General features: G+C 67.9%; 63 protein-coding genes, 1 tRNA gene and 2 pseudogenes (2 of these 66 cut by a window edge). 27 read left to right on the forward strand and 39 right to left on the reverse strand.

All coding sequences use genetic code 11. The features are described from left to right. Both GQS65_RS13665 and GQS65_RS13670 read left to right on the forward strand, forming a co-directional pair. Nucleotides 1-103: the final stretch of a DUF5518 domain-containing protein gene (locus tag GQS65_RS13665; RefSeq protein ID WP_158205189.1), read on the forward strand. Its footprint begins 308 nt before the window's first position; 103 of the gene's 411 nt are visible here — the last part of the coding sequence; its start codon lies off the left edge, out of view; its stop codon occupies nucleotides 101-103. A gap of 66 nt (nucleotides 104-169) precedes the next feature. Beyond that, nucleotides 170-487: an ASCH domain-containing protein gene (locus tag GQS65_RS13670; protein WP_158205190.1), complete on the forward strand. Its 318-nt coding sequence runs from the start codon at nucleotides 170-172 to the stop codon at nucleotides 485-487. A gap of 47 nt (nucleotides 488-534) precedes the next feature. Here the strand turns inward: GQS65_RS13670 and hisE are convergent, their stop codons facing one another. The 4 genes from hisE to GQS65_RS13690 all read right to left on the reverse strand — a co-directional run bounded on the left by hisE (nucleotide 535) and on the right by GQS65_RS13690 (nucleotide 2234). Next, nucleotides 535-852 (reverse strand): phosphoribosyl-ATP diphosphatase, encoded by a 318-nt coding sequence (gene hisE / locus GQS65_RS13675; protein WP_368280174.1) that lies wholly within the window; start codon nucleotides 850-852, stop codon nucleotides 535-537. Beyond that, nucleotides 849-1331, reverse strand: a complete 483-nt coding sequence (locus tag GQS65_RS13680; RefSeq protein ID WP_158205191.1) for a bifunctional nuclease family protein — start codon at nucleotides 1329-1331, stop codon at nucleotides 849-851. Before GQS65_RS13680 ends, hisE begins: the two co-directional genes overlap by 4 nt. Nucleotides 1332-1391: 60 nt before the next feature. Next, the gene (gene pdxT / locus GQS65_RS13685) at nucleotides 1392-1985 is read right to left on the reverse strand and encodes a pyridoxal 5'-phosphate synthase glutaminase subunit PdxT (protein WP_158205192.1); all 594 of its coding nucleotides are present in this window, start codon (nucleotides 1983-1985) and stop codon (nucleotides 1392-1394) included. Between the two features lie 90 nt (nucleotides 1986-2075). Then, the gene (locus GQS65_RS13690) at nucleotides 2076-2234 is read right to left on the reverse strand and encodes a preprotein translocase subunit Sec61beta (RefSeq protein WP_158205193.1); all 159 of its coding nucleotides are present in this window, start codon (nucleotides 2232-2234) and stop codon (nucleotides 2076-2078) included. Between the two features lie 160 nt (nucleotides 2235-2394). Here GQS65_RS13690 and GQS65_RS13695 point away from each other — a divergent pair, with 160 nt between their 5' ends. Then, complete coding sequence (locus GQS65_RS13695) at nucleotides 2395-2664, forward strand: thioredoxin family protein (protein ID WP_158205194.1); 270 nt, start codon at nucleotides 2395-2397, stop codon at nucleotides 2662-2664. Between the two features lie 51 nt (nucleotides 2665-2715). Here GQS65_RS13695 and npdG read toward each other — a convergent pair whose 3' ends face one another. The 5 genes from npdG to GQS65_RS13720 form a co-directional block, all read right to left on the reverse strand. Next, a complete protein-coding gene (gene npdG / locus GQS65_RS13700; RefSeq protein ID WP_158205195.1) occupies nucleotides 2716-3384 on the reverse strand; it encodes an NADPH-dependent F420 reductase in 669 nt (222 codons plus the stop codon). A gap of 39 nt (nucleotides 3385-3423) precedes the next feature. Further along, nucleotides 3424-3627 (reverse strand): hypothetical protein, encoded by a 204-nt coding sequence (locus GQS65_RS13705; RefSeq protein WP_158205196.1) that lies wholly within the window; start codon nucleotides 3625-3627, stop codon nucleotides 3424-3426. Between the two features lie 255 nt (nucleotides 3628-3882). Then, nucleotides 3883-4275: a hypothetical protein gene (locus GQS65_RS13710; protein ID WP_158205197.1), complete on the reverse strand. Its 393-nt coding sequence runs from the start codon at nucleotides 4273-4275 to the stop codon at nucleotides 3883-3885. Between the two features lie 39 nt (nucleotides 4276-4314). Continuing rightward, the gene (locus GQS65_RS13715; RefSeq protein ID WP_158205198.1) at nucleotides 4315-5178 is read right to left on the reverse strand and encodes a TIGR01548 family HAD-type hydrolase; all 864 of its coding nucleotides are present in this window, start codon (nucleotides 5176-5178) and stop codon (nucleotides 4315-4317) included. Between the two features lie 13 nt (nucleotides 5179-5191). Continuing rightward, nucleotides 5192-5590 carry a UPF0146 family protein gene (locus tag GQS65_RS13720; RefSeq protein WP_368280177.1) on the reverse strand — a complete coding sequence of 133 codons (399 nt, stop codon included), beginning with the start codon at nucleotides 5588-5590 and terminating at the stop codon, nucleotides 5192-5194. A gap of 179 nt (nucleotides 5591-5769) precedes the next feature. Here GQS65_RS13720 and GQS65_RS13725 point away from each other — a divergent pair, with 179 nt between their 5' ends. Continuing rightward, entirely contained in the window at nucleotides 5770-6291 is a 522-nt protein-coding gene (locus GQS65_RS13725; RefSeq protein WP_158205199.1) for an archaemetzincin family Zn-dependent metalloprotease, read from the forward strand. 180 nt (nucleotides 6292-6471) lie between these two features. Here GQS65_RS13725 and GQS65_RS13730 read toward each other — a convergent pair whose 3' ends face one another. After that, the gene (locus GQS65_RS13730; RefSeq protein ID WP_158205200.1) at nucleotides 6472-7110 is read right to left on the reverse strand and encodes a riboflavin synthase; all 639 of its coding nucleotides are present in this window, start codon (nucleotides 7108-7110) and stop codon (nucleotides 6472-6474) included. 185 nt (nucleotides 7111-7295) lie between these two features. On the opposite strand from GQS65_RS13730, the gene GQS65_RS13735 reads away from it, so the two are divergent. The 3 genes from GQS65_RS13735 to GQS65_RS13745 all read left to right on the forward strand — a co-directional run bounded on the left by GQS65_RS13735 (nucleotide 7296) and on the right by GQS65_RS13745 (nucleotide 9552). Then, nucleotides 7296-7850: an HdeD family acid-resistance protein gene (locus GQS65_RS13735; protein ID WP_199268466.1), complete on the forward strand. Its 555-nt coding sequence runs from the start codon at nucleotides 7296-7298 to the stop codon at nucleotides 7848-7850. Between the two features lie 107 nt (nucleotides 7851-7957). Next, nucleotides 7958-9253, forward strand: coding sequence for a TIGR00341 family protein (locus GQS65_RS13740; protein WP_158205201.1), 1296 nt, complete (start codon nucleotides 7958-7960; stop codon nucleotides 9251-9253). 53 nt (nucleotides 9254-9306) lie between these two features. After that, a complete protein-coding gene (locus tag GQS65_RS13745; RefSeq protein ID WP_158205202.1) occupies nucleotides 9307-9552 on the forward strand; it encodes a DUF7533 family protein in 246 nt (81 codons plus the stop codon). A 77-nt stretch (nucleotides 9553-9629) separates the two neighbouring features. Here GQS65_RS13745 and GQS65_RS22145 read toward each other — a convergent pair whose 3' ends face one another. The 6 genes and pseudogenes from GQS65_RS22145 to GQS65_RS13765 all read right to left on the reverse strand — a co-directional run bounded on the left by GQS65_RS22145 (nucleotide 9630) and on the right by GQS65_RS13765 (nucleotide 14846). Further along, a complete protein-coding gene (locus tag GQS65_RS22145) occupies nucleotides 9630-9686 on the reverse strand; it encodes a hypothetical protein (RefSeq protein WP_368280197.1) in 57 nt (18 codons plus the stop codon). 94 nt (nucleotides 9687-9780) lie between these two features. Continuing rightward, nucleotides 9781-10062: pseudogene (locus GQS65_RS13750) on the reverse strand (universal stress protein); the annotation flags it as partial. A gap of 73 nt (nucleotides 10063-10135) precedes the next feature. Then, nucleotides 10136-11962, reverse strand: a complete 1827-nt coding sequence (locus tag GQS65_RS13755) for a UvrD-helicase domain-containing protein (RefSeq protein WP_158205203.1) — start codon at nucleotides 11960-11962, stop codon at nucleotides 10136-10138. Nucleotides 11963-12080: 118 nt separating this feature from the next. Then, on the reverse strand, nucleotides 12081-12248 hold the full coding sequence (locus tag GQS65_RS21435; RefSeq protein WP_199268467.1) for an HVO_0416 family zinc finger protein: 168 nt from the start codon (nucleotides 12246-12248) through the stop codon (nucleotides 12081-12083). A 127-nt stretch (nucleotides 12249-12375) separates the two neighbouring features. Continuing rightward, nucleotides 12376-14271 (reverse strand): DUF2070 family protein, encoded by a 1896-nt coding sequence (locus GQS65_RS13760; RefSeq protein WP_158205204.1) that lies wholly within the window; start codon nucleotides 14269-14271, stop codon nucleotides 12376-12378. 26 nt (nucleotides 14272-14297) lie between these two features. After that, nucleotides 14298-14846, reverse strand: coding sequence for a GMP synthase subunit A (locus tag GQS65_RS13765; protein ID WP_158205205.1), 549 nt, complete (start codon nucleotides 14844-14846; stop codon nucleotides 14298-14300). 229 nt (nucleotides 14847-15075) lie between these two features. Here GQS65_RS13765 and GQS65_RS13770 point away from each other — a divergent pair, with 229 nt between their 5' ends. Then, nucleotides 15076-15885 (forward strand): TrmB family transcriptional regulator, encoded by an 810-nt coding sequence (locus GQS65_RS13770; protein WP_158205206.1) that lies wholly within the window; start codon nucleotides 15076-15078, stop codon nucleotides 15883-15885. Between the two features lie 68 nt (nucleotides 15886-15953). On the opposite strand, the gene GQS65_RS13775 is transcribed toward GQS65_RS13770, so the two are convergent. Then, a complete protein-coding gene (locus GQS65_RS13775; RefSeq protein WP_158205207.1) occupies nucleotides 15954-16481 on the reverse strand; it encodes a DUF7097 family protein in 528 nt (175 codons plus the stop codon). Nucleotides 16482-16570: 89 nt separating this feature from the next. Here GQS65_RS13775 and GQS65_RS13780 point away from each other — a divergent pair, with 89 nt between their 5' ends. Next, nucleotides 16571-16909: a DUF192 domain-containing protein gene (locus GQS65_RS13780; RefSeq protein WP_158205208.1), complete on the forward strand. Its 339-nt coding sequence runs from the start codon at nucleotides 16571-16573 to the stop codon at nucleotides 16907-16909. A 101-nt stretch (nucleotides 16910-17010) separates the two neighbouring features. Here the strand turns inward: GQS65_RS13780 and GQS65_RS13785 are convergent, their stop codons facing one another. After that, entirely contained in the window at nucleotides 17011-17283 is a 273-nt protein-coding gene (locus tag GQS65_RS13785; RefSeq protein WP_158205209.1) for an ArsR family transcriptional regulator, read from the reverse strand. 117 nt (nucleotides 17284-17400) lie between these two features. On the opposite strand from GQS65_RS13785, the gene GQS65_RS13790 reads away from it, so the two are divergent. From GQS65_RS13790 to GQS65_RS13800, 3 genes are all read left to right on the forward strand, one after another. Then, a complete protein-coding gene (locus GQS65_RS13790) occupies nucleotides 17401-17700 on the forward strand; it encodes an EMC6-like membrane protein (protein WP_158205210.1) in 300 nt (99 codons plus the stop codon). Next, complete coding sequence (locus GQS65_RS13795) at nucleotides 17700-19544, forward strand: ribosome biogenesis/translation initiation ATPase RLI (RefSeq protein ID WP_158205211.1); 1845 nt, start codon at nucleotides 17700-17702, stop codon at nucleotides 19542-19544. Before GQS65_RS13790 ends, GQS65_RS13795 begins: the two co-directional genes overlap by 1 nt. A gap of 358 nt (nucleotides 19545-19902) precedes the next feature. Further along, nucleotides 19903-20673 (forward strand): PHP domain-containing protein, encoded by a 771-nt coding sequence (locus GQS65_RS13800; protein ID WP_368280182.1) that lies wholly within the window; start codon nucleotides 19903-19905, stop codon nucleotides 20671-20673. Nucleotides 20674-20689: 16 nt separating this feature from the next. Here the strand turns inward: GQS65_RS13800 and GQS65_RS13805 are convergent, their stop codons facing one another. Beyond that, nucleotides 20690-21724 (reverse strand): PrsW family intramembrane metalloprotease, encoded by a 1035-nt coding sequence (locus GQS65_RS13805; RefSeq protein WP_158205212.1) that lies wholly within the window; start codon nucleotides 21722-21724, stop codon nucleotides 20690-20692. A gap of 86 nt (nucleotides 21725-21810) precedes the next feature. Here GQS65_RS13805 and GQS65_RS13810 point away from each other — a divergent pair, with 86 nt between their 5' ends. Next, nucleotides 21811-22185, forward strand: a complete 375-nt coding sequence (locus GQS65_RS13810; RefSeq protein ID WP_158205213.1) for a DUF7532 family protein — start codon at nucleotides 21811-21813, stop codon at nucleotides 22183-22185. Beyond that, nucleotides 22182-23561, forward strand: coding sequence for a DUF402 domain-containing protein (locus tag GQS65_RS13815; RefSeq protein ID WP_158205214.1), 1380 nt, complete (start codon nucleotides 22182-22184; stop codon nucleotides 23559-23561). Before GQS65_RS13810 ends, GQS65_RS13815 begins: the two co-directional genes overlap by 4 nt. 6 nt (nucleotides 23562-23567) lie before the next feature. Here the strand turns inward: GQS65_RS13815 and GQS65_RS13820 are convergent, their stop codons facing one another. Together GQS65_RS13820 and GQS65_RS13825 are read right to left on the reverse strand one after the other, a co-directional pair. After that, on the reverse strand, nucleotides 23568-25070 hold the full coding sequence (locus tag GQS65_RS13820) for an LVIVD repeat-containing protein (RefSeq protein WP_158205215.1): 1503 nt from the start codon (nucleotides 25068-25070) through the stop codon (nucleotides 23568-23570). Between the two features lie 86 nt (nucleotides 25071-25156). Beyond that, nucleotides 25157-26119 (reverse strand): ROK family protein, encoded by a 963-nt coding sequence (locus GQS65_RS13825; RefSeq protein ID WP_158205216.1) that lies wholly within the window; start codon nucleotides 26117-26119, stop codon nucleotides 25157-25159. A gap of 169 nt (nucleotides 26120-26288) precedes the next feature. On the opposite strand from GQS65_RS13825, the gene GQS65_RS13830 reads away from it, so the two are divergent. Beyond that, complete coding sequence (locus GQS65_RS13830) at nucleotides 26289-27026, forward strand: SDR family NAD(P)-dependent oxidoreductase (protein WP_158205217.1); 738 nt, start codon at nucleotides 26289-26291, stop codon at nucleotides 27024-27026. 47 nt (nucleotides 27027-27073) lie between these two features. Here the strand turns inward: GQS65_RS13830 and GQS65_RS13835 are convergent, their stop codons facing one another. The 6 genes from GQS65_RS13835 to GQS65_RS13860 all read right to left on the reverse strand — a co-directional run bounded on the left by GQS65_RS13835 (nucleotide 27074) and on the right by GQS65_RS13860 (nucleotide 30381). Continuing rightward, entirely contained in the window at nucleotides 27074-27274 is a 201-nt protein-coding gene (locus GQS65_RS13835) for a hypothetical protein (RefSeq protein WP_158205218.1), read from the reverse strand. A 94-nt stretch (nucleotides 27275-27368) separates the two neighbouring features. After that, nucleotides 27369-28403 (reverse strand): lysylphosphatidylglycerol synthase transmembrane domain-containing protein, encoded by a 1035-nt coding sequence (locus GQS65_RS13840; protein ID WP_158205219.1) that lies wholly within the window; start codon nucleotides 28401-28403, stop codon nucleotides 27369-27371. A gap of 72 nt (nucleotides 28404-28475) precedes the next feature. Next, nucleotides 28476-29039, reverse strand: coding sequence for a metal-dependent hydrolase (locus tag GQS65_RS13845; RefSeq protein WP_233265134.1), 564 nt, complete (start codon nucleotides 29037-29039; stop codon nucleotides 28476-28478). 45 nt (nucleotides 29040-29084) lie between these two features. After that, a complete protein-coding gene (locus GQS65_RS13850) occupies nucleotides 29085-29297 on the reverse strand; it encodes a hypothetical protein (RefSeq protein WP_158205220.1) in 213 nt (70 codons plus the stop codon). Nucleotides 29298-29342: 45 nt separating this feature from the next. After that, nucleotides 29343-29741: a phosphatidate cytidylyltransferase gene (locus GQS65_RS13855; protein WP_158205221.1), complete on the reverse strand. Its 399-nt coding sequence runs from the start codon at nucleotides 29739-29741 to the stop codon at nucleotides 29343-29345. A gap of 67 nt (nucleotides 29742-29808) precedes the next feature. Further along, on the reverse strand, nucleotides 29809-30381 hold the full coding sequence (locus GQS65_RS13860; protein ID WP_158205222.1) for an LURP-one-related/scramblase family protein: 573 nt from the start codon (nucleotides 30379-30381) through the stop codon (nucleotides 29809-29811). Nucleotides 30382-30562: 181 nt separating this feature from the next. Between GQS65_RS13860 and uvrA the strand changes: the two genes are divergently transcribed. Then, nucleotides 30563-33553, forward strand: a complete 2991-nt coding sequence (gene uvrA, locus GQS65_RS13865; protein ID WP_158205223.1) for an excinuclease ABC subunit UvrA — start codon at nucleotides 30563-30565, stop codon at nucleotides 33551-33553. On the opposite strand, the gene GQS65_RS13870 is transcribed toward uvrA, so the two are convergent. Then, the gene (locus tag GQS65_RS13870; RefSeq protein ID WP_158205224.1) at nucleotides 33554-34354 is read right to left on the reverse strand and encodes a hypothetical protein; all 801 of its coding nucleotides are present in this window, start codon (nucleotides 34352-34354) and stop codon (nucleotides 33554-33556) included. Nucleotides 34355-34447: 93 nt separating this feature from the next. Here GQS65_RS13870 and GQS65_RS13875 point away from each other — a divergent pair, with 93 nt between their 5' ends. Continuing rightward, nucleotides 34448-35431, forward strand: coding sequence for a WD40/YVTN/BNR-like repeat-containing protein (locus GQS65_RS13875; protein WP_158205225.1), 984 nt, complete (start codon nucleotides 34448-34450; stop codon nucleotides 35429-35431). Nucleotides 35432-35451: 20 nt separating this feature from the next. Here the strand turns inward: GQS65_RS13875 and GQS65_RS13880 are convergent, their stop codons facing one another. Continuing rightward, nucleotides 35452-36306, reverse strand: a complete 855-nt coding sequence (locus GQS65_RS13880; RefSeq protein WP_158205226.1) for a hypothetical protein — start codon at nucleotides 36304-36306, stop codon at nucleotides 35452-35454. An 82-nt stretch (nucleotides 36307-36388) separates the two neighbouring features. Here GQS65_RS13880 and GQS65_RS13885 point away from each other — a divergent pair, with 82 nt between their 5' ends. Beyond that, nucleotides 36389-37471 carry a geranylgeranyl reductase family protein gene (locus tag GQS65_RS13885; RefSeq protein ID WP_158205227.1) on the forward strand — a complete coding sequence of 361 codons (1083 nt, stop codon included), beginning with the start codon at nucleotides 36389-36391 and terminating at the stop codon, nucleotides 37469-37471. A gap of 85 nt (nucleotides 37472-37556) precedes the next feature. Here the strand turns inward: GQS65_RS13885 and GQS65_RS13890 are convergent, their stop codons facing one another. Next, nucleotides 37557-38747 (reverse strand): S8 family peptidase, encoded by a 1191-nt coding sequence (locus GQS65_RS13890; protein ID WP_158205228.1) that lies wholly within the window; start codon nucleotides 38745-38747, stop codon nucleotides 37557-37559. A 150-nt stretch (nucleotides 38748-38897) separates the two neighbouring features. Between GQS65_RS13890 and GQS65_RS13895 the strand changes: the two genes are divergently transcribed. After that, entirely contained in the window at nucleotides 38898-39254 is a 357-nt protein-coding gene (locus GQS65_RS13895) for a cell division protein SepF (RefSeq protein WP_158205229.1), read from the forward strand. A 68-nt stretch (nucleotides 39255-39322) separates the two neighbouring features. On the opposite strand, the gene GQS65_RS13900 is transcribed toward GQS65_RS13895, so the two are convergent. Genes GQS65_RS13900 through GQS65_RS13910 form a run of 3 tightly spaced genes read right to left on the reverse strand, consistent with a single transcriptional unit; the run spans nucleotide 39323 to nucleotide 40669 of the window. After that, complete coding sequence (locus GQS65_RS13900; protein ID WP_158205230.1) at nucleotides 39323-39703, reverse strand: DUF5611 family protein; 381 nt, start codon at nucleotides 39701-39703, stop codon at nucleotides 39323-39325. A gap of 25 nt (nucleotides 39704-39728) precedes the next feature. After that, a complete protein-coding gene (locus GQS65_RS13905) occupies nucleotides 39729-39950 on the reverse strand; it encodes a hypothetical protein (protein WP_158205231.1) in 222 nt (73 codons plus the stop codon). Then, nucleotides 39950-40669, reverse strand: a complete 720-nt coding sequence (locus GQS65_RS13910) for a DUF7093 family protein (protein ID WP_158205232.1) — start codon at nucleotides 40667-40669, stop codon at nucleotides 39950-39952. The genes GQS65_RS13905 and GQS65_RS13910 overlap by 1 nt, the downstream gene beginning before the upstream one ends. A gap of 93 nt (nucleotides 40670-40762) precedes the next feature. Between GQS65_RS13910 and GQS65_RS13915 the strand changes: the two genes are divergently transcribed. The 3 genes from GQS65_RS13915 to GQS65_RS13925 all read left to right on the forward strand — a co-directional run bounded on the left by GQS65_RS13915 (nucleotide 40763) and on the right by GQS65_RS13925 (nucleotide 43121). Further along, entirely contained in the window at nucleotides 40763-41059 is a 297-nt protein-coding gene (locus GQS65_RS13915) for a DUF6432 family protein (RefSeq protein WP_158205233.1), read from the forward strand. An 88-nt stretch (nucleotides 41060-41147) separates the two neighbouring features. Then, nucleotides 41148-42254 (forward strand): CAF17-like 4Fe-4S cluster assembly/insertion protein YgfZ, encoded by a 1107-nt coding sequence (ygfZ, locus tag GQS65_RS13920; protein WP_158205234.1) that lies wholly within the window; start codon nucleotides 41148-41150, stop codon nucleotides 42252-42254. A gap of 186 nt (nucleotides 42255-42440) precedes the next feature. Beyond that, the gene (locus GQS65_RS13925) at nucleotides 42441-43121 is read left to right on the forward strand and encodes a hypothetical protein (protein ID WP_158205235.1); all 681 of its coding nucleotides are present in this window, start codon (nucleotides 42441-42443) and stop codon (nucleotides 43119-43121) included. 55 nt (nucleotides 43122-43176) lie between these two features. Here GQS65_RS13925 and GQS65_RS13930 read toward each other — a convergent pair whose 3' ends face one another. Then, on the reverse strand, nucleotides 43177-43665 hold the full coding sequence (locus tag GQS65_RS13930; protein WP_158205236.1) for an RNA-binding protein: 489 nt from the start codon (nucleotides 43663-43665) through the stop codon (nucleotides 43177-43179). A gap of 178 nt (nucleotides 43666-43843) precedes the next feature. On the opposite strand from GQS65_RS13930, the gene GQS65_RS13935 reads away from it, so the two are divergent. The 5 genes and pseudogenes from GQS65_RS13935 (at nucleotide 43844) to GQS65_RS13955 (ending at nucleotide 50141) form a co-directional block, all read left to right on the forward strand. After that, a complete protein-coding gene (locus tag GQS65_RS13935; RefSeq protein WP_158205237.1) occupies nucleotides 43844-44140 on the forward strand; it encodes a DUF7562 family protein in 297 nt (98 codons plus the stop codon). Between the two features lie 835 nt (nucleotides 44141-44975). Beyond that, nucleotides 44976-46295 (forward strand): annotated as a pseudogene (locus GQS65_RS13940) (RNB domain-containing ribonuclease); the annotation flags it as partial. A gap of 197 nt (nucleotides 46296-46492) precedes the next feature. After that, nucleotides 46493-48058, forward strand: a complete 1566-nt coding sequence (locus GQS65_RS13945) for a CARDB domain-containing protein (protein ID WP_158205239.1) — start codon at nucleotides 46493-46495, stop codon at nucleotides 48056-48058. Then, nucleotides 48055-49014: an ABC transporter ATP-binding protein gene (locus tag GQS65_RS13950; RefSeq protein WP_158205240.1), complete on the forward strand. Its 960-nt coding sequence runs from the start codon at nucleotides 48055-48057 to the stop codon at nucleotides 49012-49014. Before GQS65_RS13945 ends, GQS65_RS13950 begins: the two co-directional genes overlap by 4 nt. Beyond that, nucleotides 49011-50141: an ABC transporter permease gene (locus GQS65_RS13955; RefSeq protein ID WP_158205241.1), complete on the forward strand. Its 1131-nt coding sequence runs from the start codon at nucleotides 49011-49013 to the stop codon at nucleotides 50139-50141. Before GQS65_RS13950 ends, GQS65_RS13955 begins: the two co-directional genes overlap by 4 nt. Before the next feature lie 44 nt (nucleotides 50142-50185). On the opposite strand, the gene GQS65_RS13960 is transcribed toward GQS65_RS13955, so the two are convergent. From GQS65_RS13960 to GQS65_RS13980, 5 genes are all read right to left on the reverse strand, one after another. Further along, nucleotides 50186-50668, reverse strand: a complete 483-nt coding sequence (locus GQS65_RS13960) for a hypothetical protein (RefSeq protein WP_158205242.1) — start codon at nucleotides 50666-50668, stop codon at nucleotides 50186-50188. A 237-nt stretch (nucleotides 50669-50905) separates the two neighbouring features. Beyond that, nucleotides 50906-50977, reverse strand: a tRNA-Ala gene (locus GQS65_RS13965). Between the two features lie 133 nt (nucleotides 50978-51110). Then, on the reverse strand, nucleotides 51111-51419 hold the full coding sequence (rpsJ, locus tag GQS65_RS13970; RefSeq protein ID WP_158205243.1) for a 30S ribosomal protein S10: 309 nt from the start codon (nucleotides 51417-51419) through the stop codon (nucleotides 51111-51113). A gap of 1 nt (nucleotide 51420) precedes the next feature. Then, nucleotides 51421-52686, reverse strand: a complete 1266-nt coding sequence (gene tuf, locus GQS65_RS13975; protein ID WP_158205244.1) for a translation elongation factor EF-1 subunit alpha — start codon at nucleotides 52684-52686, stop codon at nucleotides 51421-51423. Between the two features lie 189 nt (nucleotides 52687-52875). After that, nucleotides 52876-52915, reverse strand: the final stretch of a protein-coding gene (locus GQS65_RS13980) for a homoserine dehydrogenase (RefSeq protein ID WP_368280185.1). It continues 923 nt past the right edge of the window; the window shows 40 of its 963 coding nt (coding positions 924-963); its start codon lies off the right edge, out of view; its stop codon occupies nucleotides 52876-52878.

A 52915-nucleotide genomic window follows, 5' to 3' on the forward strand; every position in this document is an offset into this window, starting at 1 on the left:
CATGCTAGCGCTGTTCGCCGCGATTCCCGCGGCCATCGGCGGCGCTATCGGCGGTATGATGACCCGCGAGGACCGCGTCGAGAGCGGCCGTCCGGCGGCCTGATTCGCCCTTTTTCCGACCGCCTGCGACGACCAGTAGCTGTTTGCACGTTCCGCGTCTCCCTGCAGTATGGCACGCATCGACTCGGAGACGCTGTTACCGAACGACCACGTCGAACAGCTCGCGCTCTCGGGAGAGGTCACCCAGATACACCGCGGGAACCCCTACGCCGAGGCGGGCGACACGTTCGACGTCGACGGGACCACCTTCGAGGTGGTGGAGGTGACCCACCGGACGCTCGGAGACCTGACCGACGAGGACGCACGCGCGGAGGGCTCCGAGGACGTAGACGCGTACAGAGAACGCCTCGAACACGCCCACAGCGACGGGTTCGAGTGGGACGACGACGCCGACGTGGTGAGACACCGCTTCGAGCGCCGGGACTGAGCGCCGGGGTGGGGAGACGACCGTCGGGCGACGGCGAACCGGGTCGTTCAGCGGCGTTCGGCGAGTTCCGCCCGCAGGTCGTCGAGCGTCATCCCCTTCATCGAGAGCAACACGAGCAGGTGGTAGACGACGTCCGCGGCCTCGTGAGCCAACTCCTCGTGGTCGTCGTCTTTCGCCGCGAGGATGACCTCCGTGGTCTCCTCGCCCAGCTTTTCGAGGACGAGGTTCTCGCCTTTCTCGTCGGTGAACAGCGTCGTCGTGTAGGAGTCGGCGGGGAGCGTCTCCTTGCGGTCCTCGATGACCGCGAACAGGTCGTCCAGCACGTCGGCGTCCGTGGCGTCCGCGTCGGCGGCCTCCTCGCTCACAGGTAGTACTCTCCCTCCTCCTCGGCGTCCATCTCGGCGCGGATGACGTCCCGGATGTCGTCGAGTTCGGCGTAGCGATCCGGGTCGTCGCTCGCCCGCTCGAACACCTCGGGAGCGACCGTGACCGGACAGTTCGTCCGGGAGGCCAGCGCCAGCGCGTCGCTCGGGCGGGCGTCGACGGTGACGTCGTTCCGGGGCGTGTTGAGGTGGAGGTCCGCGAGGAACGTCCCCTCGTCGAGGTGTGCGACGTGGACCCGGTCGACCCGGCAACCCAACTCCTCGACGACGTCGAGGAGCAGGTCGTGTGTCAGCGGACGACCGAAGTCCGCGGCGTCCATCCCGCGGGCGATGCTCGTCGCCTCCTCGAAGCCGACGAAGATGGGAAGGACATCGGTCTCCCCTTCGACGTCGAGGAGGACGACCGGCGCGGGACCGCGTTCCGTGCCGGCGACCCGCACCGACTCGATGGCTGCCTTCATGTCCGAGACTCGGAGACGGTGACGGATAACACTGCTCACTCTCGACCCGGGCGTGCTGGGTTACGCCAGCACCGACTCGAAGAACGCCAGGTCGTGGACGCGTGGGTCGTTGGTCAGTTCGGGGTGGAACGAGGTGGCGACGACCGACCCCTGCCGGACGGCGACCGGCCGGTCGTCCCACGAGGCCAGCACCGTCACCGCCTCGTCGACCTCGTCGATGACCGGAGCGCGGATGAACACCGCCGGGAACGGTTCGTCGAGGCCCTCGACGTCGAGCGGGGCCTCGAAGGAGTCGACCTGCCGACCGAACGCGTTGCGGTCGACGGTGACGTCCAGTACGTCGAGCGTCGCCACACGGTCGTCTTTGGCGTCGGTCGAGGCGACGATGAGACCCGCACACGTCGCCAACAGGGGCTTGCCGGCGGCGACGTGGTCGCGTATCTCCTCGTCGATTCCGTCGGCAGCGAGATGCCGGGAGATGGTCGTCGACTCGCCACCGGGCAACAGGAGGACGTCGCACTCCGGGACGACACCGGCCGTCCGAATCTCGCGGACCTCGGCGGGGTCGTCGTGAGCGGCGGCGGCCCGACGGATGGCGTCGGCGTGTTCCGAGACGTCGCCCTGGACCGCGACGACGCCGGCTACGAGGGTCATGTTCGACACAAGGTGCGTTCCGGGCAAAAGCTTCGCGGGACGCGTCGCTCCGCGACCAATCGGGGAATCGGGAGGACGCGTGGTCGGGGGTTACGCGACGGCCGAGAGGACCATCACGAGGAGGCCGAACATCGCACCGAACGCGACGACCGTCTTCGGGTCGATACGTGGCGCGTTGCGGTCCTCGGAGTCGAAGTACCGGACCAGTCCGGCACTGGACATCAGTCCGCCGCTGTTGCTTCCGCTCATACCGCAGGCTGAGCGACGCGCCCTCCTAAACGTTTCGTCACCGTAACGAGCCTCGGCCCGCGGACGCGACGCCACGACCCGCACTCAGCGGGGCAGTTGGCGCGAGATTCGCCCACAGTGGAAACTCTTATTCGGAACCGACGGCAATTTCATGCTACAGATGACGGTGACTCTCAAGGACTTCTACGCCGACTGGTGTGGCCCGTGTAAGACCCAGGACCCCATCCTGGAGGACATTCAGGAGGACTGGGGCGACCGCTTCCAGGTCGAGAAGGTGAACGTCGACGAGGAACAGGACGTCGCCAACGAGTACCAGGTCCGTTCGCTCCCGACGCTCATCGTCGAGAACGACGACGGCGTCGTCGAGCGCTTCGTCGGCGTCACCCAGCGCGAGGACATCGAGGGCGCGCTCGAATCGGCCGGCGCGTAACGACGGTTCGCTCCTTCGAGTCGACGGCAGGCACGGAGCGTCGCGTGCTCGCTACCTGAACTGCACGCCCAGGTCGTGCATCCCGTCGTTGTTCGACGCGACGTTGATGAGCAACGGCGTCAGCGCCTCCACCTCGCTCGCGTTGGCGAGGCCACCGACGTCGAGCGCTCTGAGCCCCTCGATCTCCTCGGTCAGCATCGAGACGATGTCCTTCGCGTCGGGGTCGTCGCCGAAGACGAGGACGTCCCAGTCGAGGTCGGCGTCCAGATTAGCGAGTTTCCCGGCCGCGAGGTTGTGGAACGCACCGACGAGCGAGACGTCGTCGGGGGCGGCCCCGGCGGCCAGCGCGGCGACGCTCCCGGCGCTCGGGGCGTTGTAGTGGAACCCGTCGTCGTCGCGTCTCATCCCGACGGCGGGCGTCACGAGCACGTCGTCACTGTCGAGGCGGTCGGCGATGGCCTCGACGGTGTCGACGAGGTGGTAGGCCGGGACGGCGAGCACGACGACGTCGGCGCGGTCGGCCGCCATCGCGTTGTCGAACCCCTGTATCGTGCAGTCGACGCCACGGCTCGACAGTTCGGTCTCGTACTCTTCGGCCTTCTCGCGGGCGCGGTCGGGGTCCCGAGAGCCGACGAGCACCTCGTGGTCGGTGTGGTACGCCCACCGGAGCGCGAGTCCCTCGCCGACGTCACCCGTGCCGCCACAGAGCGCGATTCGCATGGTCGACCCTCGCACGTGCGGCGATTAAGCGTTGTGTGCTCAGGCGTCCGACGAGCCACGAACGGTGTGGCGGAGAACGGTCGCACCGCCGAAGTACGCCAGCCACGACGCGACGGCGAACCCGACGACGATGACGAGCGCAGAGACCAGTGGAGCGGTCCCCGGCGTCTCGAACAGGTCGAGGAGGGGTCGAACGGTCCAACCACCGAGCAGGCCCACGCGAGAAACGACCCCCAGAACCACCACGCGCTGTTCTCGGTCGGGTGCGCACCGAGTCGGCCCCAGCCGCCACGGGTGAGCCAGAAGGCGACGACGAGTGCGAGGCCCGTCGCGGGGAGAAGGTAGTAGAGCTGTGTGTACGGGTCGGGCGGACCCAGATGCACCGCGAGTGCCTGTGCGAGCGCGACCGACCCCGCGGCAGTCCAGCAGTACGAGCGGAGGGACGACCGAGTCACGAGCAGAGATGTCTCCCTCCGGGCGTGAACGTTTCGCCGAGCCTCAGCGACCGACCGACCGCTGGAGCGTCACGGCTCCGCCGCGATACGCCAGCCACGTCCCGAGCGTGGTGGCCACCCCGTAGCCGACGAGACGGACCACGGTTCCGGTCGGGTCGGTGAGCGGCCGAGCGAGGACGCCGGCGAGGACGGCGACGACGAACCACGACGCGCCGAACACTCTGAGGGAGTACGGCGTCGTCCGAAGACCGAGTCGGCTCCAACCGCCACCGCGTGCCAGCCACGCGGTGAGGAGCGTGGCGAAGACGAGCGCCGGAAGCAGGTAGTAGAGCTGTGTCACCGCGTCCGGTGGGGCGAGCGCCGTCGCGGCGGCCGCGAGCGAGAACGGCGGCAGGGCGGCGTGTGCGAGGCTCGGCGGTCCGTCGTCGTCGGCCATGGCTCGTCGTTCGCTCGGCGTGGCAAAACTCGCCCGGTGTCACTCCAGCAGGTCGGGCAGGTCGTCGACCGTCCCGACGACGGCGTCGGCCTCGACGCGCTCGAACGCCTCACGACCCGATTCGCCGGTCAGGCCACCCGTGAGGACGCCGACACCGAAGTACGTCCGGTCGTCGACCTCGCGGGCGTTGTGGACCGTCTCGACGTCGTCGAGGGTGTCGCCAGCGAACGCGAGACGCTCGGCGTCGAGACGCCCGGCGAGGCCGACGAGACCCTCCGGGTCGGGTTTCCCGGCGACCGGCGAGTCCATCGTCACGACGTGCTCGTCGGGGAGTTCGAGGCCGACACGGTCGAGCGCGATTGCGGCCTCCCGTTCGGGGCGCCCCGTGACGACGCCGACGGCGTAACGCTCGGTCAGCGTCTCGACGGTCCCGGACGAGGCGAGTACCGTCTCGTCGTGGACGAACCCCTCCGTCTCGACTGCGGGGTCGTCGCCTTCCAACTCGCGGTACAGGTCGCTCCCGAGGTACAACTGCTGGAACGTGTCGGTCAGCGCGTCGGGGTCCCACGCCGCGTGGACCCGCTCGCGGGCGTCGGGGTCGAGCGCGTCGGCGACGACGGTGTGGGCACCGTCCAGTCCGCCACCGCTGGCCGCGATAGCCTCGGTGAACCGCTCCAGCGAGTAGTCGTACCCCTCGCGGGACGCGAGGAGGTAGAGCGCGGCGGCGTGGGTCAACTCCCAGTCGTCGTTGAACCCCCCGGCGTTCTTGAACGACTGGACGCCCTCGCGGTCGATGGTCTCGCCGTAGGTTCGGTCGAGGGTTTCGACGATGGCGCGCCGGTAGGAGTTCGCCACGTCGACCAACACGCCGTCGATGTCGAGAACGATGGTGTCGACTTGCATAGGGTAGGGAGGGTCAGGGGAGCGGGGACCGACGAGCGCGAAACAGCGTCTCACCGGGCAGTGTCTCGGGAATCGTCGGAACCGACGGCCCGTCACCGCCGAGCGTCGTGAACAGGAAGGCCGCGTCGACGCGCCGCGCGAGGTCCCAGGCCGGACGGTGGAGCTCCGGCGGTAGGTTCAACGCGTAGATGACGTCGGCGTCGCGGTACACCGACTCGTCCGGGTCGGTCACGTCGTCGCGAACGAACCGGACCCCGTCGGGAACCGGCCGGTCGTGGACGTCGGTGGCGGTCACCGACGCTCGCTCGGCGAGCGCCGCCGCCACGTCGGAGCGATTCCCGACTCCGACCTCGACGAGGCGCTCGTACCGAGCGAGGCGGTCGACGAGCGCGTCACGGGTGGCCGGTCTCACAGACGATACCACTGCGACGCCACTACTTCAGTCGTCCGATGGCTCCCGGTCGGTCCGGGTCACTGCACTCCGGCGACGCGCGGAGACGCCCGTGTCGTGTGGGTTCGGGGCCGTCAGAATCTGATACGTCACGCCCGCGCGTCGGGAGGCTTATAGCCGGGCACTCCATACCCGATTCCATGCACGTTGACATCGTGCCGGTCGGTGACGTCCCCGCCGTCGTCAAACGCGAGGCGTCCTCCGGGCTCCGGTCGGTCTACGATTGCGATGTCACCGTCCACGCCGCCCAGCCCGTGCCGGACACGTCGTACGACCCCAACCGTGGGCAGTACCGGGCCGAGGAGTTCATCGAACTGGCTGGTCGCATCGGGGACGGAGACAAGAACATCGCCATCACGCCGAACGACCTGTTCTACCGACGACGCAACTACGTCTTCGGGCTGGCGTATCTGGACGGCGCGGGCAGCGTCATCTCGACGTACCGACTTCAGACCTCCTCGGACGGCGGGTTCGCACAGAAGTCCGCCGGCGAGGTGTTCTCCGACCGCGTCCGCAAGGAGGTCGTCCACGAGATCGGTCACACGCTCGGGCTGGAACACTGCGACAACAAGCGCTGTGTGATGAACTTCTCGCCGACCGTGCGCGAAGTCGACATGAAAGAGCAGAACCTCTGTGGCACCTGCTCGCGGCTCGTCCACTAAGACCGTTTTCTTCGTCGAGTATCCTCGCTCATCCCTTCGGGATTCGCTGCGGGTACCGCTCCTCGAAAACCCTCTACGAAAAAGGCCGCTCGCTCGTTCGCCGCTTCGCGGCTCACTCGCTCGCGGTACAGCAACCTCGTACTACCGCACAGCACCGCCCCGCAGCAGCACCGTAGACCGCTACTGCTCGGCGAACCGTTCGGCGTAGGCGCTCTGTGGGTCCTCGGTCTCGGTGCTCAGGACGCGCTCGACGTACTTCGCCAGCACGTCGACTTCGAGGTGGACCGGGTCGCCCACCTGCTTCTCCGAGAGCGTCGTGAGGTCGTACGTCGCGGGGATGATCGCCACCTCGAAGCCGTCGTCGTCGAGGGAAGCGACGGTCAGCGAGATGCCGTCGACGGTGATAGAGCCCTTCTCGACGACGTACTTCTCGAGACTCTCGGGCAGTGAGAAGCCAAAGCGCCAGTCGTCGCCCTCGCGGTCGACACTGGTGACGGTGGCGGTACCGTCGACGTGTCCCTGGACGACGTGGCCGTCGAAGCGACCGTCGGCGGCCATCGCCCGTTCGAGGTTCACTTCGTCACCGACGGCGACGCTCCCCAGATACGTTCGGTCGACCGTCTCGCGGGCGAGGAACACCGAGAACGTGCCGGCGTCGTGGTCGGTCGACTCGACGGTGAGACACGTGCCGCTGACACTGACCGACTGGCCGTGTGTGAGGTCGGCCGCGAACGAACTGGCGACGGTGAGGCGACGCCCGCCCTCGTCGGTCTCCGTGGCGACGACTTCCGCGGTCTCCTCGACGATTCCCGTGAACATACCCGTGGTAGGCGACACCGCGTGCAAAACGTTCCGCTTCGTCGGCGGTAATCGGCAACATAATCTGGGAAGTGCCCACGACGAGAGAGTCCCGGCGACCGCCGACATCGGTTATGTTCGTTGACATCCCACGTACTGCTGGTGCATACTTCGTGAGTGCAACGACCCCAGAAACCGACCGAACGATGACGAACTCGACTCCGTTCGGTTCCGGGCGGACGATGGTGGCGACGGGAGTCGTCGTGAGCCTCCTCGGACTGCTCGCCATCGTCTTCCCGTTCGTGACCGGCGTGTCCATCTCGGTACTGCTCGGCGCGCTCCTCGTCGTGGGCGCGCTGTTCCACGTCGCCCACGCGTTCAGCGCCGGTGGCGTCGGTGGCTTCGCGTTGCAGGTCGTTCTCGCGGCCGTCTACGCCATCGGCGGCATCGCGCTACTCGCCAACCCGGTGCTCGGACTCGTCGGCCTGACCCTGCTGCTCGTCGGGTACTTCGTCGCCGACGGCGTCGTCGAGATACTGCTCGGTGTCAGACTCCGCGGCGAGGCCGGCGGCACGTGGTTCGTCGTCAGCGGCGTCCTCTCGCTGCTCGTCGCCGGCCTGCTGTGGATCGGCTTCCCGAGCACAGCCGTCTGGGCCGTCGGCCTCCTGTTCGGTATCAACCTCCTCTCGTCGGGCATCGCTCTGGTGTTCGTCGGGCGACGGGGCACCCGAACCGACACCGAACGGGCGACCGCAGTCTGAGACCGACGAGCGTTCTTTTTCCGCCGACCGGCCACGAGCGGCCGCCATCGCATCGCTACCGACCGTCCGCGAGTGAGGCTTATCCACACACATGACATACGAGCGCCATGCGACTCGTCCAAGTCCTCATCCCGAACGGGACCCGAGGAGCGGTCCTCGACGTGCTCGACGGGGAAGGCATCGACTACGCGGTCTGGGAGGAGACCGGTCGCGGCGACTTCGAGGCGCTCCTCTCCTTTCCCATCCCGGAGAGCGGCGTCGAACCGATCCTCGAAGAACTCGAGGTGGCGGGTCTCAACGAGAACGCCTACACCATCGTCATGGCGACGGAGACGGTCATCTCTCAGCGTGCGAGCAGACTGGAGAAGCGCTACAGTGGGCTACGAATCTCCCGAGAGGAACTCGTCGCTCGGGCCGAGGACCTCGCTCCGGCAGGTTCGACGTACGTCGCCTTCCTCGTTCTGAGTACCATCATCGCCACCGCCGGACTCCTCCTCGACTCCGCGGCGACCATCATCGGCGCGATGGTCGTCGCCCCGCTGATGGGACCGGCCATCACCGCGAGCGTCGGGACCGTCCTCGGTAACGAACGACTCGCCTCGCGGGGGGTGACGTTCCAGGTCGCCGGCCTCGCGCTGGCCATCGCCGTCGGCGCAGTGATGGGGTGGCTCCTGAAGGACACGTTCTTGCTCCCGCCGGAACTCGACATCCGCGACATCCCACAGGTCGCCGAACGCACCAGTCCGACGTTCCTCTCGCTGTTCCTCGCACTCGGGTCGGGTATCGCCGGGGCCATCAGCGTGATGCGCAACGCCGGGTCGGCGCTCGTCGGCGTCGCCATCGCCGTCGCGCTCATCCCGCCCGCCGCCACCGCGGGCCTCGGCATCGCGTGGGGGTTCGACGGTGTCGCCCTGGCCGCCGGGACGCTCGTCCTCGTCAACCTGCTGGCCATCAACCTCTCGGCGCTCGTCCTGTTCTACCTCGCGGGCTACCGACCCGTCGACGACCCGTCGTTCGACCAGCGTGCCATCCGGCGGAACGTCCTCAGACGCCTCGGCGGTATCGTCGCCGGGATGCTCCTCCTCTCGGTGGTCCTCGGCGCGGTCACCGTCGGCGAGTTCCTCACCAACGACGTCGAACTCACGCTCCAGTCCGAGGCACAGGCGATGCTCGACGAACCGGAGTACGAGGGGCTGAACTACGAGGGCACCACGACGGAGTTCGACTTCGTGAAGTACGCGACCGACGGGAGCTACGAGATGGAGATACTCGTCGGCGTCGAGGAGGGAGCGACCGTCCCGCCGGACCTCGCCCAGCGTATCGACGACCGACTGACCGAGGCGGCGGGCATCGACGACCTCAGCGTCCGTGTCGGGTTCCTCGACGAGCAGGTCTCGGACTGACCTGCGACGCCGACTCCGCGACGTTTTTCCCCGCCACCGTCGTTCGCCGTGACATGGCTCGCGGTATCATCGGCACCGTCCAACTCGTCGTCACCCTCGTGTTCGCCATCCCCGTCGGACTGTTCGGCGTCACGAAACTCGTCGCCGGCGACGTACTGTTCGGTGGCGTCGTCCTCGCCGTCGCCGTCGGGATGGTGCTCGTCGAGGAGTACCTGACGACACCACAGGACGTGCCGAGCATGGCCGCCGAGAAGGTCGTCGGGTCCGTCGTCGAGGACCCGGACGCCGACGAGGAGTAGCGCGGTTCGGACCGAGCGAAGCGAGGGAGAACCGCGCACGGAACGGCGGTCGTGCCCGCTCCGAGCGCTCCGAGCGCTCACTCCGTGTCGTGGATACGGACCGTCATGACGGGGACGTCGGCCGCCCGGACCACTTTCTCCGTGACGCTCCCGAGCAGGTAGCGTTCGAGACCCCCCCCGACCGTGGGTCGCCATGACGACGAGGTCGACGTCCTGGCGGTCGACGTAGTCGAGAATGGTCCGCCACGGCGTCCCCTGCTCGACGTCGGTGACGGCGGTGACCCCGCGCTCGTCGGCCCGTTCGGCGATGGCCTCGACCGCCCCCTTGCCGACCTGCGTGAGCGCGTCGACGACGTCCGTCCCGACGAGCGTGACGCTGTCGCGTTGGGTGTCCGCGACGAACAGGACGTGCAGCGTCGCGTCGTGGGCCACCGCAAGGCCGAGTGCGTACTCCAGCGCCTCCCCCTCACCGTCACTGCCGGCCGTCGGAAACAGGATGCGGTCGAACATGACGTCGACGTGTACCACACGACAGCTGATAAACAGAACGGCCGTCGGGCGGTTCGACGGGGGGACGGTCGCGCTACTGGACTGCGGGCGGTTCCTGCGCCTCGGTCATCAGGTCGTCCAGGTCGCGGCCGGTCAACTCGTTGTGGAGCAGGACGTCGATAGGCAGGGTCGGCGCGCCGTCGATGAGGTTCTCCAGCAGGACGAGACGCTCACGGGCGCGGGACATCCCGACGTAGAACACCCGGCGCTCGTTGTCGGTGAGACAGGGGACGGGGTTGGTCGACTCCGCGAACGCCGCTGCACCCTCGGGGTTCTCGTCCTCGATGGTCGCCGCCATCTGCTCGACGACCTTCTCGGTGAGGTCGGTACCGACGAAGACGTGGTCGGCCTCACGGCCCTTCGCGGAGTGGATGGTCCCCACACGGACCCGCGAGCGGTCGACGTCCTGGTAGTCACCCGAGACGTACGCCTTCAGCGAGCGCTTCTGGTAGTTGGTGACCTTCCGGACCATGTCCGCCGCGGAGGCACGGTCGGGGGCGAACGGCGCGTAGTCCTTGATGAACGACTCGTCGACGGTCATCTCGGTGAGGTCCTCGACGTTCTGACGCTCCTGTAACTCGTCGATGGCGTCGAACAGGTCGTCGCGTTCGCCGGTGCCGAACGCGGCGGAGTCGAGCATCTCGGCGAGTCGACGGGCCTGCAACCCGTTGATGTCCTCGCCGTCTTCCATACGCTCGATGGCCTCGACGTAGTCCGTAAACCGGTCCGTCCACATCCGCTGGTCGGTGAGCGCCTGGAACGGGATGCCGTAGGAGATGAACTCGTCCATGAACTGGAACATCTGGTAGCGCGCCCGGAACAGGAGCATCACGTCGCCCTCTTCGTCCTGTTCGATGGTCGCACGGATGTTCCGCACGAGGTCGTACATCGAGGGGCTCGAGACGGCCTCGACGCGCCCGCCCTCCTTGCGCGGCAGGAAGTCCTTCTCCTGGCGCTCGGTGACGTGGTCGATCTCGCGGTTGACGACGTTCAGGATGCGCGAGGGGAGCCGATAGGAGGTGTCGAGGATGACGTCCTCGCCGACCTCGTTGAGCAGGAGATGGGGGTCCGCGCCCTGCCACGCGTAGACGACCTGGTCGTCGTCGCCGGCGATGAGCACCTTCTCCATGTGGGGTTTCCACTCCTCGTAGACCTGGTACTGGAGCGTCGTGATGTCCTGGAACTCGTCGATGACGAGGTAGTCGACGTTCGGCAGCAGCGAGCGCTGCTTGACGCGTTCGAGCATGTCCGCGAAGCCGACGAGACCGTTGTCACCCTTGTACTTGCGCCACGCTCGGATAGCCTCCGGCACGTCGAGCCGCTCGTCCGAGGAGGGCCACGTCGGGGTGTACTTGTTGCCCGTCTGAGCGTTGGGGTCGACGTCCGGCGGGAGGCGCACCTCGTCGACGTTCCACTGGAACGGGACGTCGTACCAGTCGGCGACGTCGCGGCGGGTCCGCTGGAGCCACTGACTGGTGGCGATGAGCTTGTTCCCCATCGTCGTCGAACGCGAGGACCGACGGCGAGAGGCCTCGTACTCGTCTTCGAACTCCAGCCCGTAGTCCTCACAGAACTCCTTCTTGTCCTTCTCGCCGACGACGTCGCCACGCGAGAGGTTGAGCAGTTCGTAGGCCTTCGCGTGCATCGTGGCGACGTTGCCACGGAGCGCCCGTGGGCTACAGTCGAGTCGTTCTGCGAGTCGTTCGCGGATTTCGGCCGCCGCAGCGCGGGTGTAGGAGACGACGAGGATATCGTTGACGTCGACGTCCTCGTCCAGAAGCGTATCGACACGGTCGAGGAGCGCCGTCGTCTTCCCGCACCCCGGACCGCCGAACAGCCGGGTAACCTGCGTGTCCGTCATTGAACGTGGATAGAAGCGCTGCCGTATAAGTGACGTGGCTTGGAGGACGGAACCAGAGCGCCGAACGAACCCGTCGCTCGGCAGGACGGGAACGCGAGAGAACCGCGGGGGGTCCGCCTCAGTTCGGCGTCCACCCACAGACGCTGCACTCGGTGGCGGCCACGTCGTGGAGCCCCATACACTCCGGGCACTGTTTCTTGTTGTACGCTTGGTCCCAACTCGGCGCTTCAGTCCGGTGCCCACGCTGCTCCAAGAACTCGTCGAACACGTCGCCGTTGGTCGCCATACAGGTATGATATAGCACACCACGATAATAAATCTGTCCTCGCCTCTCGTCGGGTGCGAACGATCGCGTCGCCAGCGTCGACGACCGAGACCGCCACACGCCGGTGTTCCCGACGAGTACGGCCGGCTCAGGCGAGGAAGAAGACGAGGACGCTGACCGCCGTGACGCCGATGACGAACGCGGCGGCGAGCGCCCCACCCATCGAGATCATCGCGTTGGCGTGGGAGGCGAGCGTCTCGGTGCGGTCGTTGCCGAACACCGTCACACGGGCCTGCTCGCTGGCCATCCCGCCGACGACCGGTTCGAGGTCCGCGACCGCCCGGTCGACGAGGCCGACGACGAGCGCCTCCAGTTCCTCGTGGTCGATGGCCGCGCCGACCTGATTGTCCGCCTCGATAGTGTTGACGATGTGTGTGTCGGTGGTCATCACCTCCGCCGCGTCGACGTGGCTGGTGATGGCGTCGACCAGCGTGTCACGGAGTCCCGGCTCCATGTTGTTGCCGTCGACCAGAACGTACGCCGTCCGCTGCTCGCCGGCCTCGACGACGGCGACACGGACACCGAGCGGCCCGATGCCGTCCGTCGGCGTCCAGTCGGTCCGGTCCCAGGCCACACCGAGTCGGAGGCGCTGTCGCGGAGCGTCCCCCAACTCGATACCGACCGTCCGGGCCGCCCCGAGCATGTCGAACGAGCGTTGACTACCCGGCGTGACGTGGCCGAGGTCCGGTCCGGAGAGGCCGTTGTTGGAGTTGTGAGCGTCGACGACCATCGCCTCGCGCAGGCCGCCCGCGCGAGCCTCGGCGGCCGCCGACAGACCGACGGCGTAGTCCACGTCGTCGGCGTAGTTCGGGGCGTAGCTCGTGACGAGCAGGGCGTCGTCACCGAACGCCTGTGCGAGGACGCCCACCTCCCCGCGTGTGACCTGCTGGCTCGCGGTGGCGCGTTCGGCGTACTCGACGCGCTCGGCCGCCCGGTTCGCGGCGTCGATGACGGTGTCGACCTCTCGCTCGGTGACGAGGTTGAAGTCGTGGCCGGCGGTGGCGTGGGGCGGAAACCCCAGCCCTTCGGTCGAGGCGGCGACCCGCTGTGGAAGGTTCCCACCACCGATTTCGCCCATCGGACCGGGGTGGATCATCGGGAGGACGAATCGCGCTTTCTCGGTGCCCCGCGTGCCGTCCTCGGTGGTCCGGCGAAACGAGAGGACGGTGACGGGGACGACGGCCTCCTCGCCCAACTGCTCGAAGAAGTCCTCCAGTTCGCGTGAGCCTTCGGCGATGTGGCCGATGAACCCCCGGATGAACTCCAGAACGCTGACGCCGAGACTCCGCTTCCAGGGCTGGTCGATGATGACGAGAAACAGCCACGTCGACGCGGCGTAGAGCGCACAGATGACGGCGAGGACGACGAAGTCGCCCGGCACGAACGCCGAGAACGCCTCGGGGGCCTGTTCGGGCCGCGAGAGGTACGACCGCGTCAGCGGGCCGCCGATTTCGAGGTAGGTCATCGTCCCGCTGTAGACGAACAGCAGGAGGCCGCCGGCGAGCGTCTGGATGCTCGCGGGGACGACGGCCCACAGGAGTCGGTGCCCCGAGACGGCCATCGAGACGAACAGGCGGACGGCGAAGATGCTGGCGAGGGCGACGAGCAACACGTCGAAGACGAACCCCTGTCCGAGCGGCGGCAAGAGGGGGAGCGGGTCCGAGACGACGACGACGACGGCGGCGAGCGTCAGCAGGCCCACGGTGACGAGTTCACAGAACAGCGCGAGCAACGACGCTCTGTTCGGCGTCAACTGTCCGTCGAGTCGCCGGTCGACCCAGGGGGTGAGGACGCTCGCCGCGAGCGTCGGGATGCCGATGAAGAAGACGCCCTGCCAGGCGTCCTCGAGCAGGAACCGCGAGTCGAAGGCGGCGACGCCGGTGACGGCGGCGATGAGCAACGCGAACCCGACGCTCGCGTACCATCGTGGTGCACGGAAGATGAACCGCGAGAGCGCCGCGAGGTCACCCTGCGTCGCCGTCATCCGCGACCGCCCCCTGAGACCGTCATCTACTCACAGAGCGCGACGAAGTTCTCGAAGACCTCCTGTCCCCGTTCCGTGTGTGCGACCTCCGGGTGCCACTGGACGCCGTAGAGGTCACGGTCGGGGTCGCTCATGGCCTCGACACCGCAGACGTCGCTCTCGGCCGTTCGGGAGAACCCCTCGGGGACCTCGACCACCTCGTCGGCGTGACTCGCCCAGACGCGAGTCTCGGGGGCGAGCGACCCGACCAGCGGGTCCGCCTCGTCGAGGATGTCGACGGTGACGTCGGCGTAGCCGCCGTACTCGCCCGATTCGACCCGACCGCCGAGGGCGTCGGCCATCGCCTGCATCCCGAGACAGATACCGAACACCGGGACGCCGTGCTCGAGGTACTCCGTGCTGTTGCCGGTCCGGTCCATGTCGGGGCCCCCCGAGAGGACGATGCCGTCGGCGTCGACGTCGGCGGGTGGCGTCTCGTTGTCGACGATGGCCACCTCGACGCCGACGTCACGAAGCGCGCGGCCTTCGAGGTGGGTGAACTGCCCGTGGTTGTCCACCACGACGATGCGCGTCATTGTCCGAGATACGACGGTGAGGCGATAAAAACCCCCCTGAACCCGGACCGACAGGACCCCCGCTCGTCGTGGGCGAGCGACGAGGCGTGTACGCCGGCGAGAGAGTGCCTGCGAGAGCAGGACGTACGTTTATATGCACAGGTTCGATACGTATCTTGTCTGCTCAACTACGCCGCATCGTGCGGTTCGGCGTCAGCTGAAAAGAGCCACTTCGATTCAATTCAATTCAATGCCCACGAACGAACACCGGACACGAGCGGTCGAGTCCCTCGAGTCCCTCGGCCTTCGAGAGTACGAGGCGAGATGTTTCGTCGCACTCGTCCAACTCTCCGAAGGGACGGCCAAGGAGGTGAGTAAGGTAGCGAGCGTTCCACGCTCTCGCGTCTACGACTCCCTCGAGAAACTCCAGAACCGGGGCCTCGTCGACATCCGCGAGTCCAACCCACGAAAGTATCGCGGCGTCTCGGTCGACACCGCCATCCAGACGCTCGAGAACGAGTTCACCAACCACCTCGAAACCGCCGGTGAGAACCTCACGGAACTCCAGGTGTCGCCGCACAACGGCGACAACGAGTTCTGGACCGTCTCGGGACGCGAGAACGTCACCGAACGCGGGAACGAACTCGTCGACCGCGCGGAGCGCGAGGTGGTCGTCGTGCTCCCCGAGGACGACCACGTCGTCGACATCTCGCTGGCGTGGATCCAGCGTGCGCTCGACGCCGGGGTCACGACGCTCGTCGACGCCCCGACGCCTGCGGTCCGACACCGCGTCGAGTCGGAGGTACCCGGCGCACAGGTGTTCGTCTCGACCCGCGAGGACGGGACGACGCTCGGTCGGACGCTGCTCGTCGACGACCACGCCGTCCTGTTGAGCGTCATCGACGAACCGCTCCCGACCGTCCAGGAGGAGACCGCCGTCGTGAGCGACGGTGGCGTCGGGACGCGCATCGCCTCGCTCGTCGAGGACGTCTCGAAGGTCCGCCGGAACGAGTTGGTCGCGGAGAGCACGACAGCGGTCGACGCCGCCGACGACGACTGAACTACCGGCGACTCGCAAGCACCGGCATCCCACAGTGTAGTTCTATCGACAACAGCCACCCACAGCGGTCAGTCTCGGAACCGGTCGGCCGCCGACTCGAAGCCGAGTTCGTCGAGTTCCCGCGAGCGCCGCGCCTCGCGGTCGGCGAGTGCCTCGGGCGTCGGGGTCGCGTCGTCGTCGATACGGGCGAACGAGTCGTGGACCTTCGCGTGACACCACCGACAGAGGAAGACGGTTATCTCGTGGGTCACCTCGCCGTCCTCGTCGCCGCGATACGACAGGTGGTGCTCTTCGAGCAGCGGTCGGTCCCCGTCGTGGGCCATCCGAACCTCCTCGAGTCCGCACCGAACGCACTCGCGTGACCGGTTCGTACACCGGAACTGTGGGCAGTCGGCCCACCCCCAGTCCGGGCCGTCGTCCGCGACGACCGGACAGACGTAGTCGTGGTCGCGGAGCGCGCGGAAGAACTTCGAGTTCGAGTCGGCGTGCTCGAACGCGTAGCGACACTTCCCGTCGTCGGTGACGTGGTCACACCGCTCGACGTAGTCGTACGGGTCGTCCACGCCGACGGCGGTGCCGAGCGGCGTCTTCTCCATGTCGGTGACTGCGGCCGCGTCGGTTTCAACCTTGCTGGCCGCTCCGGACGAACCGCTCGGTTCTTGGTCCCGCTGGCACAGTGGCGACCATGCGCGTCGTCCACCAGTCGGGTCGGGTCCTCGCCAGCGACGTCGAGACGGCCGACGGCCCCCTCGCACAGGGTCGGGGGCTGATGTTCCGCCGCTCGGTTCCGGAGGACTACGCGCTCGTCTTCCGGTTCGGAAGCCAGCGACGGCGCGGCCTCCACATGCTGTTCGTCCCGTTCCCTATCGACGCCTGCTGGACGTGTGACGGCGTCGTCCAGCAGGTGACGACGCTCCGCTCGTGGGTCGGCTACGGGCGGGCGCTCGCCGACACCGTGGTCGAAGCGCCCGCCGGCGCGTTCGACGGCGTCGAGGCCGGAGACCGGGTCCGTGTCGAGGAGTGACCGGCCCCGACCGGAGCGGCCGCTCGGCGGCGTGAGATAACGGAGGTGACTGTCGGTCGGTGGCGCTCACCACCGGGTGCCCTGCCCGGTCGTTCGAGGGGTCAGTCGTCGCCGACGGCCTTGGCGTCGGCCGGTTCCGCTGCAGCAGGCGTGATCTCGTACAGGTTCTGTCGAGCGTCGGCGAAGTAGACGTCCTCGTCGACGGCCTCGATGCCTTCGAGTCGTTCGAGTGCGTAGCGGACGGTTCGGGCCGAGAGCATCGACTCCTCGACGATACCCTTCTGGGTCAGCGGCCCGTTGTACTGGAGCACTTTATAGACGAGTTTCGCGCTCGGCGGCAGGTCGGAAAGTCCCTCGGCGGAAGAGTCGCTCATTTCGATATAAATAGACACGTGGACAGCGCATAAAGATTGACCCGGGCGTCGGAATTCGGATACGTCGGGCACGAACGGACCGAACGGCTTTTGCGGCCGCACCGACCAGATTCTCTCATGGCTACCGACACGGTCGAACGCTTCGATGCCCACGTGAGGGGCATCACCGTGACGGCGCTGTCCGCCCTGCTGGGCATCGCCGCCGCCTTCGGGTCGTACGTCACGACGTCCGGCCCGACCGAGACGGCGGTCGTCTTCGCCCTCGTCGCGGCTATCGCCGTCCAGTTCCCGGTGCTCCAGTTCACCGGCATCAAAACGGACTTCTCCGCGAAGGACTACCTCTACGTCGCGTTCATGACGTTCGCGCTCTGGTTCGTCACGCTGACCATCCTCTTCACCGCGGGCGTCACCCTGTAATGGCCGACGACAGCATCGCGGTCGTCGACCTCGACAGGTGCCAGCCCGACCGCTGTAACTACGAGTGCGCCAACTACTGCCCGCCCAACCGGACGGGCAAGGAGTGCATCGTCACGCGCGAGGAGCGCCACGGCGACGACACTTACGAGGGCGACCCCGACCAGGTGTCTATCTCCGAGGACATCTGTCTGGGCGAGTCCTGTGGTATCTGCGTCGTCAAGTGCCCGTTCGACGCGCTAGAGATCATCAACCTCCCGCAGGAACTCGACGAGGAACCGGTCCACCGCTACGGCGAGAACGCCTTCGCGCTCTACGGCCTCCCGGCCCCACAGGACGGGCAGGTGACGGGCATCCTCGGACCGAACGGTATCGGGAAGACCACCGCCGTCCGCATCCTCGCCGACGAGATAACGCCCAATCTCGGCGACCCCAGCGTCGACCCCGACTGGGACGCGGTCATCGACGAGTACCGGGGGACAGAGCTCCAGAACTACCTCGAGGGCGTGCAGGCCGACGACGTCACCGTCGCGCGCAAACCACAGTACGTCGACAAGATTCCGGATCAGTTCGACGGCAACACCCGCCAACTGCTCGAATCGGTCGACGAACGCGGCGTGATGGCGGACCTGGTCGAGCGGCTCTCCATCGGCCCGGTCGTCGACCAGGCCATCGACACGCTCTCCGGGGGAGAGCTCCAGCGAGTCGCGCTCGCGGCCACGCTCGCGCGTGACGCCGACTTCTACTTCCTCGACGAGATCACCCCCTATCTGGACATCGGCCAGCGCGTCACCGCCGCGCGTCTCATCCGAGAACTCGCCGAGGACGGCGACCGGTCGATGCTCGTCGTCGAACACGACTTGGCGGTGCTCGACCTGCTGGCCGACTCGCTCAACGTCGCCTACGGTGAACCCGGCGCGTTCGGTGTCATCACGCCACCGAAGTCGACGCGCCAGGGCATCAACCAGTACCTCTCGGGCTACCTCGAGAACGAGAACATGCGCATCCGCCCGGAGGCCATCGAGTTCGAGCGCCACGCGCCACGCTCGTCGTACCAAGGCGAAGCGCTGGCCACCTATCCGGACCTCACGATGTCCTACGGTGAAGACGAGTTCACCCTCGACGTCGAGGCCGGCGAGATCCGGGAGAACGAGGTGCTCGGCGTCGTCGGCCCGAACGGGATCGGGAAGTCGACGTTCGCCAAACTGCTGGCGGGCCGTCTCGAACCGACCGAGGGCGAACTGGACACCCGACTGGACATCTCGTACAAGCCGCAGTACGTCGACATCGACCAGCCGATGCGTGTCGACGCGTTCCTCGCGTCCATCACCGACCAGTTCGGCTCCTCGTACTGGGAGACCGAAATCGCCAACCCGCTCCAGTTGGGCCAGATCATGGAGCAGAACCTCACCGACCTCTCCGGCGGGGAGCGCCAGCGGGTGGCCATCGCGGCGTGTCTCTCGAAGGACGCCGACCTCTACCTGCTCGACGAACCCTCGGCCCACCTCGACGTCGAACAGCGGGTGCTCGCCACCCGCGCCATCCGTCGGTACACCGAGAACCACGACGCGACGGCGATGGTCATCGACCACGACATCTACATGATCGACCTGCTGTCGGACCGCCTGATGGTGTTCGACGGCGAACCCGCCGTCCGCGGCGAGACCTCCCCTCCAGTGGGGATGCGCGAGGGGATGAACCGGTTCCTCTCCAATCTGGACATCACGTTCCGCCGGGACCAGCGCACCAGTCGCCCGCGTATCAACAAGCCGGGCAGCCAGCTCGACCGCGAACAGAAGAACGCCGGCGAGTACTACTACGCGCCGGCGGACGACGACGAGGAGTAGGGAGACGCTCGCGGTGCGAGCGTCTCAAAAAACCGAACGGGGAGCGGTAGCGACCCGTGAGGAGTAGGGAGATTCGGACCGAGCGAAGCGAGTGAGAATCTCCGACCCCCGAGCGGTGACCAGCGGGAACCGCGAGGAGTAGCGTGGTTCGGAGTTCCCGCGAGTGAGACGAACGGGAGCACGGAAGACGAGCAGAGCGAGTCTTCCGGAGCGCGAGACCCACGGGATTCCGAACGGCGAACAGTGTGAGCCGTGAGGAGTAGGGAGATTCGGACCGAGCGAAGCGAGTGAGAGTCCCCGAGAGCCGTCTCGGGGCATCCACCGCACGCTTTTGTCGGCCGCCGTCCTCGGGGTCGACGTGCACGACTACCACGTCCACTCGAACTACTCGGACGGCTCGTTTCTCTGGCGGATGTGTCGCGCCGCCGAGGAGGCCGGACTGGACGGGTTGGGGTTCGCCGACCACTGCAACGTCTCCGCTCGCACCCCCCAACAGCGCGAGAAGCACGTCTTCGGGTTCACCCTCGACAGGACGTACGAACAGCGGCGGGCCGGCATCGAGGCCATCGAGGACGAGTTCGACCTCCGGGTCTACGACGCCGTCGAGATGGACTACCTCCCCGACGAGGAGGCCCGTATCGCCGACTTCCTCGACACCGCAGACTTCGACTACGCCATCGGGAGCGTCCACACCATCGACGACCGGAACGTCCAGTCGGGAGCGCCGTTCCGGGAGATGAGCGAGAGCGAGCGGCGTGACGTGGTCGACGACTACTACGACACGCTCGTCGCCCTCGTCGAGTCGGAACTGTTCGAGGTGGCCGCCCACCCGGACCTGCTGGAACGGACCGCCGCTCTGCGCGGGTTCGCCACCGACGACCACTACGAGCGGGTCGCCGAGGCGTTCGCCGCGTCCCGAACCGTCCCCGAGATAAACGCCGGGCGCGTCCTGCGTGAGTACGGCGAGCTCCACCCCGCACCGCGGTTCTTCGAGGTGCTCCGGGAGTACGACGTCGGGTTCACGCTCGGAACCGACTCGCACGTCCCGGAGGAGGTCGGTGAACGCGCCGACGAACTCACCATCCTCTGTGAGGAGACGGGCCTCGACCCGGTCGACCTGGACGTCTGAACGGGGACCGTGAGCTCTATCCGTCGAACTCGGTTCGGTCGACGCCGATGCGTTCGGAGCGTTCCGCGTCGCTGAGGACGTCCCGGTACGCTCTCGTGTACGCCTTGATCTTCCGGTAGAGCAGGTAGCCGAAGAACCCCTGGAAGACGACGACGAACCCGAAGTAGCCCACGAGCTGCGGGACGGCGAGCGCGTCGAGGATACCGGGGAGTGCGACCGTCGCCAGCGAGTTGTACGTCGCGTGGATGAGCGCGGCGATGATGATACCCTTGGCGATGATAGGACCGGCGTTCTCGCGGTTGAACTTCGCCAGGCCGAGGTAGTAGCCGGCGAACGCGGAGTAGACGACGTGGCCGGGACCGGCGAGCGAACGGACCGCCGTGGTCGCACTGGCCTGTGCGAGCGCCTGTTCGGGGGCACCGAGCGCGAGCGACTCGCCCGCCGAGCGCTGGATGTAGATGGCGTTCTCGACGAACGCGAAGCCGAGGCCGGCGACGGCACCGTACACCGCGCCGTCGACGACGGCGTCGAAGCGGTCGCTCCGGAACGCGAAGAACCGGACGGCGAGTATCTTCACCGTCTCCTCGATGGGGCCGACGACGAGGAAGAAGAAGACGACCGAGCCAGCGAGTGCGAGGACCGAGTCCTCCTGACCGCCGGCACTGACACCGAGCAGGCCGCCGAAGACGCCGTTGACGATGGCGGCGAAGCTAGCGAAGACGATGGCGAGGAAGAACGTCACCACGACGAGTGTCAGCGGTTCGCCGCTGGTGATGTCCGCTCGGTAGACGTAGACGGCGAGTGCGAGCGCCGGCACCGCCGACAGCAGCGTCAGACCGAGGATGACGGGGCTCGCGAGCGCTCCGGCCGCACCGATGACGACCGTGAACAGCAGTGCCAGCAGCACGAGCAGCCACTTGCCGGCGGCGACCGCGACGCGATAGAAGCCGACGGCGACCCGATCGAGCGACGAGCGTGGCTCCCACGTGGCGATGTCATAGAGGTCGCGTGAACGGTCGGCCCGGGCTTCGACCGGGTCACGTTTTGGCATAGCGGCAGTGACGAGGGCCAGCCTTCTAACTCTACGCCCCACGGCGTGTTCGTTGGCTTTTCGAGTGCTGGCGTCGAACCGGTGGCATGCACTTCGACAGTCGGACCCAGCAGGCCCTCCGGGACGCGGGCCTCTCGACCGACGAGATTCGCACCGCCGACGAACGCGTCAAGGCACTCACTCGGGAGGACGCCGACGCCCTCGTCGCGTTCTTCGAGGGGAACGAGACGGTCTACTCGGACATGGACCTCGCACACAGCGCCGGCGGCGTGGTCGAACACACCGTCGACCACCTCGACTGCTACACCCACGCCGACAGCATCCGCGGCTACCTGAAGTTCGAGACGTGGGGCGTCCCGGTCGAGGGAGGGCGACCGCTCGACGACGGCCTCGTCGAGTTGACGCTCGGTCCCACGGTGAACACCCGGACGAAGTTCGCCGCCGACCGCGACGGCCTATGACCGTCCGCGTCCGGGGTATCTACACCACCGCGCTCACACGACTGCTCCACGACGACGTCGGCGTCGTCCAGGCCTCCGAACCCATCCGGGAGCGCTTCGACGCGACGTTCCCGGTCGAACCCGCCGGAGCGACCGTGAGGACGACCGACGACCGACAGGGCGTCGGCGTCTCGGGCGGGTCGGAAGCCGTCGCGTCGGTCGTTCGACGCCTCGAATCGGTGGGCGTCGACACGCTGACGTGGCCCGACTCGACCCCCGAAAGCGCGGTGTTCGACGCGCGGGTGGCGGAGACGAACCGGAGCGGCGCGGTCCTCGACCTGGGCGAGACGCAGGGCTGGCTGCCGTTCTCGAACGTGGACGACGAGGTGGACGCGGGCGAGAGCCTCCGTGTACAGGTCCACGAGGCGACCGCTCCGTGGAGCGACGACCGGCCGGTCTGTACGACCGGCCTCACCGTCGAGGGCGAACTCGCCAGGCTCGTCCGCGGCGAGGGCGGCGGGACCACGGGCGGCGTCGAACTCGCCTCCCTGTTGCCGACGGACCCCCGCGACGGCTGGACGATTCGGTGGGACGGCCGGGCCGACGAGGCGGACCTCGACGCGCTGACGGCGACCGTCGAGCGCCTCAACGAGCGAGCCGCGGTCCTCGATGCACTCCCGGAAGCGACCGAAGACGCGGCCCCCGCTCGGTTGACCGACGGTCGGGCGACGACGTGGGTCTGGTTCGGCCGCGAGTCCCGGTTCGCCCTCGACGACCTGCGCCGCGAGGTGACGCCGACGATGGCCGGCCACCACCGCGCGAAGGCCGCGACGAACGCCGCGAGCGCCGCCGTCGACTTCGCGGAGGCGGTCTGTGCCGACGCCGACGGGGGCGGTGAGTTCCCGTTCGCCGCGCTCACCCGACAGTTCGGTCCCCGCGAGGGCGACGGACTGGCGCTCGGCCACGGCAAGCCGTCGGGCCGACTCATCCTCCTCGGACGCGGCGAGGTGACCGAGTACGACCCGGTCGGGAGGCTGACGCTCGAACGCGGGATGACGCCGGGCGGCACCTACGACGCGCTGGGTGTCGAACGGCGGGCCGGCGACGTGGCCGTCACGAAGCTTCAGGAGGGTCGGTGGTGGTACCCGACCGTCTACCGCGGCAGCGACGGCGAGCGTCGCGGGACGTACGTCAACGTCTGTACGCCGGTCGAACTGTTCCCCGACGTGGCCCGCTACGTCGACCTGCACGTCGACGTGGTGAAACACGCCGACGGTCGGGTCGAGCGGGTCGACGACGACGAACTGGACGAGGCGGTGGCCGCGGGCGAGGTCCCCGAACCGCTCGCCGAGAAGGCCCGCGCGGTGGCGAGCGCCGTCGAGAGCGCACTGCGCTGAGTTCGCTCACCCCTCGTCGTCTCGCTTTCCGAGCAGTCGCCACGCGGCGAGACCGGTTCCCGCGATTCCGGCGACGACGCCGAATCCGGGGCCGAAGCCCGACGATTCGTCGGTCGTCTCCGCCCCGGTGGTGGTAACCGTCTCGGACGAGTACGTCGGCGGCGGCGGATAGGGCGTTACGGAGCCGTCGTCCGTCGTTCCGTCGTCCGTCGCCACCGGCGTCTGCGTCCGCGTCGACTGCTCGTCGGCGGGCGCGTCGGGGAAGACCACGAGCCCCTCGAACTGTCCGGGATTGCTCCGGTGGTTCTCGGCGGCCCCGACGAACGTCTCGCCGGGCGTGAGCGCCTGTGCGGTCCAGAAGCTCATCGCCTCGCGGTCGGCCCACTCCCGCAGGACGCCGGGACGGGCGGGGTCGCTCACGTCGAACACCTTCACGCCGCCGCGGTACCAGGAGGTGTAGAGACGGTCCCCCGCGAAGTCGAAGTTGTGCGAGGTGGTCCAGACGCCGCCGAGCGTCGGGTCGTCGGACGGTGGTGGGGTGATGGTCGACAGTTCCCGCGGACTCGCCGGGTCGGAGATGTCGTAGAGCGTGACGCCGCCCGGCCCGCCGACGGCGTCGTCGGGGTCGACGTCCCACGACTCGACGCCCACGCCGAGCAGCGAGGCGTCGTCGTTCACGGCGACGTAGTGGCTGTTGCCCGGTGGCTGGTAGTTCTCGGCCTGCGCCTCCCCCTGGGAGAGTCCGCTGAGGTCGGCGGGGTCGTACGGGCCGACACGCGAGACGACCGACGGCGAGGCGGGGTCGCTCACGTCGAGCAGCCACGTCCCGGCGTCCCAGTACGCGAGGTAGGCGACGCCGTCCTGGACGTACAGGTCGTGGAGCGGTCGGAGGCCGGTGAAGACGTCACCCCACGCCGGGTCCGCGTCGACCGGCGACCAGCGACCGAGTTCCTCGCCGCCCTCGACGTCGATGGCGACGAGTTCGTTCTCGCTCTCCGTGCCGTTCGCGTAGTTGTTCGGCCGGTAGGCGACGCCGTCCGCGAGGAAGACGTTGTGGTTCGCCGACTCGGTCTCGTAGACGCCGACCCGTTCGGGGCTGGCGGGGTCGGCCACGTCGTAGAGGACCAGCGCGTTCACCGCGTCCTGCCGGCCGTTCGCGGGGCCGGCGACGAGCAGGCGGTCGTCCTCGACCTTGACGTCCCACACCTGCTGGAGCGGGCCGTTCTCGCGGCCCGTGAGGAGACCCCGCTCCTCGGCGAGCAGCGAGGGAGAGGCCGGGTCGCTCACGTCGACGGTGGCGAACCCGTCCGTGACGGCGAGATACGCCACGTCACCCGAGACGACGGCTTCGGTGGTGCCGTCGACGGCGAGGCGGCCGAGCGGACCGTAGTCGTCCTGTGCTGGCGTCGCCACGGCGACGTCGGCGAGCGTAGAGAGGGCGGGAAGCGTCGCCACAGCGCCGAGCGACCGGAGGACGGTGCGACGACTGTGACCGTCGGAGGACTCCATGCTCGGTGTCGGCAGTCGTCCCGTGTATCAGTTGTGGTCGTGAGACTGCCAGGTTCGAGAGCGACACGGGAGCGTCGAGGAGTGCCTCAGGAGTGACGGCGGCGCTCGCCCGTCCCGCCGGTGAGTGCGCTGGCGAGCGCTCCCTTGACGACCACCTCGTCGCCGAGCGTCGTCAGTTCGACGTCGGGGACGTTGACGAGCAGGTGGTCGTCGAGGCGCTCGCGGATGGGGTCGAGGATGGTGTCGGGGTTGTGCAGCGCGACGGACCCGCCGAGGTAGACGACGATGGGGGCGTAGGCGTGGCAGACGTTCGCGATGCCCTGCGTGTTCCAGTCGGCGACCCGTTCGAGCGTGCGGTGAGCCAGCGGGTCGGTCTGGTCCGCGAAGACGTCCTCGGCGCGCAGGTCGGCCATCGGGAGGTCAGTCGAGATGTCCTCGCGTTCGGCGAGGTGCTGGGCGTACCGGGGGATGTTGTTGCCCGAGCAGTACGCCTCCCAGTGCCCCGGCGAGCCACAGCCACAGGTCATGTGGCCGTGCGGGTCGAGCGTCATGTGTCCCACCTCGCCGGCGTTGCCGTCCCAGCCGTTGAGGACGTTGCCGTCGACGGCGACGCCCGCCCCGATACCGGTCGACATCGTGAGGTAGACCACGTCGTCGGGAGTTCGTGGGCCGTAGAACCGTTCGCCGATGAGTCCGGCGATGGTGTCGTTGTGGAGGAACACGTCCTCGCTGTCGACGAGGTTCTCGACCGGCCCGGTCAGGGGGATGCGGTCGATGCTGTCCGGGAGGTTCGCCGGCTGTTCGACCGTGCCCGCCGCGAGGTCGAGCGGCCCGATGGAGGCGATGCCCGCCGCGGTGATGCGGTGGGGCTGGACGTCCGCGTCCGAACACGCCTCCCGAATCGTGGCGAGGACGGCTTCGGTGACCGCGATACCCGACGGTCCGGTGGGTGTCGAACGTCGTGCGCTGCCGACCACCTCCCCCTGGGCGTCGGCGACGACGCTGCGGACGTTCGTCGCCCCCAGGTCGACGCCCACGTAGTAGGCCATTGTCCCTACCACCAACGTCACACCAGATAAATCCTCCACACATTACCTCGGTTCCGGGTAAACGTTTCAGCGAGCGACCCGGCAGAACGGACCGTGTGGTCCGTCGTGAGACTCCGGACCCGCCCGCCGCAACCGTCGTCGCTTTGCCGTGAACGCCCGGACGTTCGGTATGATTCGACCCGACCTCGACGGGCGCGTGGCGCTCGTCACCGGGAGTGCGAAGGGACTGGGCGCGGCGCTCACCGACTCGCTGGCCGAGTGCGGTGCGGACGTGGCCGTCCACTACAACACGAGCGACGACGAAGCACGGGAGGTGGCCGCGACGGCCCGTCGACACGGCGTCGAGACGGCCGTCGTCGGCGGTGACGTCACCGACCCCGAGAGCGTCGACGACCTGTTCGCCGCCGTCGAGGCCGACCTCGGGAGCGTCGACGTGCTGGTCAACAACGTCGGCGCGTTCGCCCCCTCCCACTGGGAGGCCATCGAGTGGGACCGCTGGCAGACGGTCGTGGCGACGAACTTCGACGGGACCGTCCTCTGCTCGAAGCGCGCGCTCGGCCCGATGCGCGAGGCCGAGTGGGGCCGTATCGTCAACGTCGGCTACGCCTCCGCGGAGAAGGGTCTCGTGGACCCGAAGAACTTCCCGTACTTCGTGGCGAAAGCCGGCGTCCTGATGTTCACGCGGATGCTCGCCGCCGATACGCAGGACGACGGCGTCACCGTCAACGCCGTCTCACCGTACGTCGTCGAGAACTCCGACGAGTTCCCCGACGACGCGCCACGCGGCCGGTGGGCGACCTACGACGACCTCGCGCAGGCGGTGCGGTTCTTCTGTGACGAGGACTCCGAGTACATCTCCGGGGAGAACGTCGAAGTCGACGGTGGATGGCTCCCCGAGGACGTGTGAGACCGAAGCCGTGAGCGAGGAGAGCATCGACCTACCGCGTCGGCGACTCAGGCCGTCTCCTTCGGTTCGGACTGCTCGCCGGCGCGTTTGAGAATCTGCGGGACGACGGTGACTTCGAGCGCCGCCATCACGACGACGACGTACCGGGCCGTTCCATCGAGGAACTGGAACGCGACGAACAGGAGGACGGCGGCGCTCAGCAGGCCCATCCCGTAGTGCACGACGGGCTTCTGGAGGGGGTTGCTCATACACGAGACGGTTCGAGAGGAGTGACTTATCTGTTGGCATGTCGAACCTCCGGCGAACCGTCGCCCGAAGCCGAGGCCCGGAGAGACGGTGCGGTCACGCCGCCTGTTCGGCGACGGAGCCGCGTGCGGCGCTGATGGCGTCACGTCCACCGAGCGCGAGCGTCGCCAGTCCGCCGACGGGGAGCGGTGCCCAGAACGTCGCGGTCCGGTAGAGGAGGACGGCCGCCGACGCCGGGGGCACCGCGACGCCCGCGAACGAGACGAGGAGGCCGATGAGCGCCGCTTCGACGCCCGCGGTGCCGCCGGGCGAGGGGACGAGCGTCCCGACGCCGGCCAGCGGGAGGACGCCGAGGACGAGCGGGAAGGCGACGGCGGTTCCGACGGCGTCGAGTGCCAGCCAGAGGCAGGCCGCGGCGGCGACCTGTCCGACGGCGACGAACAGGACGACGCTGGCGAGGCGGCGAGGCGAGCGGGCGACGAGTTCGACGGACTCGACGACCCGTTCGACGCGGTCGGTGACGGCCGCCGTCGAGGGCGGCGTCTTCGAGGGGACGACCCGGCAGACGAGGCGGACCGGGACCGCGACGACGCGACCGGCGACACCGACGAGGCGGTCGCGCACCTGCCACGCGCCGCCCGCGAGGACGGCGATGACCGGGAGCGCCAGGAGCATGCGCGGGTCGGCACGGACGCTGCCGCCGAGACCGGCGAGGGCGAGCGAGAGGCCGACGACGCTCACCACGGCGTCGACGGTGACGACGGCGGCGAGACTCTCCTCGTAGCCCGTGTCGGTCGCCGAGGAGACGAGCAGGCCGCTGACGGGGCCGGCGGCGGCCTTCCCGAACGGGGCGAGACAGCCGACGAACGTCGTCGCCAGGAAGACACCGATAGCCCGAAGCCGCCCGACGCGGGTTCCGAGCACGTCGAGGACGCCACGGAGCGCGATTCCCCGGCAGGCGAAGGCGACGAACGCCAGTGCGAGCATCGTGCCGACGGTCCGCACGTCGACGCCCGACGGGAGCGAGACGGGGCCGGCGCTCGCCAGCACGACCGCTGCGAGTGCGACGACCCCGACCGCCGCGAGTCGCTTGCCACCGACACCACCGAACCGGTTCTCCAACGTCCTCATGACTGTCAGATGGTCCGAAAGCCGTCGGCTAAGTGGCGGTGGCAACAAGCGTAGCCCCGGCGTATCAGGGGGCTACGTGCGTGCCCTGAAGCGCTCGACGGCGTCCGGGACGCGGCGTCGGACGAGCGCGTAACCCGCCCCGGCGACGAGCGAGGCGAGGACGACCCACCGGACCGTTCCCGTCGTGACGGTCCAGAGGCCGCCGGCGAGCAGTGCCGCCACGAGGAGGTCCTCGGGGGCACCGTCGTACCGGACCCACCGCCTGGCGACGAGCCACTCGCTCGTCGCGTGGCAGTAGACCGCCCGGTCGCTCGTGCGCTCCCAGCCACGCCACCCCGCGTCACCCTCGGCCCAGTCGAGCAGTGGGTGGAGCGCGGCCGCGACACAGAACGTGGCCAGTGCGACCGACCAGGAGGCGGTGACGAGGACGGCCAGCACGACCGCGGGGAGAGCGACGACCCACCCGTAGACGGGGAAGTGAAGCGTCCTGCGGTGGGTGCCGACCACGGCGTCGAGGTCCGGCGCGAGGCCGCCGAGCGCTCCGGCGACGAACGCGGACGTCGTGTGGGCCGGGGCGACGACGAGCGACACGCTGCCGACGGCGAGACCCACCAGCAGGTGTGTCGGAGCCATCATCGGGTAGTGAGAGGAGTGCCGTCGGGATAATCTCCGCGACGCCGCTCACTCGTCGTCCGAGACACCCCGACTGAACGCCGCGCCGAGCGCCGCCCCGATGGCGACGCCGATGGGCAACCAGAGTCCGACATCGTCCGTAGCGACACCGAGCGCCACGCCGATACCGACACCGAGGGCGATACCGACACCGATACCCTGCGCGTTCATCTCGTTCGACTCGCCGTCCGCGTGGTCGTCGCCACCGGATTCGGTCGCCATGCGCTCACTCGCGGAGACGAGGGCATAACTGTATCCGTCGGTCGACTACCGGGAGTCGGCGTCCCCCCGGTCGACCCGGAGGTAGGAGGTGCCGTTGCGGTAGTTGTAGCACTCGACGGCGAACGCGAGGACGCTGAGGACCGCGAACACCGCCGACAGTGGGCCGAACGCCGCGAACGACGGGTCGTACCCACTGGCGACGAAGAGGAGGCCGAAGACGACCACGGCGTGAGCGGCCGACGCGAGGTCGTACAGCGGGTGTTCGCGGACGGTGTCGAACACCCCGGTGAGCATGAAACCGACCGACAGTACGACCAGAGCGACGAGGACCGGTGTCGGCGAATCCGTCACGGAGAGGAGTGAGACGGCACCGAGACAGAACACGAGGGCGAGACCCCCGTGGACAGGACTGATACGGTCGCGGGTGGGGAGGGACGGAGACACGACGCGACGTCGTCACCGAGAGATATAAAATCCCCGCGAGGGCCTACACTGGCGACACCGACCCCGCTCAGTTCCCTTCGAGCGCGTCGATGGCGCAGGCGGCGGCGACGATGGCCTCACGCGGGGCGTCGCCCGTGTCGCCGACGGTCACGTCGTAGACGTCGCGGAGGGAGAAGCGCTCCTTGATGGTGCCCATCGACCGCCCGTCGGGACCGCTGATGGAGTAGGTGTGCGGGAGCAGACCGGCGATGTCCGAGAGGGACTTCAGCGCCATGACCACCGTGCTCTCGGACTCGATGCGTGCCCACGGGTCGCCCTCTGGCGACCGGATGGTGTAGTTGTGTTTGAAGAAGGTGAACTCCTTCTCGACGACGGCGAACGTGTCGCCGGTTCGCTCGTCGACGAGGGCGTAGCTCCCGGCGATGTCGAGGACGTTCTTCGCTTTCAGGCGGAACAGCGTCTCCCCGTCGGGCGTCGTGAACGGGAAGTCCTCTTTCATCTTGAACAGCTTCTGTTTCCCCTTGAGGACGGTCTCTCCGGACCCGTCCTCGACGGCGTACTTGTTGCGAATCAGGCTCTGTCTGATGACGTAGTGGTCGTCGGTCAGGTCGATGCCACCGATGACGTCCTGTTGGCTCATGGACGACGGTACTCGCGTAGTCCCTATCAAGTCACCGACCGAGACAGTCGGTCGTCGGGACGACACGACAGGGCACAGAACCGCCCGATTCCGGCCGGGGACTCCGGTCCGGGGACTGTCAGCCGTCGAGTACGATTCCGTGACCGACAGGGTTTCAGGCGGCCCGCACCTGGCGCACGTAATGAAAGAGAACATCGAGGTCCGGGGGGCCGAAGAGCACAACCTCAAGGACGTCGACGTGACCATCCCGCGCGAGGCGTTCACCGTCGTCACCGGACTCTCCGGGTCGGGGAAGTCCTCGCTCGCCTTCGAGACCATCTACGCCGAAGGCCAGCGCCGCTACATCGAGTCGCTCTCCGCCTACGCCCGCAACTTCCTGGGCCAGATGGACAAACCACAGGTCGAGTCCGTCGACGGTCTCTCCCCCGCCATCTCCATCGACCAGAAGAACGCCGCGAACAACCCACGGTCGACGGTGGGGACCGTCACCGAACTCCACGACTACCTCCGGCTGCTGTACGCCCGCGTCGGGACGCCGCACTGCCCCGAGTGTGGCCGCGAAGTCGGCGAGCAGAGCGCCCAGAACATGGTCCGGCGCATCCTCCAGTTGCCCGAGGGGACGAAGGCGAAGATCGCCGCACCGGTCGTCCGCGACCAGAAGGGCGCGTTCGCGGACCTGTTCGACGACCTCGTGGCGGAGGGCTACGCCCGCGTCGAGGTCGATGGCGAGGAGTACGACCTCACCACGGAACGCCCCGAACTGGACGAGAACTACTTCCACACCGTCGACGTGGTCGTCGACCGCGTCAAAATCGGCCCCGAGGCCCGCTCCCGTATCACCGACAGCGTCGAGACGGCGCTGGAGGAGGCCGAGGGCGCACTCAAACTCATCGTCCCGGACCCACCCGAGAACGTCGACATCGGCGGCGAGAAGACCCGTTCGACGGGCGACCTCGCCGGAACGGGCGAGGCGGACGACGAGGACGCGGAAGCCGACGCTACGGAGCGACTCGTCGTCACCTTCTCCGAGGACCTCGCGTGTACCCACTGCGGCATCGACCTGCCCGAAATCGAGACGCGGTCGTTCTCGTTCAACTCCCCGCACGGGGCGTGTCCCGCCTGTGAGGGTATCGGCGAGACGAAGGAGGTCGACGAAGCACTCGTCGTGCAGGACCCCTCGAAACCGCTGAAGGACGTGTTCGAACCGTGGAGCTACTCGCGGTCGTACTACCAGACGCGACTCGACTCCGTCGCGGCGCACTTCGACGTCTCGCTGTCGACGCCGTTCGAGCAGTTGGACGAGTCCGTCCAGCAGGCGTTCCTCTACGGCACGAACGAGAAGGTCGTCTTCGAGCGCCGGACGAAGAACGGCACTCGGCGGAAGGAGAAACGCTTCGAGGGCGTCGTCCCGAACCTCGACCGGCGCTACGTCGAGACGGACTCGAAGGGCACCCGCGAGCACATCGAGGAGTACATGGCGACGACGCGGTGTCCCGCCTGTGACGGCACCCGCCTGAAGGCCGAGTCGCGGGCCGTGCTGGTCGACGGCACCGCCATCACCGAGGTCAACCGCCAGTCCATCGGCGACGCGCTGGCGCACTTCGAGGGGATGGAAGACGGGATGAGCGACCGCGACCGGACCATCGCCGAGGAGATCCTGAAGGAGATCCGCGCCCGACTCGGGTTCATGACCGAGGTCGGTCTGGAGTATCTGACGCTGGACCGCGAAGCCTCGACGCTCTCGGGCGGCGAGAGCCAGCGCATCCGACTGGCGACGCAGGTCGGCTCCGGACTCGTGGGCGTGCTGTACGTCCTCGACGAACCCTCTATCGGCCTCCACCAGCGCGACAACGACCGCCTGCTCAACACCCTCGAAGGCCTGCGTGACCTCGGGAACACGCTCATCGTCGTCGAACACGACGAGGAGACGATGTGGCGGGCGGACAACGTCATCGACATGGGGCCGGGCCCGGGCAAGCGTGGTGGCGAGATCGTCGCCAACGGCCCCGTCCAGGAGGTGATGGACACCGACGACTCCATCACGGGCGACTACCTCGCGGGTCGCAAGCAGATTCCCGTCCCCGACGACCGCCGCGAGGCCTCGGACTTCCTGACGGTCAAGGGCGCACGCCAGCACAACCTGCGTGACCTGGACATCGAGGTCCCGCTCGGAAACTTCACCGCCGTCACGGGCGTCTCGGGGTCGGGAAAGTCGACGTTCCTCCACGACATCCTCTACAAGGGCCTCGTCAAGCGGATGAACGGCACCGACGTCCGCCCCGGCGAGCACGACGACATCGAGGGCATCGACGAGGTGGAGACGGTTCGCCTCATCGACCAGTCGCCCATCGGTCGGACGCCTCGCTCCAATCCGGCCACCTACACCGGCGTGTTCGACCACATCCGTGAACTGTTCGCCTCCACGAAACTCGCCAAACAGCGCGGCTACGAGCGCGGCCGGTTCTCGTTCAACGTCAAGGGCGGTCGCTGTGAGGCGTGTGGTGGACAGGGGACCGTCAAAATCGAGATGAACTTCCTCTCGGACGTCTACGTCCCCTGCGAGGAGTGTGACGGCAAGCGCTACAACGACGAGACGCTCGACGTCACCTACAAGGGCGCGACCATCTCCGAAGTGCTCGACATGAGCGTCGAGGAGGCGTACGACTTCTTCGAGGCGAATTCGCAAATCGAGCGCCGCCTCCAACTCCTGAAGGACGTGGGGCTGGACTACATGCGCCTCGGCCAGCCCTCGACCACGCTCTCGGGTGGGGAGGCCCAGCGCATCAAACTCGCCGAGGAACTCGGGAAGAAAGACACCGGCGAGACGCTCTACCTGCTCGACGAACCGACGACGGGCCTGCACAGCCACGACGAGCGCAAACTCATCGAGGTGCTCCAGCGCCTGACCGACCGCGGCAACACCGTCGTCGTCGTCGAACACGAACTCGACCTCGTGAAGAACGCCGACCACATCATCGACCTCGGCCCGGAAGGCGGGGAGAACGGCGGCGCAATCGTCGCCCAGGGCACGCCCGAAGCGGTCGCCCGGAACGACGACTCGTACACCGGCCAGTACCTCCGTGACCACCTGCCGAGGGTGGAGTTGGAGGGGCCACGGTCGCAGCGCGAACGCGAGCGTCGGGCCGAACCGCCCGCCGCGGACGACGACTGATCACTCGGGCGTCGGGGCCGTCGGAACGACGGTCCTGACTATCGCTTCTCTGACGAGCAGTTCTGTGGCGACGACCGCCAGCACCACAGTCAAGAGCGACGGGAGGTGCGTCACGTAGTCGGGAAACGGCGTGAGGCTGTCCAGCGAACGCGCGAACCAGCCGTCCGTTGGGAGTTCTCCGGCGGCACTCATACGCCACGCCTCGACGATAGCCCACCCCGTCCACCCGACGAGGACCAGGAGGGGTGTGACGACGCGGTGGCGAAAGAAGCCACCAGCCACGCAGGTTCCGAGGGCCACCAGTCCCGGACCGATTACCACCCACGTGAGAGCGGCGGGGAGGAACCCGATAGACGATGGACCGCGAGCGAGCAGGTCGAGGCCGACGCCAGTCCCGAGGAGTACGACACCGCCTGCCAGCGAGAACACGCCGCGGCGGGTCAGGAGGAACTCGCGCAGGTCCGAGGAGCGAACCGTCGCTTCGAGCGTGGCGAGGGCGACACCAATAGCGAGAGTCCACAGTGCCATCGCCTCGGAGTCGAAGAACGAACTCGGAGAGGAGAGTCCGACGAGGAAGAGCGTGAGCGCGCCGACGATGGCAGTGGTCACGCGAAGGCCGCGCTCGTAGGTTACAGCCAACAGCGCACCGAGTTCGGCTGTCGCGAGCGCGAGCAGGAGGAAGTGCTCGGTCGCCCCGACCGCGACACTCGTGTTGACGTTACCACCGAGAACGACGTCAAGAGCGCGGAGCACCAGAGGAACCGAAACGGCACCGAGCAGCATCCGCCAGCGAAGCTTCATTGCATCGACCACCACGAACGGCAGTATGTGTCTTCGGGTGAACACAACCGCACCGACACACCCCTTTTCCCCACCCGTCGCCTGCTAGCACGCATGACGCTGTACGCCACGCTCCGCACCGCCTTGCTCGTCGTCCGCGACGAACGCGAGGCCCCGACCGTCGAGCGACGACTGGCCGACTACGACCTCGAATGCGTCTGTGCCCATCCCGACGCTCCCGACACGGTGCTCGTCGGGACGTTCGACGACGGTCTCTTTCGCTCGACGGACGGCGCCGACTCCTTCGAGCGAGTCGCTCCCGAGATGGAGTCGCGCGTGATGAGCCTCGCCGTGAACCCCCACGACCCCGATGAGTGGTGGGCCGGAACCGAACCCTCTCGCGTCTACCACTCCACAGACGCAGGCGTGACGTGGACCGAGAACCCCGGCCTCACGGACCTGCCGAGCGCCGAGGACTGGTACTTCCCGCCGCGACCGGACACCCACCACATCCGGTGGCTGGCGGTGGACCCGAGCGACACCGACCACCTCTACGTCGGTATCGAGGCGGGAGCGCTCGTCCAGTCCCACGACCGCGGCGAGACGTGGGCAGACCGTGTCGATGGTTCGCGGCGGGACAACCACTCGCTGGCGACCCACCCGGACGCACCCGAGCGTGTCTGGTCGGCCGCGGGCGACGGCTACGCCGAGAGTCACGACCACGGCGAGACGTGGGACTACCCACAGGAGGGACTCGGCCACCGCTACGTCTGGTCGGTAGCCGTCGACCCCGGCGACCCCGAGACGGTGCTGGTCTCCGCCGCGAGCGGTGCGCGGTCGGCCCACTCCCTGCCCGCCGAGTCGTACGTCTACCGCCGCGACGGTGACGGGGCGTGGGAGCAGGCGATGGACGGACTTCCGGAACCCGACGGGCTGATTCGGGCGGTGCTCGAACCCGGCGAGGACGGGGAGTGTTTCGCGCTGACCAACCGTGGCGTCTTCCGGTCGACGGACTTCGGCGGGTCGTGGGCGGCACTCGACGTGCCGTGGGACGAGTCGTTCGAGTCACAGACGGGTCGAGGACTGGTCGCGGTCTGAGTCGGCCGGTCGGCAGGGCCTCACTCGGCGGCCTCACCGATGCGGAGCGGACGTGGCGGGGAGATGCCCGACTGCTCTCGGAGGACGTACTCCAGTGCGCCGACGACCGAGACGACGGCGAGCACGGCGACCCACCCGACGAGATACGCCGTGAGCGGCGTGAGCGCCGCCGCGGAGACCGCGCCGGAGTCCGCTCTGGCGAGTTCGTCGAGGACGGTCGTCGCCGAGGAGACGACCGAGAGCGACCCGACGAGCAGCACGGGCGTCACCAGTCGAGACCGGTAGAGGAGGTACGTCGGAACCGCGCCGAGCACGAACCCGCCGAGCGCCGTCCAGGCGAGAGTCACGGGGCCGAGGCCGCCGAACAGCACCTGAACCGTGCCATCGCCGTTCATCGAGGAGAGGACGGCGGTCCGTAGCGCCACCACCACGACTGCGTGGATGGCTCCGACACGCGCCGCCCACCGGAGCGGTCGAGGCGACACCGAGCGACGGACGGCAGCCCTGTACCTGACGACGGACTCGACGAGAACCGCCACCGAACCGCCGGCCGAGACGAGGGAGGCGGCCGCGTTGAACGAGAACACCGTCCGGTACGCCGGGCCGCCGGCGAACAGGCCCGTCACCGCAGCGAGCACGAGGACGGTCCCCGCCGCGTACACACCGACCCACACGTCGTTGCGGAGCGCGACAACGCTCCCGCCGCCGAACGCGGCCAGCGGGAGCGTCAACCAGGCGAGGCCGAGCGGTGACGCGTCTCCGGTGAACACCTCGGCGAGCGGCGACGGGTCGTAGCCGAGGGCGACGAGCAACGCGACCACGGCGAGGGGCGTCAGGAGGGCCCCCGTGAGCGGGTGGCGGACGGCGGGGCGCATACCGAAGACCTGTCAGCCAGTGGAATAGCTCTTGGGGAGCGAACCGAGAAGATATTTGGGCGGGCGTGTCGGAGAACCGTCAATGCACGACTTCGTCGTCGTCGGTGCGGGACCCGCCGGGGCGCGTTTCGCCCGCCAGGCGGCCGACCGCGGCCGCGACGTCCTCGTCCTCGAACAGGGCGAGATCGGCCGCCCGCTGGCGTGTTCGGGCCACGTCAGCCTCGACGTCTGGGAGTTCCTCCCCGAGAGCGCACGCGAGGACCTGTTCCAGAACGACATCTACGGCGCTCGCTTCCACGTCGGCGGCCCCGAGTCCGCCGGCGAGCCGTTCTACAAACGCGAGGTCATCTCGAACGCCATCGACCGCGTCGGCCTCGACAAGGCCCTCGCACGGGCGGCGAGCGACGCGGGCGCGGACGTTCGGGACGAACACACCGTCACGGACGTCGGCGAGCGGCGGAGCCACGTCGAGGTCACGGCGACCGGACCGGACGGCGTCGAGACCCACGAGGCGCGGATGGTCGTCGGCGCGGACGGGCCACGCTCGCGCGTGCGCGAAGCGTGTGGGCTGCCCGAACCACGCGAGTTCCTCCACGGGGTCCTCGGGTTCGACGAGGCCCCCGACGCTCAGGACTACGTCGACGTCCACCTCACCGTCCCCCGGTTCTTCGCGTGGCGCATCCCGCGTGGCGACGACGGTGTCGAGTACGGCCTCGCGGCCAGACCCGGCGACGACGTCTCGGGGCGGTTCGACCGACTCTGCGAGGAGTACGACGTCACGCTCGACCGGCGCTGTTCGGGGTTCATCCCCATCGGCCCGCCACGGCGGGTGACGGGACGTCGGAGCCTGCTCGTGGGCGACGCCGCCGGCCAGACGAAGCCGTTCACCGGCGGCGGCATCCTCTACGGGATGCGTGCCGCGGACCACGCCGCCCGCGAGGTGGACCCCGCGACTCCGGGAACGCTCGGCGACTACGAGCGGACGTGGCGTTCGGAGCTCCGCAACGAGATCCGACTGGGACACGCGGTGCGGGCGGCGTACTCGCTGCCGAAGTCCGTCCAGAAGGCGGGGCTGTGGGCGCTGTCGGGCGAAATCGCGGTCCACATGGACGAACCCTCCTCGCTGTTCACTCGTGACGGACTGCGAACGCTGGTCGGGCGGTAAGCGGCGATCTCTTCGGGACGACACCGGAGCAGTCGCTCGCGGTGTAGCGGTCGAAAAACGGAGATGGTCGGTTCTCGCGTCGGACTCAGTCGTTCGAGGAGTCGTAGCCCAGTGCCGCGGCGACGTCGAGCAGGCCCGCGCCGCTCTCGTTGTCGCCGAGACCGAGGTCCTCGGCGGTGTTGAGCAGCGTGCTGCGCGCCTGGTCGTTCGAGGCACCGTCGGCCATCAACTGTGCGGCGGCACCGGCGACGTGTGGCGTCGCCATCGAGGTGCCCGAGAACGTGTCGTACGCGCCGCCGGGAACGGTCGAGTTGATGTTCGACCCCGGTGCGGCGATGTCGACTTCGGGACCGGTCGAGGAGAAGCCCGACAGGTCGTCCGTGGAGTCCGTCGACCCGACGGCGAGCGTCTCGGGGTACGCCGCAGGGAAGCCGACGCAGTCCGAACACGGTCCGGAGTTGCCCGCCGCGGCGACGACGAGGACGCCGTTGTTGGTCGCGTACTGGCAGGCGTCGCGGAGTGTCTGGGTGCCCGAGGAGCCGCCGAGGCTCATGCTGGCGACGTCCCAGCCCTGGTCGGCGACGTACTCGACACCGGCCGCGATGTCGGAGAACGACCCCGACCCGCGCTTGCCGAGCACCTTCACCGCGTGGAGCGTCGCTTCGGTGGAGACGCCGACGACGCCTTCGGCGTTGTCGACGGCACCGGCCGTCCCCGCACAGTGAGTGCCGTGGTCGTTGTCGTCGTCCCAGTCCTCGGCGAAGTTGCCCTTCGCACGGGTGAACGCGCGGCCGGCCCCGAGGTTGTCGACGAGGTCCGGGTGGTTCGAGTCGATACCCGTGTCGAGGATAGCGAGGTCCGCACCCGCGCCCGTCGACCCGTTGGCGTGGGCCACTTCGGCGTCCACGCGGTCGATACCCCACGGCAGGGTCTGTGCTGCGGTCGTTCCCCCGCCACCGCCGGGTTTGCCCTGGAGCGCGTGCATCGTCCCGTCTTCCTCGACGTAGCGGACGTCACGGCGCTTGCGGAGCTGTTCGATGGCCTTGTCGGAGAACCGGCCGGCGACGGCCTGTCCGATGTCGCCGAAGTCGAGCGTCCGCCCGACGGCCTCGGCCTTGCCCTTCGCGTTGTCGGCCGCCGCCTTCGACTTCGTCCCGACGATTCGTCTCGGTGCACGCCCGCCGCTCGCGTTCGCGGCCCCAACGAGCAGTGTACCAGCAGTACCCGCCGCCGCCCCCTTCAGGAAGCGCCGCCGTGTCGTGTTATCTTCTCCCATGCGGTTCGCTACGAAGTCCCATCCGTATAATAGATTTTCGATTCATCATCATTGTTTGAACTCCGATATGTAGATAATCGAATAGTGACACGGTCGACAATTCACGTCCGACGCAAGAATTATGCCGGCATCGGTCCCCTTTCAGGGCATATGGGTCTCATGGACAAGCTCATCGGTGGGCGTGGCACGCGCAGCACCGACGAGTACGTCGAACTCGACGTCGACGACTTCGAGACGGAGTCGGCGGCGTCGGCGACGAGCATTCACATCGCCAAAATCGGGGACAAGCAGGACATCATCGCCATCAAGGACGCCGTCTACGACGGCGACATCGTCGTCGCCGACATCACCCGGCACACGACGAGCGACCGGACGATGGAGCATATCTCCGACGAGTTGAAACAGGTCGCCCGCGAGGTCGGTGGCGACATCGTCCAGAAGGACGACGACCAGCTCATCATCACGCCGACGGGCGTCAAGATCAGCCGCGAGAAGCTGACGCGGTAGCCGCCCGTCCTGCGACAGCAGTCGCTCTCCACTCCGTTCGGTTTCGAGAACCCGCGAGTGACGTCGCCTCAGAAGTCGGGGGAGTCGTCCTCGACGGCGCGTTTCAGTGATTCGCGCCGACTCTTGGCGTCGCGGCCGGTCGCTTCGAGGAGGAACTCGTTTTTCGCCGACACCGCCTCGCCGGCCGATTCGAGGTCTTCGGGCGAGAGTTCCGCGGGGTCGCGCTCGATGAAGTCGACCGCGAGTTTGTCCTTCTTGCCGGAGTACGAGACGGCACCCGCGACGATGCGTTCGAAGACGGGGTTCGACGGTTCACCGACGACGTAGAGGTCACTTCCCTTGAATTCCTCCGTCTCGGTGATGGGGCCGAAGTAGTCCTCGACGCTCCCCTTGAGGTCAGGCATTCGGTCTTCGAGGTGCTCGCCACGACGCATCTTGTACTCGCGCATGTGCAGTGGGTAGACGAGGGAGGGTTTAGGGGTTCCGTTCAGTGACGAGATAGCCCGCCCGACAGTCGGGACAGGCGTCCCCACGGCGCAGGGAGACGGCCGTGACGGGACTCCGGAACTCGCAGTTCGGACACGACAGCACGGCGTCGCTGTCGGCAGCGGCGGTCTCCTCGAACGCCGGGCCGTCGTCGCCGTCGTGGTCGCCGTCCTCGACCACGGCGTCGCCGTCGTGACCGTTCGTCCCCATCACTTCGGCGACCGTCGGGCCGTCGTCGTCCTCGTCCCTGTCGGGGTCGTCGAGCAGGCGGTCGGGGTCCCACGGCTGGTACCGCTGACGTCGTGGGAGGGCCACTCCCCGTACTCACGCTCCTCGGGCGAGTCGGTGAGGATGACCGCGTCGTCGGAGCTCTCGGCGTCCCGACCGTCGGTCGAGGTCCGCTCGGCACCGTCGTCGGCCTCCGCCGGTTGCTCGCTCGCCGCGGGAGTCTCGGTGACGTCCTCCGCTTCGGTGGTGGCTACCCCGTCGGCCACCGTCGCGTCGTCCGGCGTGGCGGTCGTGTCGTCCAGACCGCCGACGTCGCTCGGACCGTCGTTCTCGACGAGTTCGGCCCCTTCGTCGGGGACCGGGTCGTCGGCCGTCCCCTCGTCGGGACTGGTCGTCCCCGCCTCGGGGCCGACGTCGGGCGTCGTCGGCGTCCCGTCGCGGGCCGGTGTCGTCGTCTCCGTGTCCGCTCCGGGCGCGAAGAGTTCCGCGTCGTCCGCGTCGTCCGTGTCGGTGTCGAGCGGTGGTGCGTCGACGATGCTCGTCACCTCGGTGTTCTCCGAGAGGGTTCGCTCGGCACCACAGCGGTCGCAGACCGCGACCTCCCGGACCTGGGTGACCACCTCACTGCCGCGCTCCTCGCGGTCACGGACGACCTCGTAGTCGTCGAAGGCGTGCCCGAGGAGCGAACACGTAAGCGCCATTGGGTTTGTCTACCGCGTTCGACACATAAGCCTACTCCTTAGCCGCCCTCCCGACCGCCACAGGTTAAGACGGCCGCCGTGTTACCCCGTCGTATGCGCGCCAAACGGGAGTTCAGGGACCGCGACCGAACCGAGGTGTCGGTCCTGGATGCCCTCGTCGAGCGTGGCGAAGGGATGACCGTCTTCGAGTTGCGGACCCGCGTCGACGTCGAAATCGACGCGCTGGAGGAGGCACTGGGGAGTCTGAAAGACGACGGTCTCATCACGACGACCCGCGAGGACGGCCGTCTCGTCATCCGCCCCGCCGACCGCGTCGTCCCGGACGCCGACGAGGGAGACGACGACGGGACGTCCGTGGTCGACCGCGTCTTCGACCGACTCGGGCTCTGAGTCCCCTCGACGACCGGAATCCGGTCGGCCGCTCGTCCCGACTCGCCGGACCGGTGGCGTCTTACTTCGAGGCGGTCAACACACGCTCATGACCGTCATCGAGGAGTTCCACGCCGACCACGGGGCGACGTTCCGGTCGGTCGGGGGCCGCCGTGTCGTCGAGGACTACGGCCGACCCGAGCGGACCCACCGTGCGGTCCGCAACGGCGTCGGCGTCTGTGAGATGGGCTACGGCGTCGTCGAAGTGAGCGGCGAGGACCGCGTCGACTTCGTGGACAACGCCGTCTCCAACCGCGTATCGAGCGAGGACGGCCGCGGCGTCTACGCCCTCCTGCTCGACCCACAGGGCCGCATCACGACGGACCTCTACGTCTACACCACCGCCGACCGGTTGCTCGTCTTCTGTCCGCCCGAGCGGGCCGACCCCCTCGCCGAGCAGTGGCGCGAGAACACGTTCATCCAGGACGTCTCGATTCGCGTCGCCACGAGCGACTTCGGCGTCTTCGGCGTCCACGGCCCCTACGCCACCGAGAAGATAGCGTCCGTCCTGAACCACGCCGGCGCGCCCGAACCCGCGCTGACGTTCGTCCGCGGGTCAATGGGCGACGCGGGCGTCACCGTCGTCGCGGGCGACGGCCTCACCGGCGAGGACGGCTACGAGGTCATCTGTGCGGCCGACGCCGCCCACGAGGTGTTCGAGACGCTCGTCCTCCGGGGGAACAACGCCGCCCCCTTCGGCTACCGGACCTGGGAGACGCTCACTCTCGAAGCCGGGACGCCGCTGTTCGACACCGAACTCGCCGGACGTATCCCGAACGTCGCGGGCGTGCGCAACGCGCTGGACTTCGAGAAGGGCTGTTACGTCGGCCAGGAGGTCGTCTCGAAGGTCGAGAACGTCGGGCAGCCCTCGAAACGGCTGGTCGGTCTCGCACCCGAGTCCGTGCCCGAGGCGGGCGACACCGTCTTCGCCGGCGACGAACGGGTCGGTGAGGTCACCAGAGCGGCCACGGGGCCGAGTTACGAGACACCGGTCGCGCTCGCGTACGTCGACTTCGACGCGACGAGCGACGTGACGGCTGTGGGGGTGCTGGACGACGAGGGGACCGAGGAACCGGTTCCCGCCGACGTCGTCGCCCTCCCGTTCGTCGAGGGCAGCGTGCAGTCGGCCCGGCTTCCGACCTATCCCGAGTCGTGAGGTCGGCCCGGTCGACGGTCGGCCGTCGGGGCGGACGACAGGAAGGTGCGTTCCCGTGACAGTCGCGAAGTAACGAATAGTCGAGGTGAACGGTGGCGAGGCGAGCCTCGCAGTCGCTGCGATGGCTTCTCAGCGGGCGAGTCCGGGGAGAAGGGATATACCCCTCCGCACCGAATAATGTCAACAATGAAACGGACGGTCGTAGCGGTAGCGCTGGTGATGGTGGTCGTGCTCGCGGGCTGTAGTGCCGTCAACATCAACCGGCCGGCGGACGAGGCGTCGAACGTGACTACCACCGACGCGGCCGGTGGACCGGGGGCACCGACCGAGGACGGGGAGAACGCGATGGACGAGACCACGGCCACCGAGAGCGGCGACGAGCAGGCCGCGGCGGGTGAGACGACGGCCGTGACCGACGAGGCGTCGACGGCCGACCCGACGCCGACGCCCGAGGTGAACCGTCTCGAACTCACGAACGACGGCGAGCGGGAGTACGTCGTCTCCGTGACGGTGACGAAAGGCCCCATCGAGGCGGTGAAACTCGACCGGTCGGACGGGTCGACCGACATCGTCGTCCTCGACGACCGGACGCTCGACGAGGTGCTCACGTTCGACACCCTCGACGTTCGACCCATCGAGGTCGTCCGCGCCACCGAGGAGTACGACGTCGACGCCGGCGCGTCGTTCACCCGTTCGCTCCCCGGCGAGGAGCGTCGCTACGTCCTCGTCGAGGTCCGCGAGGAGGGTGAGGACGGCGTCGTCGTCGGAGGAGCCGTCCTCTCCTGTGCGGCCGACGCGTCCGTCGACGAACTCGCGGTCACTGCCGACGGCGAGGACGTGACAGTCCAGGGGGAGTGCGTCGCCTGAGAGCCGCGAACGAGAGGGGAGAGAGCCGACCGCGAGAACGGGGCGAGGCCGTCGCTCAGAACGTCTGGGCGTAGAGGTCGTCACCGACGTGGTGGAGCGACTCGACGACCTTCCCCGAGTCACCGACGAGGTCACCGCCCGCTTCGAGCGCGCGACCGACCGCGAGCACCTTCCCGTGGGTCTCTTCTGCGATGACCACGAGGTCGCCCGCTTCGATGGCGTCGTCGGCCTCGACGATGCCCGGCCGCATCACGTCCGCACCGCCCGAGACGAACGACACCGCGCCCGCGTCGACGGTGACGACGCGCTTCTCGGGCGGGAACTCGTTCGCGCCGCGAACGGTGAGGAACGGTTCGTCGCCGTCCGCGCCGTAGTACGCGATCAGCGGTTCGCCGTCGACCAGCACGAGGTCGGTCGGGGCCGCCTCGAACTCGACGTGTTCGAAGGAGTCCCCGACGAGATCGACGCCGAGGCCGTCGGCCAGCGTCTCCGTGATACGCCGTATCTCGTCGCTCCGGAGGTGATGTCGGGACTTCACCTGCATACTCGCACCTCGCGGCCGGTCGGCATAAACCGCCCGACACGTCCTGCGACGAGGCGGCGACCGGCCCAGGTCGTGTGCTCGACGGCCGCTGTCGCCCGTGTGGCGACGTGTTTGGGGTGGTGACAGTCGGTCGGTGAGCGAAAAGCGATAAGCCCCGGGGCACGTAGTGACACACGAAATGTGGGGCTGGCGAAAGCGCGGCACCGACCGCGTCGACTGTGTCGCCTGTGGAGCCACCGTGGACCGTCCGTCCGCCCGCGAGTACGACAAGGAGGGCGACCGCTGGTCGCGTACCGACAAGGAGTTCGAGCACCTCTGCAAGCCGTGTTACCGTGACCTCTGTCACCAGCCACGGACCGAACTGGAAGCGCTCCTCGTCGACATCGAGCGGGCCGGGCGCACGAGCCAGGAGGAGTTCCTCCGGCGCTACGAGGAACAGGTCGTCGAGCGATACGGGTCGCTCGAACCGAAGTAGGGAGGTGAAGTGAGTCGCCTCCGTTTTCCAGCTCGTCGACTGAGTCACAGCGAAGGGTGACACCACCCCGAAAGCCCTTGCTGGACACGGTTGAGACGACACCACTTCGAAAGCCCTCGGACGCTACGGCCACCTGACTCGCTGCGCGCCTCGCTTCGCTCGGTGCTTGCGTCGGCACGCGGCCGTACCGCCCTCGCCCACGTGAGACTCGCGTCGCTCGTCTCACTGGTTCTCGTTCGCTCGCTGAGGCTCACTCACGAGAACCTTCAGTCCGCCGAGGCCAGCGACCGCACCGCACCTACCCGACTCCGTCGGCCGCGCCTGAACGCGCGGCCAGCCGTTGCGGTCACGGTGGCCGGGAGTGCGTGCCGAACGACAGTGAGGCCGCGCGACTCGCACGAGACTCGTTGCACTCGTCTCGCTGGCTCCCGCTCGCGTGGCTCGCGGGAACGGGGAAGGGCAGGACCGCCGGTCCCTGGTGGACTGAAAGGGCGAACCGCGAGGGCGAAGCATGGTGACGTAAGCACTGGAGCGAGTGAAGCGAGCGAAGCGCGCAACGAATCACGCGAGTCCCGCGAGCGAAGCGAGTGGGGCGACGGAAGTCGAGCTGTGCGGGACCTTCGGTCCCGCCGGAAACCGGCGACTCTGTCGCCGGTGGCGAAGCGAGTCTTCCGGTAGTCGTCGCGGTGAGGGCTTTCGAGGTCTGGACAACACCACCAACTCCAGAGAGGGCTTTCGAGATGGTCACGCTGGCAGTGTCCGTCCCGAAACTCGGAAAACGTCCGACGAAACCTAGCCCCGACACGCCTAACTTCGCGCTCTCGTTACACGCCCTATGAGCGACAACGAGCAGGAATCCGACGACGAGAAGCGAGCGGCGCAGTCGGCGGCCGGCACGGCGGAGGGTCAGGGACCGGTCGAGATCGACGAGGAACTCGCTCGCCACCTCTCGAACAAACGCGAGGACCTCTTCGAGAAGTTCGAGATTCGAGACGGCTTCCCCCAGGCCGTCCTCGACGAGGCCGAAGCCCGCACCGAAGACGTCGAGGCGGAGATCCGGACCGAACTGGACGACCGGAAGGACCTCCGGGACCTGACGACGTGGACGACCGACCCCATCGACGCCCAGGACTTCGACGACGCCATCTCCATCGAGCGCACCGAGGACGGCTACCGCCTGTGGGTCCACATCGCCGACGTGAGCCACTACGTCCACCCCGGCAGCGAGATGTGGGCCGAGGCCGTCGAGCGCGGAAACACGGTCTACCTCCCCGCCTACACCATCCACATGCTACCGCCGGTGCTCGCCGAGACGGTCTGTTCGCTCGTCCCCAACGAGGACCGACTGGCCCACACCGTCGAGATGGAGTTGGACGGCGAGACACTCAGCTACGAGTCCATCGACATCTACAAGTCGGTCATCCACTCCGACGAGCGCCTCACCTACTCGCAGGCCGAGGAGCGCCTCGACGACGAGGACGCACCGCTCCACGAGGAGTGTTCGCTGGTGTACGAGGTCGCAGACCGGATGCACGAACAGCGCAAGGAGGACGGCTCGCTCGTCCTCAACCCCTCCAGGGACCGCGCGCACACCATCATCGAGGAGTGCATGCTGAAGGCGAACAAGGCCGTCACGCACGTCCTGATGTTCCAGCGCGGCGTCGAGGCGATGTACCGCGTCCACCCCCAGCCCTCTCCCGACGAGTGGGACAAGGCGCTCCGCGAGATACAGGAACTCGACAGCGTCTCCATCCCCGGCGACTCGTGGGACGACCCCCGGAAGGCCGTCAACGCGACGCTCGAACAGGCTCCCGGTCGTCAGTTGCGGAAGATTCAGCGCGCCGTGATGCGCGTCATGCCCCGAGCGAAGTACATGAACGACCCGTTCGGGGGCCACCACGCGCTCAACTTCGAGATTTACGGCCACTTCACGTCGCCCATCCGGCGGCTCTCGGACCTCGTCAACCACTGGATCGTCCACGAGAACGACGTTCCCGAGGACCTGCTGGAGCTCTGTGACCGCGCCAGCGAGAAGCAGAAACGCGCCGAACGCTGTGAACGCGAGTACAAGCAGTTCCTCTCGGAGGTGGGCCTCGACGCCTACGCGGTCAACAACCGCGGACTGGTGGTCGTGGAGGAAGACGAGGACGACGAAGCGGCCTCGGATGACCGAGCGGAAAGCGAGTCGGACCACGAGGACGAGGGGGGCGACGAACTCGAAGCCGAGGAGTAGTCGACGACCCGTCCGAACAGTCTCGAAATCCGAACCGGTCCATTTTGCCCGCGAGAGCGGGTCAGGAAACCGAATCGTCGCCACGCTTTTGCGCGGTCGGCGGGTATAGTCGGTATTCGATGACCCGTCGCTCGGCCCCCGTCGCACTCGCGCTCTCGCTGGTTCTCGTCCTCTCGCTCGGTGCCGGCGTCTCCCTCGTCGCAGACGCACAGGAGGTCCCCTCCGCTCGACTGACCATCACCGACGCGACGGTGACGCCCGCCCAACCCACGGTGGGTGCCCCCACGACCGTCGAGGCGACCGTCTCGCTCTCCGGTGGGAGTCCCTCGCCCGTCTCGCTGAACCGGGTCGCCCTCGTCGACGACGGGGAGACCCTCGCCGTCGCACGGACCCTCGGTGCGCTCTCACAGGGCGGGACGCTCACCGTCCCGCTGACGACGACGTTCGAGGAATCGGGCCAGCGTGACCTCGAACTCGTCGTCGTCGGGGAGAACGCGACCGGCACGGAGGTCAGGGCGACCCGTCCGCTGACCGTCGTCGTCGAGGACGCCGCACCGCTCGTCAGCCTCCAGTCCGGGTCGGCCGTCGCCGGAAGCGCAACCGAGATCCCCGTCGAGGTGGCGAACCCGACGACCGAAGCCATCCGGAACGTCGTCGTGGACGTGCAGGCCGGCGACGCCGCGGGGCGGGCGACGGTCGCCAGTCTCGCTGGCGGCGCGACCCGGACGGTCAACGTCACCGTGACGCCCGACTCGACCGGCGACCTGCCCGTCGACGCGACGGTGAGTTACACGACGGCGGTCGGAAGCCGTGCGGAGACGACTGCAAGCGGCACGCTCGCCGTCGAGGAACTCCGGGAGGACGTCGGCGTCCGCGTCGAGCGGCCGAGTCAGGCCCAGCAGGGGCAGGGCGGTGGTGGCGGTCTCCAAGAACAGCTCGGGAGTCTCGTCGGCGGGAACCCCTCGGCGGCCGGCGGTGGCGCGACCCAACAGGCCGACGGTGAGAGCGGCGAGTCGCCCTCGCAGGTCGCCGTCACGGTGACGAACTTCGGGAACGCGCCGTTGCGCGACGTGGTCGTGCAGTCCTCGGTCGACGGGTCGTCGCTGGAGCGCTACGCCGTCGGGACGCTCGCGCCCGGCACGAGCGAGTCGGTGACCGTCGACCTCTCGCGGGTACCCGGCGGGACCGTCGAGTTCGAGACGACGTACACGGTCGGTGGCGACTCCGGCAGCGAGACCGCCAGCTACGACCACCGCCCGCAGACCGGCGCGATTCGGGTGACGGGCGTCAACCTCACCGCGACCGACGGCGTCCTCCGTATCGAGGGGAACGCCGGCAACACCGGTGACGCGACCGTCTCGGGCGTCGTCGTCAGCGTCGGCGAGTCAGAGTACGTCTCGCCGGCGTACCCACAGCGTGACTACTTCGTCGGGAGCGTCTCGGGCAGCGAGTTCGCCCCGTTCGAACTCACCGCGGACGTCGACCTTGCGAACGCGAGCACCGTTCCCGTCGACGTCACCTACACCGTGAACGGCGTCGAACGGACCGAGCGTGTCGACCTCCCGGTCGACGGCGTCGAGGACGGCGACGACGGCGGGTCGGAGTTCCCGCTCGGTCTCGCCGGCGGCCTCGCCGTCGTGTTGCTCGTGAGCGCCGCCGTCGCCATCGCGGTCCGCCTCCGATGAGCGACGCCGACCCCACTCCCGACGAATCGGACGCGAACGGGGCCGACGCCACCGGGACGGCCGAGAGCGAGCACGACGGATACGAGCGCGAGCGACCCTGTACGGACTGTGTCGTCGAGTTGCGCGGCGTCACCAAGGAGTACCGCTCGGCCAGCGAGACGGTCGTGGCGCTCGACGACGTCGACTTCACCGTCCGGCCCGGCGAGTTCGTCGCCGTCGTCGGCCCCTCCGGGTCCGGGAAGTCGACGATGCTCAACGTGCTCGGGCTACTCGACGTGCCCACCCGCGGCGAGCAGTACCTCCAGGGCGGCGACGTCACCGACCTGAGCGACGAAGAGCAGACCGACGCCCGCAAGCGCGCCATCGGGTTCGTCTTCCAGGACTTCCACCTCATCCCGACGCTGACCGCCACCGAGAACGTCGAACTGCCGACGCTGTTCGACGGCGAAATCGCCGGAACGACCGGCCGACGCGCCGCGCCGAACGGTGGCACTGGGACGGAGGCGACCGATGGGCACGACACGGACGGCGCGGACGAGGACCCCGAAGCCCGCGCACGTGACCTGCTCTCCCGCGTCGGACTGGGCGAACGCCTCGACCACGACCCGACACAGCTCTCGGGCGGGCAGAAACAGCGCGTCGCCATCGCTCGGGCGCTCGTCAACCGACCGGCGCTCGTCCTCGCGGACGAACCGACGGGCAACCTCGACCGCGAGACGGGCACGACGATTCTGGAGGAGTTCCGCCGTATCTGCGAGGACGGCGTCGCGGTGGTCGCGGTCACCCACGACGACCTGGTGACGGAGTTCGCCGACCGCACCGTCGAACTCGTCGACGGCGTCCTCCGGGAGCGAGCACCGAGCGAGAGCGACGAGTCGAGCAGCGTCGGCTTCACCGCGAGCGCCGACGGCGGTCGTGAGGACGCCGACGAACGCGACGAGGCGACCGACCGATGACCCGACTCCCGTCGGTGCTGATGGCGCGGCGGAACCTCTCGCGCAACCGCCTCCGGTCGGGGCTGGCGGCGCTCGGTATCGTCATCGGCGTGTTCGCCATCGCCACGCTGGGTATCTTCGGGACGGTCCTCCAGCTCTCGGCGACGAACGAACTCGGCGGCATCGGCAACCAGGTCATCGTCTCGCCGAACGCCGACACCGGCAGCGACGTGCTCACCTCCCGCGACGTCCGCGAGATACGCCGCGCGGCGAGCGGCCGGGGGACCGTCGTCCCGCTGGTCACCGACGGCGGGGTGGTCTCGACCGGTGGCAGCCAGACGTTCGCGCAACTCTACGGCACCGAGCAGCCACGCGCACTGTTCGAGGCCCAGTCCGGTCCCCTCCCGGCGGTCCACCGACAGGGAGCTATCGTCGGGTCGGACGTCGCCGAGACGCTCGGGCTCACGGTGGGGAGCGTCGTCGACATCGAGGGCAACCGCTACCGCGTCGTCTCCATCCTTGCCGAGAGCGACACCATCACGCCCATCCAGCCGGACAACGCCGTCGTCCTCCCGCCCGGCGAGTTCGTCCAGAGCCAGCCCAATCAGGTCGTCGTACAGGCCGAGTCGGGGAGCGCGGCCACCGCGACGGCGACCGAGATTCGCCAGTCGCTCAACGCCCGCACGGAGCGTGTCTCGGTGTTCGAGCTCTCCTCCATCCTCACCACCATCGCGGAGTTCTTCGCCCTGCTCAACGCCTTCCTCCTGGGGCTGGCCTCCATCTCGCTGGTCGTCGCCGGCGTCTCCATCTTCAACGTGATGCTGATGAGCACCACCGAGCGCCGCCAGGAAATCGGTGTGCTCCGGGCAGTGGGGGTCAGCAAGGAGGACGTCCTCAGAACGCTGCTCGTGGAGGCGGCGCTCCTCGGTGCAATCGGTGGCCTGCTCGGGGCGCTCCTCAGCGGCGCTGTCGCCATCGGACTGGCCGCGTTCGTCGAACAGATATCCTACGACGTGGTGTTCGTCCCCCGAAACGGCGCGTTCCTCGTCGGCGGGTTCGTCTTCGGTATCGTCGTGAGTCTGGTCAGTGGTCTCTATCCGGCGTGGAAAGCGGCCAGCGAACGGCCCGTGGAGGCACTGCGGGATTAACAGTCCAAATAACGCACATAGCGCCGTGTGACTGGATTTGCCTGCTATACGAAATTGCCGACAATCTGCAATAGAAATCCGGTGGCCAGCAAGACGAATCCCAATACCCTCACAGCGGCCTCTCTCCTGTCCGCGCGCTCCTTGATTGACCTGCGTACCATTCTGTAGTCTACGTCGCTACCAAAGTCCTTCCCGAGCGCAATCTGTTCGTTCTGATTCTCAACGTCAGTGAACACGTAAACTGATTCAAAGCCGTACCGTGACATCGTGTGCATCCCGACTCGAAGCGCCCACGCTGAATCTGAAAATTCTACACCGTAGAATTCTTCAAGGAGTTGCAAGATATCTTCGAATCCCGGTTGGTCGTTTCTTAGCCCATTGCCTTCCATCTCGCGCAATCCTTTGCGAACTCGTTCAGACCACAGTGCTTGCCTGACTCGGGGGATATCAGGGAGTGCGATTACGCCTGCTCCTATTATATCAATTGCCAAGCCAGCCACGACAAGCGGACCTGAGGCGACTTCCATTTCTCAGTTAATTTGAGAGGGGACTATTAACAGTGCCTTTGGTTAGAAATTCACGAATGAAGTAGATGGCAAAGAACTCTAATCATCAGCCTCGAGGCAAGTGTTGATTCTTCTGATATTTCCCAGTTTCACGACAAATCGCCACAAACTCGCCGGGACTCCCGCGAGCGAGTGCAACGAGCGAGGGGGAGTCAGGCGAGTCCACTGACCGAAGTGAACGTAGTGAACGAAGGGAAGTGGACTCGCCGGGATTTGAACCCGGGGCCTCTTCCTTGCGAAGGAAGCGATCTGCCACTGATCTACGAGCCCGCGCTTTGGAGTATCGCCGTCGCGTACTTGTAGCTTCTGTTTCGGTGAGGCGTGTGCGGGCCGCTCGCAGGCGGTTCGGGCGACGGAGCCGTCGCTCGTCGGCGTGCTGAAAGAGAGAGAATCGAGAAGAGCGTCAGTCCTCGAGGACGATCTCGATGCTGACGTCGTTGGGCACCTGGACGCGCATCAGCTGGCGCAGCGCCCGCTCGTCCGCATCGATGTCGATGAGGCGCTTGTGGACGCGCATCTCCCAGTGTTCCCACGTCGCCGTCCCCTCACCATCGGGGGACTTGCGGGTGGGGACTTCGAGTCGCTTGGTCGGGAGTGGGACCGGACCCGACAGAGCGACACCCGTCTTGTCCGCGATGTCGCGGACGTCGTCACAGATGTCGTCGAGGTCGTCGGGGCTGGTACCCGCGAGTCGGACGCGTGCCTGCTGCATCTTATCGCTCGTCGACGCTCAGGACCTTGCCGGCGGCGATGGTCTGACCCATGTCGCGGATGGCGAAGCTCCCGAGTTCGGGGATCTCGCTCGACGGCTCGATGCTGAGCGGCTTCTGCGGCCGGATGGTGACGACTGCGGCGTCACCGGACTGGATGAAGTCCGGGTTCTCCTCGGCGACCTCACCCGACGCCGGGTCGAGCTTCTGGTCGATGGACTCGATGGTACACGCGACCTGCGAGGTGTGCGCGTGGAACACCGGCGTGTAGCCGGCCGTGATGACGCTCGGGTGCTGCATCACGACGATCTGGGCCTGGAACGTCTCGGCGACCGTCGGTGGGTCGTCTGCGGGACCGCAGACGTCACCGCGGCGGATGTCGTCCTTGCCGATGCCGCGGACGTTGAACCCGACGTTGTCACCGGGTTCGGCCTGCGGGACCTCCTCGTGGTGCATCTCGATGGTCTTGACTTCGCCACCGACGTCCGAGGGCTGGAACGAGACGTTCGAGCCGATGTCGAGCGTACCGGTCTCGACACGGCCGACCGGAACCGTACCGATGCCCGAGATGGTGTAGACGTCCTGGATGGGGAGACGCAGCGGCGCGTCCGTCGGAACCTGGGGCTCCGGCAGGTCGTTGAGCGCTTCGAGGAGCGTCGGGCCGTCGTACCACGACGTGTTCTCGGAGGCTTCCGAGACGTTGTCACCCTCGAACGCCGAGGTGGGGACGAACGTGGCGTCCTCGGAGCGGAAGCGGACCTGCTTGAGGAGCTGGCCGACCTCCTCTTTGACGTCCTCGTAGGTGTCCTCCTTGTAGTCGACGAGGTCCATCTTGTTGACCGCGATGATGAGTTCGTCGATGCCCAGGGTGCGGGCGAGGAAGACGTGCTCCTGGGTCTGGGGGGCGACACCGTCGTCTGCGGCGACGACGAGGACGGCGTTGTCCGCCTGGGACGCGCCCGTGATCATGTTCTTCACGAAGTCCTTGTGACCGGGGCAGTCCACGATGGTGAAGTGGTAGCTGTCGGTCTCGAACTTCTGGTGGGCGATGTCGATGGTGACCCCGCGCTCGCGCTCCTCGGCGAGGTTGTCCATGACGTAGGCGAACTCGAAGCCACCCTTGCCCTTCTCTTCGGCTTCTTCGCGGTGCTGCTCGATGACGTGCTCGGGGACGGACCCTGTCTCGAACAGGAGTCGCCCGACCATCGTACTCTTCCCGTGGTCGACGTGGCCGATGACGGCCAGGTTCTGGTGCGGTTTGTCTGCCATGTATTGGTCCACGCGCAGATGCGCTGTGGCGAAATCTTTTGCCTGAACCGGATAAAACCATTTCGATACCCGTTGCAGCCCACCCCGTCGCCGTCGTGCGGTTTGGCACGTACTACCACGGACCGCAGGGGGTGCGTTTTTGTTCCCGTATCAGTGAACGTCTCGGCTATATAGCAGTTTCGCCGGCCGTCACGCGTCGTCCGGCCGCGACAGTCGTCCCACGTCGGCG

It is taken from the genome of Halomarina oriensis, assembly GCF_009791395.1.
In the GTDB taxonomy this organism is placed as follows: Archaea; Halobacteriota; Halobacteria; order Halobacteriales; family Haloarculaceae; genus Halomarina; species Halomarina oriensis.

Bases quoted from the DNA above. Each gene is read 5' to 3' on its own strand.
- GQS65_RS13670 (WP_158205190.1), top strand. From the start codon at position 170: ATGGCACGCATCGACTCGGAGACGCTGTTACCGAACGACCACGTCGAA.
- GQS65_RS13680 (WP_158205191.1), bottom strand. From the start codon at position 1,331: ATGAAGGCAGCCATCGAGTCGGTGCGGGTCGCCGGCACGGAACGCGGT.
- pdxT (WP_158205192.1), bottom strand. From the start codon at position 1,985: ATGACCCTCGTAGCCGGCGTCGTCGCGGTCCAGGGCGACGTCTCGGAA.
- GQS65_RS13690 (WP_158205193.1), bottom strand. From the start codon at position 2,234: ATGAGCGGAAGCAACAGCGGCGGACTGATGTCCAGTGCCGGACTGGTC.
- GQS65_RS13695 (WP_158205194.1), top strand. From the start codon at position 2,395: ATGACGGTGACTCTCAAGGACTTCTACGCCGACTGGTGTGGCCCGTGT.
- npdG (WP_158205195.1), bottom strand. From the start codon at position 3,384: ATGCGAATCGCGCTCTGTGGCGGCACGGGTGACGTCGGCGAGGGACTC.
- GQS65_RS13710 (WP_158205197.1), bottom strand. From the start codon at position 4,275: ATGGCCGACGACGACGGACCGCCGAGCCTCGCACACGCCGCCCTGCCG.
- GQS65_RS13715 (WP_158205198.1), bottom strand. From the start codon at position 5,178: ATGCAAGTCGACACCATCGTTCTCGACATCGACGGCGTGTTGGTCGAC.
- GQS65_RS13725 (WP_158205199.1), top strand. From the start codon at position 5,770: ATGCACGTTGACATCGTGCCGGTCGGTGACGTCCCCGCCGTCGTCAAA.
- GQS65_RS13730 (WP_158205200.1), bottom strand. From the start codon at position 7,110: ATGTTCACGGGAATCGTCGAGGAGACCGCGGAAGTCGTCGCCACGGAG.
- GQS65_RS13735 (WP_199268466.1), top strand. From the start codon at position 7,296: ATGACGAACTCGACTCCGTTCGGTTCCGGGCGGACGATGGTGGCGACG.
- GQS65_RS13740 (WP_158205201.1), top strand. From the start codon at position 7,958: ATGCGACTCGTCCAAGTCCTCATCCCGAACGGGACCCGAGGAGCGGTC.
- GQS65_RS13745 (WP_158205202.1), top strand. From the start codon at position 9,307: ATGGCTCGCGGTATCATCGGCACCGTCCAACTCGTCGTCACCCTCGTG.
- GQS65_RS13755 (WP_158205203.1), bottom strand. From the start codon at position 11,962: ATGACGGACACGCAGGTTACCCGGCTGTTCGGCGGTCCGGGGTGCGGG.
- GQS65_RS21435 (WP_199268467.1), bottom strand. From the start codon at position 12,248: ATGGCGACCAACGGCGACGTGTTCGACGAGTTCTTGGAGCAGCGTGGG.
- GQS65_RS13760 (WP_158205204.1), bottom strand. From the start codon at position 14,271: ATGACGGCGACGCAGGGTGACCTCGCGGCGCTCTCGCGGTTCATCTTC.
- GQS65_RS13765 (WP_158205205.1), bottom strand. From the start codon at position 14,846: ATGACGCGCATCGTCGTGGTGGACAACCACGGGCAGTTCACCCACCTC.
- GQS65_RS13770 (WP_158205206.1), top strand. From the start codon at position 15,076: ATGCCCACGAACGAACACCGGACACGAGCGGTCGAGTCCCTCGAGTCC.
- GQS65_RS13775 (WP_158205207.1), bottom strand. From the start codon at position 16,481: ATGGAGAAGACGCCGCTCGGCACCGCCGTCGGCGTGGACGACCCGTAC.
- GQS65_RS13780 (WP_158205208.1), top strand. From the start codon at position 16,571: ATGCGCGTCGTCCACCAGTCGGGTCGGGTCCTCGCCAGCGACGTCGAG.
- GQS65_RS13785 (WP_158205209.1), bottom strand. From the start codon at position 17,283: ATGAGCGACTCTTCCGCCGAGGGACTTTCCGACCTGCCGCCGAGCGCG.
- GQS65_RS13790 (WP_158205210.1), top strand. From the start codon at position 17,401: ATGGCTACCGACACGGTCGAACGCTTCGATGCCCACGTGAGGGGCATC.
- GQS65_RS13795 (WP_158205211.1), top strand. From the start codon at position 17,700: ATGGCCGACGACAGCATCGCGGTCGTCGACCTCGACAGGTGCCAGCCC.
- GQS65_RS13805 (WP_158205212.1), bottom strand. From the start codon at position 21,724: ATGCCAAAACGTGACCCGGTCGAAGCCCGGGCCGACCGTTCACGCGAC.
- GQS65_RS13810 (WP_158205213.1), top strand. From the start codon at position 21,811: ATGCACTTCGACAGTCGGACCCAGCAGGCCCTCCGGGACGCGGGCCTC.
- GQS65_RS13815 (WP_158205214.1), top strand. From the start codon at position 22,182: ATGACCGTCCGCGTCCGGGGTATCTACACCACCGCGCTCACACGACTG.
- GQS65_RS13820 (WP_158205215.1), bottom strand. From the start codon at position 25,070: ATGGAGTCCTCCGACGGTCACAGTCGTCGCACCGTCCTCCGGTCGCTC.
- GQS65_RS13825 (WP_158205216.1), bottom strand. From the start codon at position 26,119: ATGGCCTACTACGTGGGCGTCGACCTGGGGGCGACGAACGTCCGCAGC.
- GQS65_RS13830 (WP_158205217.1), top strand. From the start codon at position 26,289: ATGATTCGACCCGACCTCGACGGGCGCGTGGCGCTCGTCACCGGGAGT.
- GQS65_RS13835 (WP_158205218.1), bottom strand. From the start codon at position 27,274: ATGAGCAACCCCCTCCAGAAGCCCGTCGTGCACTACGGGATGGGCCTG.
- GQS65_RS13840 (WP_158205219.1), bottom strand. From the start codon at position 28,403: ATGAGGACGTTGGAGAACCGGTTCGGTGGTGTCGGTGGCAAGCGACTC.
- GQS65_RS13845 (WP_233265134.1), bottom strand. From the start codon at position 29,039: ATGATGGCTCCGACACACCTGCTGGTGGGTCTCGCCGTCGGCAGCGTG.
- GQS65_RS13850 (WP_158205220.1), bottom strand. From the start codon at position 29,297: ATGGCGACCGAATCCGGTGGCGACGACCACGCGGACGGCGAGTCGAAC.
- GQS65_RS13860 (WP_158205222.1), bottom strand. From the start codon at position 30,381: ATGAGCCAACAGGACGTCATCGGTGGCATCGACCTGACCGACGACCAC.
- uvrA (WP_158205223.1), top strand. From the start codon at position 30,563: ATGAAAGAGAACATCGAGGTCCGGGGGGCCGAAGAGCACAACCTCAAG.
- GQS65_RS13870 (WP_158205224.1), bottom strand. From the start codon at position 34,354: ATGAAGCTTCGCTGGCGGATGCTGCTCGGTGCCGTTTCGGTTCCTCTG.
- GQS65_RS13875 (WP_158205225.1), top strand. From the start codon at position 34,448: ATGACGCTGTACGCCACGCTCCGCACCGCCTTGCTCGTCGTCCGCGAC.
- GQS65_RS13880 (WP_158205226.1), bottom strand. From the start codon at position 36,306: ATGCGCCCCGCCGTCCGCCACCCGCTCACGGGGGCCCTCCTGACGCCC.
- GQS65_RS13885 (WP_158205227.1), top strand. From the start codon at position 36,389: ATGCACGACTTCGTCGTCGTCGGTGCGGGACCCGCCGGGGCGCGTTTC.
- GQS65_RS13890 (WP_158205228.1), bottom strand. From the start codon at position 38,747: ATGGGAGAAGATAACACGACACGGCGGCGCTTCCTGAAGGGGGCGGCG.
- GQS65_RS13895 (WP_158205229.1), top strand. From the start codon at position 38,898: ATGGGTCTCATGGACAAGCTCATCGGTGGGCGTGGCACGCGCAGCACC.
- GQS65_RS13900 (WP_158205230.1), bottom strand. From the start codon at position 39,703: ATGCGCGAGTACAAGATGCGTCGTGGCGAGCACCTCGAAGACCGAATG.
- GQS65_RS13905 (WP_158205231.1), bottom strand. From the start codon at position 39,950: ATGGGGACGAACGGTCACGACGGCGACGCCGTGGTCGAGGACGGCGAC.
- GQS65_RS13910 (WP_158205232.1), bottom strand. From the start codon at position 40,669: ATGGCGCTTACGTGTTCGCTCCTCGGGCACGCCTTCGACGACTACGAG.
- GQS65_RS13915 (WP_158205233.1), top strand. From the start codon at position 40,763: ATGCGCGCCAAACGGGAGTTCAGGGACCGCGACCGAACCGAGGTGTCG.
- ygfZ (WP_158205234.1), top strand. From the start codon at position 41,148: ATGACCGTCATCGAGGAGTTCCACGCCGACCACGGGGCGACGTTCCGG.
- GQS65_RS13925 (WP_158205235.1), top strand. From the start codon at position 42,441: ATGAAACGGACGGTCGTAGCGGTAGCGCTGGTGATGGTGGTCGTGCTC.
- GQS65_RS13930 (WP_158205236.1), bottom strand. From the start codon at position 43,665: ATGCAGGTGAAGTCCCGACATCACCTCCGGAGCGACGAGATACGGCGT.
- GQS65_RS13935 (WP_158205237.1), top strand. From the start codon at position 43,844: ATGTGGGGCTGGCGAAAGCGCGGCACCGACCGCGTCGACTGTGTCGCC.
- GQS65_RS13945 (WP_158205239.1), top strand. From the start codon at position 46,493: ATGACCCGTCGCTCGGCCCCCGTCGCACTCGCGCTCTCGCTGGTTCTC.
- GQS65_RS13950 (WP_158205240.1), top strand. From the start codon at position 48,055: ATGAGCGACGCCGACCCCACTCCCGACGAATCGGACGCGAACGGGGCC.
- GQS65_RS13955 (WP_158205241.1), top strand. From the start codon at position 49,011: ATGACCCGACTCCCGTCGGTGCTGATGGCGCGGCGGAACCTCTCGCGC.
- GQS65_RS13960 (WP_158205242.1), bottom strand. From the start codon at position 50,668: ATGGAAGTCGCCTCAGGTCCGCTTGTCGTGGCTGGCTTGGCAATTGAT.
- rpsJ (WP_158205243.1), bottom strand. From the start codon at position 51,419: ATGCAGCAGGCACGCGTCCGACTCGCGGGTACCAGCCCCGACGACCTC.
- tuf (WP_158205244.1), bottom strand. From the start codon at position 52,686: ATGGCAGACAAACCGCACCAGAACCTGGCCGTCATCGGCCACGTCGAC.